This is a genomic window from Paenibacillus sp. TCA20, from assembly GCF_000732325.1.
GTDB lineage: Bacteria > Bacillota > Bacilli > Paenibacillales > Paenibacillaceae > Paenibacillus > Paenibacillus urinalis.
In genome coordinates this window covers 1-55818 of sequence record NZ_BBIW01000018.1, presented here as the reverse complement: position 1 = coordinate 55818, position 55818 = coordinate 1, and the positions used below count along the sequence as shown (strand labels likewise).

The following is a 55818-nucleotide window of genomic DNA, read 5'->3' as shown; positions in this document are numbered from 1 at the left end:
GAGAACGTATTGCGTGCAAAAACGGGTGCGCTGATCGTCGTTGGTTACAGTCCTGAGGTTATGGAGGTTGTGGACGGCGGTTTTTCGATCAATTGTGATTTCTCTCCAAACTATCTATATGAGCTGGCCAAGATGGACGGAGCCATTATCTTAAGTGAGGATTTAAAACGAATTTTGTATGCAAATACACAGTTGATTCCTGATTCCTCTATTTCGTCTTCAGAGACAGGAATTCGCCACAGAACTGCCGAAAGAGTTGCCAAGCAGACAGGTAAGCTCGTTGTATCCATATCACAAAGACGTAATATTATTACGCTCTACCAGGGTACACTGCGGTATGCATTGAAGGAAATCGGTGTAATTTTGACGAAAGCAAATCAGGCGATACAAACGCTTGAGAAATACAGGGCGGTGCTCAATCAATCCTTGACGAATCTCAGCGCGTCCGAATTTGAAGAGCTGGTGACCATACCTGAGGTTGTGAATGTCATTCAGCGTGTGGAAATGGTGCTTCGAATCAAGATGGAGATCAAGCGCTACATTAATGAGCTCGGAAATGAAGGGCGGCTTATCTCCATGCAGATGGAGGAGCTTGTCAGCAATACGGAAGAAGAAGCCATGCTTCTGTATAAGGACTATGCTAAGGATGACAGCGATGAGAAGATCAAAGAGATCGTGAGTGGGCTTAAACGTTCAACAGATGATGAACTGCTGGATACCCACCATATTGTTCGTTTGCTCGGATATCCTGCATCAGCTGCGACTTCAGAAGAATCAGTGGCCCCAAGGGGGTACCGTGTTCTCAGCAAGATTCCTCGCCTGCCAAATGTCATCATTCATAATTTGGTTGAGCAGTTTGAACACCTGCCGCATGTCATCATGGCAACCATCGAAGAATTGGACGAAGTCGACGGTATCGGAGAAGTACGTGCGCGTACGATTAAGGATGGTTTGAAGCGTCTGCAGGAGCAAATGTTCATTGACAGACAGATATAAATAACCCAGAATGACAGATGATTATTTTTTTATTGCCGCACATATGAGGTGACGTGATGATAACGAAATCAATTCCGAATTTATTTACCTTGGGTAATTTATCACTCGGAATGATTGCCATTTTGCTGGCCTCAGAAGATCAGTATACGCTTGCCGCTTTTATGGTGGTTATCGCTATGCTTCTTGATGGCTTAGATGGCCGGATTGCAAGGGCGCTGAATGCTCAAAGTGAGTTTGGTAAAGAACTGGATTCACTGTCTGACATTGTATCATTTGGTGCCGCCCCGGCTTATCTGATGTATACCGTCTCGTTTCAGGTAGCTCCGGTAGCTATAGCCTGGATCGTAACCAGCCTATTTCCGATATGCGGTGCACTGAGGTTAGCCCGATTTAATGTTAAACCCGGAATTCCCGGTTATTTCACAGGACTGCCTATACCGGCGGCAGGTGGTGTACTTGCGCTGCTGTCCTTATTTAACAAAGATATTTCCGCTCCCTTTATGATGGTGGCTACACTGCTGTTGTCCTATCTCATGATCAGCTCGCTGAAATATCCGAATTTCAAAAAGGTAGGCATTCCCAAAAAAGCGGTGTGGATCGCTCCACTGGTTGTTTTGTTTTCGATTGCACTTGCATTTTTGTTCTCTGAGCAATTATCCATGTTTGTATTTATTCCTTTGGTGTTATATGCCGTATACGGTATGTCTCATAGTGTACAACGTTATATTCAACGCAGACGCAATCGGAACAAGAGTCAGGAAGATGAAACGTCACATCGTTATTAGGGAAAAGTTGAGCAGAGATGCTCATTCGAATAAAAAAGCATTTATTCTCTCGCATCACACGAAGAGAATAAATGCTTTTTTTGTGCTGTAAATTCATCGTAGTACGAATCGGAAGTGTATAGAAGGCTGTGTATATTAGCGGAACTAATCTAGAGTTGCTTACATTTAAATTTCGTTACGATAGGTTGAAAATGCCGAGTGTAGAACACTTGTTGGCTTCATTCTCAAGGACATCCTCGAGCTGAATATTGAGCAGATTGCAAAGCGCCGACATATAAAACAGATTGCGTCCAAGCTCTGAGCTGACAATCTCTTTGCAATGATCACACAAGTCTCCATGTACATGTGTCTCTACTGAAGATTTAGCGTCCTCCAAATTCCCGTTAGGTGTGTATGACTGCTTGGAAGCATGAAGTTCAATACATCCGCACTCCGTAATGGCCTTGGAGACTGCACGATTAACAGAAGCGTCGGCTTGTCCTAACTTTGACAAGACATCAATCAGACTACGGTGACGGAGCAACAATTCGGATACTTGGTCTTGAAAGGTTTGCAGGCTGGAAGTGCTCATTCCTTATATTCACCTCGGTGTGTTTTCAGTTGAATTTATTATATGCCACCCTACAAACCATTTTCAACCATGATTTACAGTTAGATACTTATCGTTAGATTCAGCGGCGAAAATGATTTATTTATTCTTCATATAGAACGAGAAGAGATTCGGAAGATATTTTTCCTTAAATATCCTTCTCTACAGGATTAGGACCTTCTGAATTGGTTCATACTGGATAAGGAAAAGGTCAAAGGAGGTGAAGGGACATGTGGAAAAAAGTCATTTTAACATTGACTGGAATCATGGGAGCATGGTCTGGTTATGCGTTATATCATTCAGTAGGAGTAACGGTCCCTTGGTTAAGCGAACTGGCTGACAGACTGGGGACGACAACAGCACTTGCGTTATGGATGCTAACAGGGATTGCGGTCTTTACATTACTATGCAGTACACTGGGTTCTATGGTGAATTTAAGGGTAGAAGAAGGAGTGACGAAGCTCGCTCGTGTTCCTATGAGTGAATTGGCGGCGGGGGCTTTGGGGCTGGGAATTGGATTGTTGTTCGCTATACTTCTTTATCCGTCATTCAATTGGCTTGGTAAGCCAGGAGAGCTGCTTCAAGTGGCTATGATGCTTATCTTCAGTTACATGGGACTTCGGCTGGGTCTTGCGAAGAAAGAGGACCTAGGGGCGTTCTGGACTTCAGGACGGTGGAATAACGGTGCAATAAGTGAAGACAGACGGATTGAAGAGCATAAGATACTGGATACGAGTGTCATTATTGATGGCCGAATTGCGGATATCTGCAAGACAGGCTTTATCGAAGGAACCATCGTTATCCCTGAATTCGTACTGGAGGAGCTTCAACATATTGCGGATTCATCAGATCTGCTCAAGCGAAACCGTGGACGCCGCGGGCTCGATATCCTTAACAAGATTCAAAAGGAATTGGAGATTAAAGTGCTGATCTATGAAGGCGATTTTGAAGAAATATCTGAGGTGGACAGTAAATTGGTTAAGCTCGCCAAGGTACTTCAGGGCAAGGTTGTAACCAATGATTTTAACCTGAATAAGGTATGTGAGCTTCAAGGCGTATCTGTGCTGAACATTAATGATTTGGCTAATGCGGTCAAGCCGGTCGTTTTGCCAGGTGAGGAAATTATGGTCCAGATCATCAAGGACGGCAAGGAGCATGGTCAAGGCGTAGCCTACCTGGATGACGGCACCATGATTGTTGTCGAGGGCGGAAGAGAATATATCGGCACGATGATGGAGGTGCTTGTGACAAGCGTACTCCAAACCTCTGCAGGAAGAATGATTTTTGCCAAGCCGAAACTGTTGGAAAAAGCTCAATAAAGCGGTATGATGGAGATTGAGTGTTCCGATCGCTGAATGCTTAAGCAGAAGAACAAGGCAGGGGTTTAAGAGCATGAACAATTCATGGGGGGCCGTCATTGTGGCAGCAGGCAGGGGTACGCGTATGGGATACGCGGAGAGCAAGCAATTTCTGCTGCTGCAGGACAAGCCAATCTTTATACATACGCTTGAGGTGTTCAGCCGTGTGTCGCGAATTAAAGAGTTGATCGTGGTAACAGGTGCTGCGGATGTTGCGCGCTGCGAAGAGTGGATTCATAAATTTGGCCTTGAAGATCAGGTTCGGGTAACTGCTGGAGGATCAGAAAGGCAGGATTCCGTCTATGCAGGCTTGAAGGAGCTTACTTCTGATTATGTGCTCGTACATGATGGAGTCAGACCTTTTGTGACACCGGATCTTATCGAGAGCTGTATGGAGGCTGCGATGGAGCATGGGGCTGCTGTGCTTGCGGTACCTGTGAAGGATACGATCAAACAAGTAAACGAAGAAGGCATTATCATGTCCACGCCGGATCGGCGAAGTCTGTGGAGTATCCAAACCCCACAGGCTTTTCGTCTGTCTGCACTGCTTGAGGCTCATGAGCGGGCGAAGCAGGAGGCGTTTCTTGGCACTGATGACGCGATGCTGATTGAACGGCTTGGGAAGCAGGTAAAGGTCGTAGAGGGCCGGTATACGAATATTAAAATTACGACGCCGGATGATCTGGATTATGCTGTATTTATGCAAAAAAGGGGAGAGTAGACTTATGATCCGTGTAGGACAAGGATTTGACGTTCATCAATTAGTGGAGGGCCGACCATGTATTATTGGGGGAGTCACGATTCCCTATGAAAAAGGACTGCTGGGACACTCCGATGCGGACGTGCTTCTGCATGCGATAAGTGATGCCATACTCGGTGCTTTGGGTCTTGGTGATATCGGCAAGCACTTTCCGGATACGGATCCGGTATTTAAAGACGCAGATAGTCTTAAGCTGCTGGAGCGAGTATGGGAGCTTGCTGTCGAGCGTGGCTATCAGCTGGGCAACGTGGATTCAACGATCATTGCTCAAAAGCCAAAGATGGCACCCTATATTCCGCAAATGGCAGAGATCATTGCCAAGGCTCTAGGTGCAGAGCTCTCTCAAGTGAATGTAAAAGCGACGACGACAGAGCAGCTTGGCTTTGCAGGACGGGGCGAGGGCATTGCTGCGCAATCGGTTGTCTGCCTGATCCAACCTGTGCTATCATCTTGAAATAATGAATCGGAGGGGATATTATGAGCACGGAGGTTCGCGTGCGTTATGCGCCGAGTCCGACAGGACATTTGCATATCGGAAATGCAAGAACGGCATTATTCAATTATTTATATGCGAGAAATCAAGGCGGGAAATTTATTATCCGCATTGAAGATACAGATACAAAGCGGAATATTAAAGGCGGAGAAGAAAGCCAGCTGACATATTTGAAATGGCTTGGTATGGAATGGGATGAGAGTATTGATGTTGGGGGCGAATATGGCCCTTATCGTCAAACGGAACGTCTCGATATCTACAAGAAGTATTGGCAGGATTTGATTGACCGCGGTCTCGCTTATTTCTGTTATTGTACAGAGGAAGAGCTTGAAGCGGAGCGCGAGGAGCAGATGTCCCGCGGGGAGACACCGCGTTATTCCGGCAAGCACCGTGATCTTACGGAAGATGAACGCAAGGCATATGAAGCCGAAGGCCGCGTGCCAAGTGTACGTTTCCGTGTACCGGAAGAGAAAATATACACCTTTAATGACATGGTTAAAGGAACAATATCCTTTAATTCCAAAGAAACCGGGGATTTCGTTATTGTCAAGAAGGACGGCATTCCTACTTACAATTTTGCTGTTGCTCTTGATGATCATTTGATGAAGATCACCCATGTTCTGCGTGGTGAGGACCATATCTCCAATACACCTCGTCAGCTGATGATTTATGAAGCTTTTGACTGGGAACCGCCGGTGTTCGGTCATATGACCCTCATTGTTAATGAGAATCACAAGAAGCTCAGCAAGCGCGACGAGTCGATTATTCAATTTATTGAGCAATATGACAAGCTCGGTTATTTGCCGGAAGCACTGTTTAACTATATCTCACTACTGGGCTGGTCTCCGGAAGGAGAAGAGGAAATTTTCAGCAAGGACGAGCTGATTAAGATTTTTGATCCGTCACGGCTGTCCAAGTCTCCTGCGGTGTTTGATACGAATAAGCTGGCTCACCTTAATAACTCTTATATCAAGAATGCGGAACCGAAACGAATCGCGGATCTTGCGATTCCGCACTTGCAGCAAGCGGGTCTGCTCTCTGGTGATCTTGAAGCAGACAAGCGGGTTTGGGCAGAGGAACTGGTGGCACTTTATCAGGAGCAGATGGTTGCAGCATCGGATATTGTGGAGCTGGCGTCCTTGTTCTTCAAGGATGAAGTGGAGTTTGAAGGCGAAGCTGAAGCTGTTCTGAAGGAAGAGCAGGTGCCGACGGTGCTCAAGGCTTTTGCTGAGAAAGTAGAAGCTTCCTCTGATTTTACTGCCTCGCACATGCAGGCTTTGATTAAAGAAGTGCAGAAGGAGACAGGCTTTAAAGGCAAGCAGCTGTTCATGCCGATTCGTGTAGCATTGACGGGCCAAACCCATGGCCGGGATTTGAATGCAACAATTTATCTGTTAGGCCGCGATAAGGTGTTAAGCCGTTTGAGAGCCCAATATTAAAATTTGCCATGAGACTAGGAAGGATAATCCTTGTCAGCCGAAGTTCTTTTCGCTAAGATATATAAAAAGCAGTACATCAAGATAAGCAGTCTCTGTTTATCCTAATATGATTAAGAGTACCCGTATGGGGAAGACTGACTATATTAAACAGCTGTGAACAGGAGAAGTACACAGTCATGAACGTGGACCAGAGAAGATAACCGGGTAAGACCTTAACAAGTCTTCAAGGCTGGAAGTTATCTCACGCTCTGCTGATCGAAAATGCGCCTGGGAGCTGCGCCTCCGAACCTGGACCTTTCCACTATGCTGGAAAGCTACTGCGGGTAGGTAGCGACGTTTCGTCCTCGTTAACGGACGTCCGAGATAGGGTACGTGCGTGATACGAATCCTAAGCAGAGTGGAACCGCGATTTAATGAGACGCCTCTGCAGCCGAATATGGCTGCAGAGGCGTTTTTTGATTCACATACGCTGACAGGCAGAATCAAATTTACGAAAGACGAACGGGTAAATGATGCGAAGAGGGGAACAGATATGTTTAAGAAATTGAAATCTGATATTCAGGCAGTCTTTGATAATGACCCGGCTGCTAGAAGTCGGTTTGAAGTGATCTTTACTTACTCGGGATTGCATGCCATCTGGGCCCATCGCTTGGCGCATCATTTTTACGGATGGGGATGGTACACCGTGGCCAGAATCATCTCTCAATTCAGCCGGTTTATGACGGGAATCGAGATTCACCCGGGGGCTACGATCGGGAATCGGCTCTTCATCGATCATGGTATGGGGGTCGTCATTGGGGAAACGTGCGAAATTGGTGATGATGTGGTGATTTATCAAGGTGTGACCTTAGGTGGAACGGGTAAAGAGAAAGGAAAGAGACATCCTACCATTGGTAATAATGTGGTGATATCCTCGGGCTCTAAAGTGTTGGGATCATTTAAAGTAGGAGATTACAGCAACATTGGAGCAAACTCCGTAGTACTAAGAGAAGTCCCCCCAAATAGTACGGTCGTTGGTATTCCGGGGCGAGTCGTTAAGCAGGATGGCCGGAGAGTCGATCGACTGAGTCAGCAGCTGCCGGATCCGGTTGTTGATTCTATGCGGGAGCTGCAGAGAGAGCTGGTTACTCTGCGGGAGGAGCTGGATCAGCTTAAATCAGCAGCTAACGAAGGAAGCCGCAAAGAGGCGGTCATACGTGGTAACAAATCGTAAACGTGGTACAATATAATGATTGAAATGTATTGAAAGGAACGTGAATCATGGCGCTTCATATTTATAATACGCTCACAAGGAGCAAGGATGTATTTACTCCACAGGAGTCGGGAAAAGTGAAAATGTACGTGTGCGGACCGACAGTATACGACTATATCCATATCGGAAATGCACGGCCGATGATATTTTTCGACGTGGTTCGCAGCTATTTAGAGACGGTGGGTAATGATGTGAATTATGTCGTTAACTTCACGGATGTAGACGATAAATTGATAAAAAAAGCAGAACAGACAGGACTTACGGTGACACAGGTTGCAGATCGCTTTATTAAAGCATACTACGAAGACCTAGATGGACTGGGCATTCCGAGAGCAACTCATAATCCGAGAGTTACCGAGAATATGGATCTGATCATTGATTTTATTGATCAGCTGTTCAAGGAAGGAATTGCTTACGAGAATGGCGGGGATGTGTATTATCGCACACACAAATTCCCGGAGTATGGCAAGCTCTCCAAGCAAAATCTCGATGAGCTCCAGTTCGGCATTCGAATCGGAGTCGATGAACGCAAAGAAAACCCGCAGGATTTTGTTCTATGGAAAGCGGCAAAGCCTGGTGAAATTTATTGGGAAAGTCCTTGGGGTCCGGGGCGTCCAGGCTGGCATATCGAGTGCTCGGCTATGGCGCGCAAGCTGCTCGGTGACACTTTGGATATTCATGGAGGCGGCCAAGACCTGCAGTTCCCGCATCATGAATGTGAAGTGGCCCAATCTGAAGTATTGACAGGCAAGCCGCTGGCTAATTATTGGATGCATAACGGCTTCATTCGGATTGACAATGAGAAAATGTCGAAATCTTTGGGGAACGGTATTTTGGTGAAAGATTTGCGCAATCTCTATCGCCGTGAAGCCATTCGATATTTCATGCTTTCGACACATTATCGCAATCCCCTCAATTTCAGTGAGGATATTATGCAGCAGGCCGAAAATAGTGTGGATCGGATTGCAATTGCGGTAAATAATGTGAAGCATCGTCTTGGAACGGTAACCCTGGACCAGCCTGTATCCGAGAAGCTGAAATCCAGACTTTCCGAAATTCTGGCCAGCTTCCATGAGAAAATGCAGGATGATTTTAATACACCAGATGCTATTACAGCCGTGTTTGAATGGGTAAATGAGGTTAATAGCCTGCTTCAGGCCGAAGTGACTAACCGTGCTGAGCTTGAGGCGGTATTGACGACGTTTGATGAGATGAACGGAGTGCTCCGTATATACACATCGGATGAAGATGATCTGCACGAGGATGTAGAAAAATTGATCGCTGAGCGTAATGAGGCCCGCAAAACGAAGAATTGGGCACGTGCAGACGAAATTCGTGATGAATTGACGGCTATGGGCATTGTTATCGAAGATACGGCTCAAGGCATAAGATGGCGGCGCAAATGAGTGAGATGGATATTCATCTTAACGAACAAGGAGAGCGGGATTGGTTGTTTCCTTACTCTCCTTCACGTAGGCCGGAACTGATTCCGCCCATTGCGCTGGCGTATATCGGAGATGCGGTCTATGAGGTAGCTGTAAGACAATATTTGCTGTCGAAGCCCAATTTGCGTCCACATCATCTTCATCAGAAAGCGACCAGTTTCGTATCAGCCAAAGGGCAGAGTCGAATATTGTCTCTTATCGAGTCGATGCTGGATGATCAGGAACAGGATGTTGTTAGACAAGGTCGGAATGCCAAATCGAGCGTGCCGAAAAATGCAGACGTACAGCAATATCGCCATGCGACAGCATTTGAATGTCTTGTCGGATATTTGTACTTAAGCAAAAGGGAAGCGCGGCTGCGCGAGCTGATAGATATGGGCATTACACAAATGCAGCAGGAGAACAACAACTAATTGAATTGAAGGCGTCAGCCAGGAGGATAATGGAATTATGGAAGAAGAATGGATTGCCGGCAAGCACTCGGTTATCGAGGCGCTGCGTTCCGGAAGAACGTTAAATAAAGTGTGGATTGCCGACCAAGCCCAGAAGCACTTGACGATGCCAATTATTGCAGAAGCCAAAAAAGCGGGCGTCATCATACAGCAAGTGGATAAGCGTAAACTGGATCAGATGGTTCCCGGCATCCAACATCAAGGAGTGGTAGCGCAGGCTGCACCTTACCAATACGCTGAAGTGGAGGATATCCTTGCTTCTGCACAGGAGAAGGGAGAACCTCCGTTTCTAGTACTGCTGGATGAGATCGAAGATCCCCACAACCTCGGCTCTATTTTGCGGACAGCGGATTGCACAGGTGCGCATGGTGTCATCGTTCCAAAGAGACGGTCTGCGCAAGTGACAGCAACGGTATCCAAGACCTCTGCTGGAGCAGCAGAATATGTGCCTGTAGCGAGAGTAAGCAATTTGGCACAAACGATTGAGGAGCTGAAGCAAGCCGGAGTGTGGGTTGTAGGCACCGATGTAAGAGCTACGGAATCTGTCTTCGGCAATGGAGTGTTTACAGGGCCTGTTGCTATAGTGATTGGAAACGAAGGCAAGGGTATGGGCCGTCTGGTTCGAGAAAAATGTGACATCCTGCTCAAGCTGCCGATGGCAGGACAGATCAATTCATTGAACGCCTCGGTTGCAGCCGGTGTAGTCATGTACGAAGTGCTCCGATCCCGAAAGGCCTAGGGGCTGGCGGGTCATGAAGGATCTCCGTGATGTGCTTCTCGTGGACGGCTACAACATGATCGGAGCGTGGAAGGAGCTATTTACGCTAGCTCAGACAGACCTGGATGGAGCTCGGGACAAGCTTCTGGCGAAGCTTGCTGAATATCAGGGATTCTCAGGCCGAAGAGTCATCGTCGTATTTGATGCGTACCGAGTTCCCGGCCTGGGCAAATCCTTCACGGAGAACAAAGTCCAGGTCTATTTTACAAAAGAAAAAGAAACGGCAGACGAGTGCATCGAGCGTCTTGTTGGCGAGCTCAGCTCTCGCAGACGGCAAATTTATGTGGCAACAAGCGATATGGTGGAACAGCATGTTATCTTTGGACAAGGTGCACTCCGCTTGTCTGCGCGCGAACTTCTTATTGAGCTGGAACAGAATGAGAAGGAAGTGGGCAAACGGATCAAAGAAGATTTTCAAAAAAAATCGACAAAAAATACGATAGATTCAAAGCTCACACCGGAAATGCGAAAATTGTTCGAGCAGTGGAGAAGAGATTGACAAATCCCCTTCGGGTGTAAATAATTGGTATTATGTATCTCTTGACATTTATATCATTCTTTTCTTTTTTAGGCGGTGTGTGGTTGACGATGGAAGGTTCGATCATTTATACTGATGCTATTATTTTGATAGGTGACGGGGTTCCTTGCGTTGCAGCCGGAGGGATTGTTAGTGAGTGTTGACCTCAAAGATATCATGTTGTCCGAGTTTGATTACCTAAGCGATGAGGATATTGTCCAAGCGGTTCATAACAACGATAGTGAGGCGCTGGAATACTTGATCAACAAGTATCGTAATTTTGTACGCGCCAAAGCAAGATCTTACTTTTTAATCGGTGCCGATAGGGAAGATATCATTCAAGAAGGAATGATCGGGCTTTACAAGGCAATACGTGATTTCAGAGGGGACAAGCTGGCTTCATTCAAGGCATTTGCAGAGTTATGTATAACCAGACAGATTATCACAGCCATCAAGACTGCAACTCGTCAGAAGCATATTCCGCTGAATTCGTATGTATCGTTGGACAAGCCGATCTATGATGAAGAGTCAGACCGTACGCTGCTGGATGTCATTTGTGGTTCCCAGGTGAGTGACCCTGAAGAGCTTATTATTAATCAAGAAGAGTTTGTCGGCTTGGAAGACAAGATGTCCGAGATTTTAAGTGATCTGGAACGCAAAGTATTGATGCTTTATTTAGACGGCAGATCCTATCAAGAAATAGCGGTTGATCTGGATCGTCACGTAAAGTCCATCGACAATGCACTGCAGAGAGTTAAACGCAAACTTGAGAAATATCTTGAAGTACGAGATAATTAGAATATTGCAACTTGAAGAAAGACTCGAATCAGAGTCTTTTTTTGCTTGCAGCAATGACAGGACGTTTAAAAACAACGGAATGTTTAATACTGTTTAATATTGGCGTTTCTATTATTTGTGTTCGTCCAATTTATTGGTTGCATAGGAGAGAGACGCTTTCTGAGAACAAAACGAGACCTGAAAGTTCGCCGACTACAGGTTATTTTAGCCAATGAATAAGGCTTATTCTTGCATTGACATGAATATACCCTTGTGATAAAGTGTTTTAGGTAGGCCTAAATTCGCGCTTTTTTTTAGGATCAATTTAGAGACTTCTGATAATGCTTCGGATGTCTTCGGGAGGTGCACATCATGCGGGTAATTATTACTTTGGCTTGTACGAATTGCAAACAAAGAAATTACACAACGACAAAAAACAAGCGTAATCACCCTGACCGCATGGAGATGAAGAAATTTTGCAAGTTTTGTAACGAGCAGACTTCTCATCGCGAAACCAGATAGTTAATTTGGAGGTGTAGTCGGCGTGAAACGTAGTTTCAAGTCTCTGTTTTCCTTTTTCTCAGAAAGCTGGGCAGAGCTTAAAAAAGTTCGCTGGCCTAATCGTAAAGAGTTAACTAACTACACCCTGATTGTTCTGGGGACGGTTATAGTTATCACGCTTTATTTTTGGGTTCTTGACATCGGAATTTCCTATGTGATCGATGCGATAATTTAAGAAGGGTCCCAGGTGGCTTGATATGGAAAAAAGATGGTATGTCGTTCATACCTATTCAGGGTATGAGAACAAAGTCAAAGCCAATTTGGAAAAGCGCGTAGAGTCCATGGGCATGGAGGACAAGATATTCCGTGTTCTTGTTCCAATGGAAGAAGAAGTGGTGAATAAGGACGGTAAGAAAAAGACTGTCATGCGTAAGATTTACCCGGGATATGTCCTAGTCGAAATGATTCAAACGGATGATTCCTGGTATGTTGTTCGCAACACGCCTGGAGTAACTGGGTTTGTAGGATCGACAGGGTCAGGTTCAAAGCCGACACCATTGCTGCCAGATGAAGTTGAACAGATTCTGAAGCATATGGGTGTGGTAGAACCGAAACCGAAGATTGAATTCGACATTAAGGAATCTGTACGAATTAAGGTTGGTCCTTTTGCGAATTTTGTGGGCTCCGTGGAAGAAATATTGGCTGAGAAAAGTAAACTGAAAGTTCACGTCAACATGTTTGGACGGGAAACCCCGCTTGAGCTGGATTATACTCAAGTGGAGAAATTATAGAAGCTTTATCGAAGCTGACATTGGTTTCTTGTGGGAGGGCTTATAAAGCTCGTCGACCACTATTGATGCAAGGAGGTGTCTTACATGGCCAAGAAGGTAATCAAAATGGTAAAACTGCAGATCCCTGCAGGGAAAGCGAATCCTGCGCCTCCGGTAGGTCCGGCATTGGGTCAAGCGGGTGTCAACATTATGGCATTCTGTAAAGAATTCAACGCTCGTACAGCCGATCAAGCAGGTTTGATCATTCCAGTTGAAATTACGGTGTTTGAAGATCGTTCCTTTACTTTCATCACCAAAACTCCACCGGCTGCAGTTCTGCTTAAAGTAGCTGCTAAACTTGAAAAAGGATCCGGTGAACCGAACAAGAAAAAAGTCGCAACTGTTAAACGCGATACTGTTCGTCAAATCGCTGAGCAAAAAATGCCTGACCTAAACGCTGCGAACGTAGAGTCCGCAATGCGTATGGTAGAAGGTACTGCTCGCAGCATGGGTATCACCATCGAAGACTAATTGAAGTGTTCGTAACGCGGGCTGTAATATGTGCCCGCCATGTGGGAGGTATATCCGTTAAAACCACAAAGGAGGAATAGAAACATGGCTAAACATGGTAAGAAATATGTTGAAGCTGCTAAGCTGATCGACAGCGAAGCTAGCTACGAGCCTTTGGAAGCTGTTGAGCTTGTCAAAAAGGCATCGACTGCTAAATTCGACGAAACAGTTGAAGCTGCAGTTCGTTTGGGCGTAGACCCACGTAAACAAGACCAAGCTGTGCGTGGTGTTGTTGTCTTGCCTCACGGTACAGGTAAAACACAACGCGTATTGGTATTTGCAAAAGGTGAAAAAGCGAAAGAGGCGGAAGCAGCTGGAGCAGACTTTGTTGGGGATCAAGATATGATCAACAAAATCCAACAAGGTTGGTTCGAGTTCGATGTCTGCGTAGCTACACCTGATATGATGAGTGAAGTAGGTAAATTGGGCCGTCTGCTCGGCGGTAAAGGCCTGATGCCTAACCCTAAAGCCGGAACGGTTACTTTCGATGTTTCCAAGGCTGTTCAAGAAATTAAAGCCGGTAAAATCGAGTATCGTCTGGATCGTGCAGGTCAAATTCACGCGCCAATCGGTAAAGTATCTTTCTCTGCTGAGCAGTTGAATGATAACCTTAAAGCACTGATCGAAGCACTTAACCGTGCTAAACCAGCTGCTGCTAAAGGTGTTTACCTGAAAAACATCAGCCTGTCCTCTACAATGGGACCTGGTGCTCGTGTGAGTACAGCTTCTTACAGATAATAAATACCAGTTGACTTCGGTCCGCTGAATCTGTTATTCTGTAAAAGTTGTTAAGTCATAAGTGACTGACCCTTAAATTCGAATATGCTTACCGTAGACAGTAGGTGCTTATATAAGCTTAATTTCCTACCGAGGTGTGATGATAGAACGTATCAATTGAGTTTCTATGCTCAATCTGACTTTATCAAGCCTTCGTGATTCTACGGAGGCTTTTCTTATTGGATAAATGAAGCTGATACATCGGATCAAGCCTCACCTATCTTACGGGAAACTTCCGCTTCTGGCGGTTAACGAAGATGCTTAAGTGCCTTGAGGTACTGAGCAAGGAATCTATCAGGAGGTGTACAATTTGGCAAACGCAAAAGTGATTCAAGCTAAACAAGAAGCGGTTGACGTGGTAACTGCGAAATTGCGTGAGAGCGCAACAACAGTAGTAGCTGACTACCGTGGTCTGAACGTTGCCCAAGTAACTGAGCTGCGTAAACAGCTTCGTGAAGCGGGTATCGAATTCCAAGTTCTGAAGAACACATTGCTTCGCCGTGCTACTGCAGCTGCAGAGCTGACTGAACTTGATGAAGTTCTGACAGGTCCTACTGCGATTGCATTCAGCGGTGAAGATGCTGTTGCTCCAGCTAAAATTTTGAACGACTTCGCTAAGAAGAACGATGCACTGAAATTGAAAGGTGCAATAGTTGAAGGACGTGTTGTAGGTGCTGACGAAGTTAAAGCACTGGCAGAACTTCCATCCCGCGAAGGACTTCTTTCCATGCTCCTCAGCGTGCTTCAAGCACCTGTACGCAACTTCGCCCTTGCGGTTAAAGCAGTCGGCGAACAAAAAGAAGAGCAAGGCGCTTAATTTTTTGAATTACCAGGCTATATAAAATACTAATTTAAATAATGGAGGTTCTACCATGAGTAAAGAGCAAATCTTGGAAGCAATTAAAGGTATGACTGTTTTGGAACTGAACGATCTTGTTAAAGCAATCGAAGAAGAATTCGGCGTAACTGCTGCAGCTCCTGTAGCTGTTATGGGCGGCGCTGCTGGCGGTGCTGAAGCTGCTGAGCAAACTGAATTCGACGTAATCTTGACATCTGCTGGTGCTTCCAAAATCAACGTAATCAAAGCGGTTCGCGAAATCACTGGTCTTGGCTTGAAAGAAGCTAAAGAACTCGTTGACAACGCTCCAAAACCACTGAAAGAAAAAGTAAGCAAAGAAGAAGCAGAAACAGTTAAAGCTAAACTTGAAGAAGTTGGCGCTTCTATCGAAGTAAAATAATCTATTTCACTTAACTAGTGAATTGGAAACAAAACATACAAACCCCTTGATAGAGTCAAGGGGTTTGTTGTTATGAATGGCTGCAACTTTTGTAAGTGAAGGTGAATTGGAGGTTTCCCATGTCGGATCATTATTATTCTAATAAGCCTGAAGCCGCTCACGATAGACAAACTCTTGAAACAGAGCTGAGAGGTTACAAGCTTAAACTAACCAGTGATGCAGGAGTATTTTCAAAGAACGGTGTGGATTATGGCAGCAGGGTTCTTATTGGAGCGATGGATCTTCAGGGAGCCAAGTCAGTTCTGGATGTAGGGTGCGGCTACGGTCCAATCGGGATTGTGGCAGCTAAGCTCCTGCCGGATGCAGTGGTTACGATGATTGATATCAATGAGCGTGCCGTAGAACTGGCAAGGCATAATGCAATTCAAAACCAGGTAAGTGCAAATACCGTTATTAAACAGAGTGACCGGCTGGAAGCAGTGAGTGAAGATAGGTTCGATGTCATCCTAACCAATCCTCCAATTCGGGCTGGTAAGGACGTTGTGCATGCTATTTTTGAAGAGGCCTATAAGCAGCTTAATAAGGGTGGATCGCTCTGGATCGTTATACAGAAGAAGCAGGGGGCACCGTCTGCGAAAGCGAAGCTGGAATCGATGTTTAGTGTGGTTGAAGAAGTAACGAAGGACAAAGGGTATCGGATATTCAAGGCAACGAAATAATGCGGGTATATTAGTATATACAAACTAAAAAAAATCGCAATAGGACTATTGACTTGGTATCGCCATTGTGGTATTCTTAATAAATGTCAGTATTAAGATGCCCTACTTAGCTTTAGTTTGTTAAAATGTCAATCTTTTTTTCGCTAGGATCGCATATTTATGTGTTGATCCGCGTATAATATGTACATTTTGGGCAGACTATGAGGTGAGTGGGTTTTTCTGGGATGAAGGAGAAATTCACTAATAAGTTGCTCTTTTTTCGAAAAAAACATTCGAGTAAGGGCTTTTCTTTATTTGTGGATGCTCTCTCTCTGGTTGATTCATCTTATATGAGTTCCATTATAAGGTTACAAACAGAGGTTCGCAACGAAATTTTTAAAAGTGAGTAGACATTGAGGGGTGAGTTTAAGTTGGCAGGACATCTTGTTCAGTATGGTCGACGCACTCGGCGCAGTTATGCACGAATTAACGAGATACTCGAAATTCCGAACCTGATAGAAATCCAACAAAAATCTTACGAATGGTTTTTGGAGGAAGGATTGCGCGAAATGTTCCAGGATATCTCGCCAATTCAGGATTTTACAGGTAATCTCGTATTGGAATTTATCGATTACAGTCTCGGTGAACCGAAATATACGGTAGACGACGCGAAAGAACGCGACGTTACTTATGCCGCACCGCTTCGGGTAAAAGTCCGGCTCATTAATAAGGAAACGGGCGAAGTCAAAGAGCAGGAAGTGTTCATGGGTGATTTCCCGCTGATGACCGAAACAGGCACCTTTATTATCAACGGTGCGGAACGGGTTATTGTCAGCCAGTTGGTTCGCTCTCCTAGCGTCTATTTCAGTACTAAATTAGATAAGAACGCAAAGAAATCTTATACCGCAACAGTGATTCCGAATCGTGGGGCATGGCTGGAGCTTGAGATGGACGCGAAGGACATTATCTATGTTCGTATCGATCGTACTCGTAAGATTCCAGTGACTGTGCTGCTGAGAGCGCTTGGGTTTGGTACAGATGCTGAGATTCTGGATTTGCTGGGTAATGATGAATATATCCGGAATACGCTGGATAAAGACAACACGGATTCGACAGAGAAAGCGCTGATCGAAATTTACGAACGTCTTCGTCCGGGTGAACCACCGACTTTGGATAATGCGAAGAGCTTGCTTGTAGCACGTTTCTTTGATCCAAAACGTTATGATCTTGCGAACGTAGGTCGTTACAAAATTAACAAAAAGCTTCATATCAAGAATCGTTTGTTCAATCAACGTCTTGCAGAATCTCTGATCGATATCTCTACTGGAGAGATCATTGCAGAGGCTGGACAAATTGTTGACCGCAGATTGCTTGATGAAATTATGCCTGCGCTTGAGAGCGAAGAGGCGGTTGGACAACGTACTTATCATGTGGCGAACGGAGTTCTTGATGCCAATGATATTCCGGTCCAAACCATTGATGTATTTTCACCAATTGAAGATGGTAAAGTCGTTAAACTGATTGCGAACAGCAACATTGATAAATCTGTGAAGCACATTACGCCGGCAGATATCATTTCTTCCATCAGTTACTTCTTGAACCTGCTTCATGGCATTGGTGATACAGACGATATCGACCACTTGGGTAACCGTCGTCTTCGTTCTGTTGGTGAGCTCTTGCAGAACCAGTTCCGTATTGGTCTATCCCGTATGGAGCGTGTTGTTCGTGAGAGAATGTCCATTCAGGATGCGAACGTCATTACACCTCAAGCATTGATCAACATTCGTCCGGTTATCGCATCGATTAAAGAGTTCTTCGGAAGCTCGCAGTTGTCTCAGTTTATGGACCAAACGAATCCGCTGGGCGAACTTACGCATAAACGTCGTCTGTCTGCTCTAGGACCTGGTGGTTTGACTCGTGAGCGCGCAGGCTTTGAAGTCCGTGACGTACATCCATCCCACTATGGCCGTATGTGTCCGATCGAGACTCCAGAGGGACCGAACATCGGTTTGATCAACTCCTTGTCTACGTTTGCACGCGTCAACGAATATGGCTTCATCGAAGCTCCATATCGCTGGGTAGATCCAAAGACAGGTCAAGTTACAGATCAGGTTCGTTATGTAACTGCAGACGAAGAGGATAACTACGTTATCGCTCAGGCAAATGCAAAATTGAACGAAGATGGTACTTTCGCTGAAGATATGGTCGTTGTTCGTTACAACAAACAGTCTGACAACATCACAACGATGCCGAATGACCGTGTTGACTATATGGACGTATCTCCTAAGCAGGTTGTATCCGTTGCAACGGCGCTCATTCCGTTCCTTGAGAACGATGACTCCAACCGTGCACTCATGGGATCTAACATGCAGCGGCAGGCAGTTCCACTCCTTATTCCTAAAGCTCCGCTTGTAGGTACGGGTATGGAACACAAAGCTGCAAAAGACTCCGGTGTATGTATTGTGTCCAAACATGACGGTATTATTGAGAGATCTTCTGCCAATGAGATTTGGGTTCGCAGAATTGAAGTCGTTGACGGCAAGGAAGTTAAGGGCGATATCGTTAAACATAAATTACACAAATTTATGCGTTCGAACCAAGGAACATGCATTAACCAACGTCCAATTGTAAAAATTGGCGATCACATTAAAAAAGGCGACATTTTGGCAGATGGACCATCTACCGAAATGGGTGAATTGGCACTGGGCCGCAACGTAGTCGTTGCCTTCATGACTTGGGAAGGTTACAACTACGAGGATGCGATTCTCCTTAGCGAAAAACTCGTTAAAGAGGACGTATACACCTCCATTCACATTGAGGAATATGAGTCTGAAGCACGTGATACAAAGCTCGGACCTGAAGAAATTACTCGCGATATTCCTAACGTGGGTGAAGAAGCGCTTCGTAACCTTGACGAGCGTGGCATTATCCGCATTGGTGCTGAAATTGCAGCCGGTGACATTCTCGTTGGTAAAGTTACACCTAAAGGGGTAACCGAGCTTACAGCAGAAGAACGTCTCCTCCATGCTATTTTCGGTGAGAAGGCTCGTGAAGTTCGCGATACATCGCTTCGCGTTCCACACGGTACAGATGGTATCGTCGTAGATGTTAAAGTGTTCACTCGTGAGAACGGTGACGAACTGCCTCCTGGTGTTAACCAGCTCGTACGTGTCTATATCGCTCAAAAACGGAAAATTTCCGAGGGTGATAAAATGGCCGGACGTCACGGTAACAAAGGGGTCGTGGCCCGTATTCTTCCAGAAGAAGATATGCCATTCCTTCCGGATGGTACACCGGTTCAAGTCGTGCTTAACCCACTAGGGGTACCATCCCGTATGAACATCGGACAGGTGCTTGAGGTTCACTTGGGTATGGCTGCTATGCAGCTTGGTATTCATGTAGCTACACCGGTATTTGACGGTGCTACGGAGCATGATGTGTTTGACACGATGGAAGAAGCAGGCATGCAGCGTAATGGTAAGACTGTGCTGTATGACGGACGTACGGGAGAGCGCTTCGAGCGTGAAGTTACCGTCGGTGTCATGCACATGATCAAACTTGCGCACATGGTTGACGATAAGATCCACGCTCGTTCGACAGGACCTTACTCTCTCGTTACGCAACAGCCGCTGGGTGGTAAAGCTCAGTTTGGTGGTCAGCGTTTCGGTGAGATGGAGGTTTGGGCACTCGAAGCCTATGGTGCAGCATACACCTTGCAAGAGATTCTTACAGTTAAGTCCGATGACGTTGTTGGACGTGTTAAGACTTATGAATCTATTGTCAAAGGCGAGAACGTTCCAGAACCAGGTATCCCTGAGTCCTTCAAGGTACTGATCAAAGAGCTGCAAAGCTTGGGTATGGACGTTAAAATGCTTACCAAAGACGAAGAAGAGATCGATCTAAAAGAATCGGATGACGATGATGACGCTGCAGGCGATAAACTGAGCCTTAACCTAGAAGGCGCAGAAGTCGGTGTAGAGTAACATTTAATCAGCTGTAACAATACCGGAATTTTCATCAGGCTCTGGTCCCCTCTGAAGCATCCCGCTTCAGAGGGGGGAGAACCTAAAATTTAGGACTTGGTTAAGGAGGGTTGCTCCTTGTTGGACGTAAACAATTTCGAATATATGAAAATCGGGCTTGCATCCCCGGAAAAAATTCGCTCTTGGTCCCGCGGAGAAGTGAAAAAACCGGAAACGATTAACTATCGTACGCTAAAACCGGAAAAAGAAGGTCTGTTCTGCGAGAAGATCTTCGGTCCTACAAAGGACTGGGAATGTCACTGTGGTAAATACAAGCGCGTTCGTTATAAAGGCGTCGTTTGTGACCGTTGCGGCGTTGAAGTGACTCGTGCCAAAGTGCGCCGTGAGCGCATGGGGCATATTGAACTGGCTGCTCCGGTATCACATATCTGGTATTTCAAAGGCATTCCGAGCCGTATGGGTTTGGCTCTGGATATGTCTCCAAGATCTCTTGAAGAGATCATTTACTTTGCATCTTATGTTGTTACCGACCCAGGTGAAACTCCACTGGAGAAAAAACAACTGCTGTCTGAAAAAGAATACCGCAGCTACCGTGAGAAATACGGCTACGGTTTCCAAGCAGGTATGGGTGCAGAAGCGGTTAAAAAGCTGCTTCAAGACCTCGATGTTGATAAAGAGCTGGAGTTCTTGAAAGAAGAGCTTCGTACAGCTCAAGGTCAACGTCGCAACCGTGCGATTAAGCGCCTTGAAGTTATTGAAGCTTTCCGTAACTCCGGCAACAAACCGGATTGGATGATCATGGATGTCCTTCCTGTCATTCCACCGGAGCTTCGCCCGATGGTTCAGCTAGATGGTGGTCGTTTTGCGACTTCTGACTTGAATGATCTGTATCGTCGTGTAATTAACCGTAATAACCGTCTGAAACGCCTTCTTGATCTTGGTGCACCAGACATCATCGTTCAGAATGAGAAGCGTATGCTTCAAGAAGCAGTTGACGCTCTGATCGATAACGGCCGTCGTGGCCGTCCTGTTACAGGTCCTGGTAACCGTCCACTCAAATCTCTCAGCCACATGCTGAAAGGTAAACAAGGTCGCTTCCGTCAGAACTTGCTCGGTAAACGTGTTGACTATTCCGGTCGTTCCGTTATCGTCGTAGGTCCTTACCTTAAGATGTACCAATGCGGCTTGCCTAAGGATATGGCGCTTGAGTTGTTCAAGCCTTTCGTTATGAAAGAGCTTGTGAACAAAGGTCTGGCGCATAATATTAAGAGTGCAAAACGTAAAGTTGAACGTGTGAGTCCTGAAGTATGGGACGTTCTTGAAGAAGTAATTAAGGAACATCCAGTACTTCTTAACCGTGCCCCTACGCTTCACCGTTTGGGTATTCAAGCATTTGAACCGATTCTGGTGGAAGGTAAAGCGATCCGCTTGCATCCGCTCGTATGTACGGCTTACAACGCCGACTTTGACGGTGACCAAATGGCCGTTCACGTACCTTTGTCCGCTGAAGCTCAAGCCGAAGCTCGTCTTCTTATGCTTGCGTCAGGTAATATCTTGAACCCTAAAGATGGTAAGCCGGTTGTTACTCCATCTCAGGATATGGTTCTTGGATCCTTCTATCTGACAATGGATAACAAAGAAGAAAAAGGCTCAGGTATGATCCTTCGTACAGTAAATGAAGCTGTATCTGCTTACCAACGCGGAACTGCGGGTCTTCATGCACGTGTTGCAATTCCGGTCAAAGCTCTTAACAAAACAAGCTTTACGGATGAGCAGCAAAATGCAATGCTGATCACAACGGTCGGTAAGATTATCTTCAACGAAATCTTCCCAAGTAGCTTCCCATACATTAATGATGCAACTCGTGCTAACCTCTTCCAAGGTACGCCGGAGCATTCCTTTGTGTATGAGAAAGGCGCTGATCTTAGAGAAGCAATCATGAATGCACCTCAAGCGGGTGGAGTCGGCAAAGACTATCTTGGTCATATCATTGCACGCTGCTTCGAGGTATACCATACAACACAAACATCTATGATCTTGGATAGGGTCAAACAGCTTGGATTCACGTATTCTACTCGTGCTGGGGTTACCGTGGGTGTATCCGACGTTATTGTTCCTGATGAGAAGAATGAGATTCTACGTGTGTCAGATGAGAAGGTTGCTGTCGTTACGAATCAGTACCGTCGTGGCTTGATCACGAACGAAGAACGTTATGACCGCGTCATTGATATCTGGTCCAAAGCAAAAGATGATATCACGGAAGTCCTTATGAAATCGATGGATCGCTTCAACTCCATCATGCTCATGGTTGACTCTAAAGCCCGTGGTAATAAATCTCAGATTACACAGCTGGGCGGTATGCGGGGTCTGATGGCCAACCCATCCGGTCGTATCATCGAGCTCCCAATCAAATCGAACTTCCGTGAAGGTCTGACGGTACTCGAGTATTTCCTGTCCACGCACGGTGCACGTAAAGGTCTTGCCGATACAGCCCTGCGTACAGCTGACTCAGGTTACCTGACTCGGCGTCTCGTTGACGTAGCGCAAGATGTGATTGTTCGGGAAGATGATTGCGGAACAGATAAAGGTTTCACTGTAAGCCGTATTCAGGATGGTAAAGAGGTTATCGAGGATCTATATGATCGTATCGAAGGCCGCTATTGCTTCCAAACGGTTCGTCATCCTGAGACAGGTGAAATCATTGCACATCGTAATGAGCTCATCGACTCTGACAAAGCTGAGGCTATTGTTAAAGCAGGAGTAGACAAACTGCAAATACGTTCTGTACTTAGCTGCCGTGCTCGTCATGGTGTCTGCAAGAAGTGTTATGGACGTAACCTGGCAACAGGTAAACACGTTGAGATCGGGGAAGCGGTTGGTATCATCGCTGCACAATCCATCGGTGAGCCAGGAACACAGCTTACAATGCGTACGTTCCATACCGGTGGTGTCGCAGGAGACGATATTACTCAAGGTCTTCCGCGTATCCAGGAGCTTTTCGAAGCGCGTAATCCGAAAGGTCAAGCAACCATCAGTGAAATTGATGGTGTTATCAAAGAGATCCGCGAAGCTAAAGATCGCCGTGAAATCGAGGTTCAAGGTGAAGCTGAGACGAAAGTCTATGCAGTTACCTATGGCTCCCGTCTGCGCGTAAGCGAGGGAATGGAGATTGAAGCCGGGGATGAGCTTACGGATGGTTCAATTGACCCGAAAGAAATGCTGCGCATCAAAGGTGTACGTGGCGTTCAAAACTACATCCTGCAAGAAGTACAACGCGTATATCGTAACCAGGGTGTAGAAATCAACGACAAGCACGTAGAAGTAATGATTCGTCAAATGCTGCGCAAGATTCGTATTGTGGATGCAGGAGATACTACGCTTCTTCCAGGTTCGTTTGTTGATACTCATGAATATGAAACAGCGAACAAGACGGCAATTCTTAGTGACAAGGAGCCTGCAGTGGCTAAGCCAGTCCTTCTGGGTATCACCAAGGCGTCTCTTGAAACAGATTCCTTCTTGTCAGCAGCTTCCTTCCAGGAAACGACTCGTGTCCTGACGGATGCAGCAATCAAAGGTAAGGTCGATCAGCTTCTTGGACTGAAGGAAAATGTAATTATCGGTAAACTGATCCCTGCTGGTACAGGTATGAACCGTTATCGCAGTGTGAAGTTTGCTAATCCGGAAGATGGCGAATCTCAACTAGAAGAGCTTGAACCGGTATCTGTAGACTGATATAGCTCATATTTGTCTGTAACAGGCGAATCTGATCGGTAAACACGTACCAGATTGTATATCAGGAGAGAAGTTACAAGCTTCCTCCTGATATGGCAATCTTAATGTTTAGAGTTTGATTGAATCTCTTGACAACAAATGTGTAGTAATGCTAATATAGCAAAGGTGCGTGAGTAGCCGCATGTTATCATGTCTTCTCGGAGGTATTGATAAATGTCGAATGACAACTTTTTGCAGGATGCTCATGTCAAGATCGGTACCAAGCAAACCATGAAGATGGTTGAATCAGGTCTGGCTGCTGAAGTTTATGTAGCTCAGGATGCTGATATGCGAATCACTTCTAAGATCAAGTCGCTATGTGAGAAGCATCAAGTGAAGCTGAACATAGTCGATACGATGGAGCAGCTCGGCAAGGCTTGCGGAATTGAAGTGGGAGCGGCTATGGTAGCTGTATTGAAACAATAGGTATAAGAAGATGTTTTTGTCTGGAATGCAAGAGCTTCCTAAACGGCAAAAACTTTTCATTTGTTCTTTTATGAACCGCCTGGGTCTGTGGACTTAAGAATTGAGGTTTATAAATAGAATGACGAATCTAGGAAGGGGGTGGCAACATGCCAACAATTAATCAGCTCGTTCGTAAAGGACGTCAAGCAAAGATCTACAAATCCAAATCTCCTGCGTTGCAAAAAGGCTTCAATGCCCTGAAACGTGAGTCTACTGATATCAGTGCTCCGCAAAAACGTGGTGTTTGTACTCGTGTAGGTACTATGACTCCGAAGAAACCGAACTCCGCGCTTCGTAAATATGCCCGTGTACGTTTGACTAACCGTATCGAGGTTACTGCTTACATCCCAGGTATCGGACACAACTTGCAAGAGCACAGTGTCGTTCTGATCCGTGGTGGTCGGGTTAAAGACCTTCCGGGTGTACGTTACCATATCGTTCGTGGTGCGCTTGATACTGCAGGTGTTAACAACCGTATGCAAGCTCGCTCCAAGTATGGTGCGAAACGCCCTAAAGCTAAAAAAGCGTAAGATCAACACATTGATTTTACAGTCAGTAAGCCGTTTGCGAATTAGCGCTTCGGTTACAGAACAACAACAACAAATTAAGAATAATAAACATGCAAGAAAGGGGGATATCCATGCCACGCAAAGGTCCAGTTACCAAAAGAGACGTGTTGCCTGATCCGGTGTACAACAGCAAACTTGTTACTCGTCTGATCAACCGCATCATGCTTGATGGAAAACGTGGTGTTGCTCAAAGCATTCTTTACAATGCGTTCAACTTGATTCAAGAACGTACTGGTAAAGATCCTATGGAAGTTTTTGAAGCAGCTATCAAAAATATTATGCCGGTTCTGGAAGTTAAAGCTCGTCGTGTCGGCGGTGCTAACTACCAAGTACCTATCGAGGTTAAACCGGAAAGACGTACTTCCCTTGGTCTACGTTGGCTCGTAAACTACTCCCGCAGCCGCGGTGAGAAAACAATGGAAGAGCGTTTGGCAGCTGAGATTATCGACGCTTCCAACAACACTGGTGCTTCCGTTAAGAAACGGGAAGACACACACAAGATGGCTGAAGCGAACAAAGCGTTTGCTCACTACCGTTGGTAGGATTTATCAGTCTTTAAAATATAACTTCATTTTGAAGGGAGACCCATGTCATGGCAAGAGAGTTCTCCTTGAAAAATACACGTAACATCGGGATCATGGCGCATATTGACGCCGGTAAAACTACTACCACTGAGCGGATCTTGTTCTACACAGGCCGTACGCACAAAATCGGGGAAGTTCACGAGGGTGCTGCGACTATGGACTGGATGGAGCAGGAACAGGAGCGCGGGATCACGATTACTTCCGCTGCTACGACCGCTCAATGGAAAGGTCACCGCGTTAATATCATCGATACCCCGGGACACGTTGACTTCACAGTTGAAGTTGAACGTTCCCTTCGTGTATTGGACGGAGCAGTAGGTGTTTTCAGTGCGAAAGAAGGCGTTGAGCCTCAGTCTGAAACTGTATGGAGACAGGCTGACCGTTACGGCGTTCCTCGTATCGCATATGTAAACAAAATGGATATCATCGGTGCAGACTACCTTAACGTTGTTAAGGATATGCGCGAACGTCTTCAAGCAAATGCTGTTGCTATCCAGCTTCCTATCGGTGCTGAGAATGATTTCATCGGTATCATTGATATCGTTGAGCAAAAAGCATATATGTACAAAGACGATCTTGGTAAAGACATCGAAGAAACTGCAATTCCTGCAGACTATGCAGATCAAGTTGAAGAGCTTCGTATGGAACTGATCGAGAAAGTAGCAGAGCTTGATGAAGATCTGACTATGAAATACCTAGAAGGCGAAGAACTCACTGTTGATGAGATCAAATCCGCTCTTCGTAAAGGTGTAGTAGAAGTTAAAATCTTCCCAGTTATCTGTGGATCTTCTTACCGTAACAAAGGTGTTCAGCTGATGCTGGATGCGGTTCTGGACTATCTGCCAGCTCCTATTGATGTTCCTGACATCAAAGGTACTTTGGAAGATGGAACTGAAGCGATTCGTAAATCTTCTGACGAAGAGCCGTTCTCGGCACTTGCGTTCAAGATTATGACGGATCCTTATGTAGGTAAATTGACGTTCTTCCGCGTATACTCCGGTGTTCTTACATCTGGATCTTACGTATTGAATGCAACTAAAGGAAAACGTGAACGTATCGGACGTATCCTTCAAATGCACGCGAACAGCCGTCAAGAAATCACTGAAGTTTATGCTGGTGATATCGCATCTGCTGTAGGTTTGAAAGATACAGGTACAGGTGATACACTATGTGATGAGAAGAATCCGGTCATTCTGGAGTCTATGAACTTCCCTGATCCGGTTATTCAAATCGCGGTTGAACCAAAAACCAAAGCTGACCAAGACAAAATGTCTGTTGCTCTCGGTAAATTGACTGAGGAGGATCCAACTCTTCGTGCTCATACTGATGAAGAAACAGGTCAAACAATCTTGGCTGGCATGGGTGAGCTTCACCTTGATATCATCATCGACCGTATGCGTCGTGAGTTCAAAGTGGACACAAACATTGGTCAACCACAGGTTGCTTACCGTGAAACATTCCGTCAAGCAGCGCGCGTTGAAGGTAAATTCGTACGTCAGTCCGGTGGCCGCGGTCAATATGGACACGTATGGGTTGAATTCGAACCGCTTGAAGCGGGTAGCGGTAACCAATTCGACAGCAAAATTGTGGGTGGATCTGTACCACGTGAATACGTGGGTCCTGCTCAACAAGGTATTGAAGAAGCTATGAAAAATGGTGTCCTTGCAGGATTCCCACTTGTAGACGTTAAAGCTACAATCGTAGACGGTTCATACCATGATGTCGATTCCAACGAGATGGCGTTTAAAATTGCCGGATCGATGGCTCTTAAAGCAGCTAAAGACAAGTGTAAAGCTGTCCTGCTTGAGCCAATCATGAAAGTGGAAGTAACTGTTCCAGAAGAGTACATGGGTGACGTAATGGGTATGCTGAACTCCCGTCGCGGTAGAATCGAAGGTATGGATTCCCGTGGTGGTACGCAAATCATTCGTGCTAAGGTACCTCTCTCTGAAATGTTTGGATATTCCACAACTCTCCGTTCTGGTACACAAGGACGCGGGGTGTTCTCCATGGAACTTTCTCACTACGAAGAAGTACCAAGAACAATCTCCGAAGAAATCGTGTCCAAAGTTAAGGGAGAATAAGTTTTACTCACTGATGTACACAGCGTCATAAGGTTTAATGATTCTTATGGTGCTGTACACACAGTGCCAACATATAATATAAACCACTTTAAGGAGGCCACGTTCAAATGGCAAAGGCTAAATTCGAACGTAATAAACCACACGTTAACATTGGTACTATCGGTCACGTTGACCATGGTAAAACAACATTGACTGCAGCAATCACTACTGTATTGTCCAAAACTTACGGCGGTGCAGCAGTTGCATTCGATCAAATCGACAAAGCTCCAGAAGAGCGCGAGCGCGGTATCACTATCTCTACTGCACACGTAGAGTACGAAACTGATGCACGTCACTATGCACACGTTGACTGCCCAGGTCACGCCGACTATGTTAAAAACATGATCACTGGTGCTGCACAAATGGACGGAGCGATCCTGGTTGTATCCGCAGCTGACGGTCCTATGCCACAAACTCGTGAGCACATCCTTCTGTCCCGCCAAGTAGGCGTACCTTACATCGTAGTGTTCTTGAACAAATGCGATATGGTAGAAGACGAAGAACTTCTTGAACTCGTAGAAATGGAAGTTCGCGACCTTCTTAGCGAGTACGACTTCCCAGGTGATGACACTCCAATCACTCGTGGATCTGCTCGTGAAGCTCTTCAAAACCCAGATGGCGAGTGGGCTCAAAAAATCGTTGAGATGTTCAAAGAGATCGACACTTACATCCCAACTCCTGAGCGCGACACTGACAGACCATTCTTGATGCCTGTTGAGGACGTATTCTCCATCACTGGTCGTGGTACAGTTGCAACTGGACGTATCGAGCGCGGTACTGTTAAAGTCGGCGATGAAATCGAAATCGTTGGTATCGCTGAAGAGTCCAGAAAATCCGTAGTAACGGGCGTTGAAATGTTCCGTAAACTCTTGGATTCCGCTCAAGCTGGTGACAACATCGGAGCATTGCTTCGTGGTGTAGACCGTGCTCAAATCGAGCGTGGACAAGTTCTTTCCAAACCAGGTTCAGTTAAACCACATACTGAGTTTACTGCTCAAGTATACGTTTTGACTAAAGAAGAAGGTGGCCGTCATAAGCCTTTCTTCACTGGATACCGTCCTCAGTTCTACTTCCGTACAACTGACGTAACTGGTATCATCAACCTGCCAGAAGGTACTGAAATGGTTATGCCTGGCGACAACATCGAAGTAACAGTATCCCTGATCGCTCCAATCGCTATCGAAGAAGGAACTAAGTTCTCTATTCGTGAAGGTGGACGTACAGTAGGTGCTGGTGCGGTAGCAACAATCATTAAATAATTTGGCTGCAAGCCGAATGATATAAAGCAACATTGTACTGTAACGAGCAACATTGTATTGGAACGAACAAAAGGATCTTGGCGTTAATCGCCGAGATCCTTTTTCTATATATGGTTCTTTTTCATAAATTACCTTTGGCTTTTTATAGCTTCATCATATATAATAGTACGAGTTGCGATTCGGGAAGTGCATTCGAGAAAAATAGAGAGCTGAAGTCGATTCAGAATTTTATCAATCTTTTTTATATAAAAGCTTGCATTACGCCTAGGTTTTCTATATAATAATGAATGTTGTTCTGTGACGTTGCGATGATGTGAGAGGTTACTGACACACCCGGCCCCTTTGCCATGGGAGAGTGGGTCAGAAAATTTTCACGGAGTATGTCCGATATTAAATTGGGCGATAGAAGGAGGGACTAAAATGGCAAAGCAAAAAATTCGTATTCGTTTGAAAGCTTACGACCACAGAATTCTTGATCAATCCGCTGAGAAGATTGTTGAAACGGCAAAACGTTCGGGTGCAGGTGTATCCGGTCCGATTCCGCTTCCAACTGAGAAACAAGTTATTACTATTCTCCGTGCGGTACACAAGTACAAGGATTCCCGGGAACAATTCGAAATGCGCACACATAAGCGTTTGATCGATATTGTTAACCCGACTCCACAAACTGTGGATGCCTTGATGCGCTTGGATCTGCCGTCCGGTGTAGATATCGAAATTAAATTGTAATTTAGTATTGTATTAATGGAAGGAAAAGAGGTGTCAACATGAAAGGTATCTTAGGTAAAAAACTAGGCATGACGCAAGTGTTTACTCCAGAAGGTAACGTAATCCCTGTTACAGTTATTGAAGCAGGTCCATCTGTTGTCTTGCAAAAGAAAGACCTTGAGAACGACGGCTATGAAGCGGTTCAACTAGGTTATGCCGATAAGAAAGAAAAAAATGCTAACAAACCTGAAACAGGACATGCGAAAAAAGCTAACACAGCTCCTAAGCGCTACGTTCGCGAACTCCGCGGTGTTGATCTTGCGGGATTCGAGGTTGGCCAAGAAATTAAAGCAGACATCTTCGCTGAAGGCGAATTTGTTGACGTAACAGGAATCTCCAAAGGTAAAGGTTTTGCCGGCGTTATCAAACGTTGGGGACAAAGCACTGGACCTATGTCTCACGGTTCCCGTTATCATAGAGGCCCTGGTTCCATGGGTTCCATCCAAGCGAACCGCGTTCCTAAAGGTAAACACCTTCCAGGGCATATGGGTCATGAAACAATTACAATTCAACGTCTTGAAGTTATTAAAGTAGACGCTGAGCGTAACGTATTGCTTGTTAAAGGTTCTATTCCTGGACCGAAAAACAGCTTCGTTAAAATCAAAGAATCGGTGAAGAAATAATCACCTAAAGAAAGGAGGAACACAAAATGCCAAAAGTAGCACTTTTTAATGTCAGTGGTAGCCAAGTAGGAGAAGTTGAACTGAACGATGCAGTATTCGGAATTGAGCCGAACACTCATGTACTTCACGATGCTGTTGTTATGCAACGCGCTTCCCTGCGTCAAGGTACACACAAAGTAAAAGGACGTTCTGAAGTACGCGGCGGCGGACGTAAGCCTTGGAAACAAAAAGGTACTGGACGCGCTCGTCAAGGTTCGATCCGTGCACCACAATGGGTAGGCGGCGGTACTGTATTTGGTCCAACACCACGCAGCTACGCGTTCAAACTGCCTAAGAAAGTTCGTCGTCTGGCGATTAAATCCGCTTTGTCTTCCAAAGTGATTGATAACGAAATTATCGTTCTGGATGCTCTTGCTCTGAATGCACCGAAAACTAAAGAATTTGCAGCTATTTTGAATAACCTCAAAGTAGATCGCAAAGCTTTGATCGTTGCTCCAGGCTATGATGATAATGTTGCTCTTTCCGCAAGAAATATTCCTGGTGTGAAATTTGTAGCGGCTGACGGCATTAATGTTCTTGACGTACTTACGTACGACAAACTGATCATTACGAAAGAAGCAGTTCAGAAGGTAGAGGAGGTGCTCGCGTAATGAAGAATCCTCGTGACATTATTAAACGTCCGGTGATTACTGAACGTACAGCTGATATGATGGCCGACTTGAAATATGTATTTGAAGTCGATATTCGTGCGAACAAAACCGAAATCAAAGCTGCTGTTGAAGAAATCTTCAACGTTAAAGTGAAAAACGTGAACACTCTTCGCGTACCTGGTAAGTTGAAACGCTACGGACGCTACTCTGGATACACTCCTGAGTGGAAAAAAGCATTCGTAACTTTGACTCCAGACAGCAAAGCTCTTGAGTTCTTTGAATCGGTACAATAAGAAACTGTAAAGTAAGGAGGGAAAATCAGTGCCAATCAAAAAGTACAAACCGACGTCTCCGGCTAGACGTAACATGTCTGTGTCTACTTTTGAAGAGATCACAACAAATCAGCCAGAGAAATCGCTGCTTGCTCCACTGAGCAAAACAGCTGGCCGTAACAACCAAGGTAAAATTACGGTTCGTCACCATGGCGGCGGACACAAACGTAAATACCGTATTATTGACTTTAAACGTACTAAAGATGGAATACCGGGCCGCGTTGCTACAATCGAGTATGACCCGAACCGTACTTCCAACATCGCTCTGATCCATTATGCTGATGGTGAGAAACGTTACATCATCGCTCCTAAAGGACTTAAAGTAGGGGATCAAATCGAGTCTGGACCTAGCTCCGACATCAAAACAGGTAACGCACTGCCGCTTGAAAACATTCCAGTAGGTACCGTTATCCACAACATCGAACTTCAACCAGGTAAAGGTGGACAATTGGTTCGCGCAGCTGGTACTGAAGCTCAACTTCTTGGTAAAGAAGAGAAATATGTAACAGTACGTCTTTCTTCCGGTGAAGTACGCCGTATCCTTAAAACTTGCCGTGCAACAATCGGATCTGTTGGTAACGAAGATCACGAACTTGTTAAAATCGGTAAAGCAGGCCGTAGCCGCTGGCTCGGACAACGTCCTGAAGTTCGCGGGGTAGTAATGAACCCTAACGATCACCCTCACGGTGGTGGTGAAGGCCGCGCTCCAATCGGACGTAAATCGCCAATGTCTCCATGGGGTAAACCAACTCTTGGTTACAAAACGCGTAAGAAAAACAAAGCTTCTGACAAATACATCGTTCGCCGCCGCACGAAGTAATACACAATTAACCTGTGCATAACTTCGCGCGAGCGATCGTGAATGAACGAGAACATTGGATGAAGGGAGGATTTACACATGAGTCGCAGTCTTAAAAAAGGGCCATTCGTAGATGGCTACCTGTTGAAAAAAGTAGAAGACATGAACGAAGCTGGCAAAAAGCTGGTGATCAAAACTTGGTCCCGTCGTTCTACAATTTTCCCACAATTCATTGGACATACGTTTGGTGTGTATGACGGCCGTAAACACGTTCCTGTTTATGTAACGGAAGATATGGTTGGACACAAGCTGGGTGAGTTCGCTCCTACGCGTACTTATAAAGGCCATGCAGCAGACGATAAGAAGACTAGAAGATAAATGATCATCAAGCGCTAATGTTTGAGAGGAGGTTAAACAATGGAAGCAAAAGCACATGCCAAGTTTATTCGGATTGCTCCTCGTAAAGTTCAACTCGTTGTTGACTTGATTCGCGGCAAGCAAGTGGGCGAGGCGATCGCGATTCTGCGCCACACTCCAAAATCCGCTTCTCCAGTTGTTGAGAAATTGCTGAACTCTGCTATCGCAAACGCAGAGCACAACTACTCCCTGGATGTTAACAAACTGGTTATCTCGCAAGCTTACGTAAACCAAGGTCCGACAATGAAACGTTTCCGTCCTCGTGCAATGGGACGTGCAAGCCGGATCAATAAACGCACTAGCCACATCACTTTGGTGGTATCTGAAAAATAAGGAGGGAAAACGTGTGGGACAAAAGGTAAATCCCGTCGGACTCCGTATCGGCGTAATCCGTGATTGGGAATCCAAATGGTACGCAGGCAAAGATTTCGGTGATCTTTTGCTGGAAGACGTAAAAATTCGTGAATACCTGAAAAATAAATTGAAAGACTCCGCAGTATCTCGTATCGAAATCGAGAGAGCGGCTAACCGTGTCAACGTAACGATCCACACTGCTAAACCAGGAATGGTTATCGGCAAAGGTGGTTCTGAAGTTGAAATCCTCCGTGGTCAAATCACGAAGATTGCAGGCGGTAAGAAAGTTCATATCAATATCTCTGAAATCAAACAACCAGACCTTGACGCAATTCTCGTTGCTGAAAGCATTGCACAACAATTGGAACGCCGTGTTTCTTTCCGTCGTGCTCTGAAACAAGCGATTCAAAGAACTATGCGTTCAGGTGCTAAAGGTATCAAAACACAAGTAGGCGGACGTCTTGGCGGTGCTGAGATCGCACGTTCTGAAGGCTACAGTGAAGGAACTGTTCCACTGCACACGCTTCGTGCCGACATCGATTATGGTACAGCGGAAGCTCATACAACTTACGGCCGTCTTGGCGTAAAAGTATGGATCTATCGTGGAGAGGTTCTTCCTACGGCTAAGAAACAAGCTGCTAAGGAAGGAGGCAACTAATCATGTTGGTGCCAAAACGCGTAAAACACCGCAAGCAACAACGCGGTCACATGAAAGGTCAAGCTAAGGGCGGAACTACACTGAACTTCGGTGAGTACGGTCTGCAAGCGACTGAACCATCTTGGATTACGAACCGTCAGATCGAGGCTGCTCGTATCGCGATGACTCGTTACATCAAACGTGGTGGTAAAGTTTGGATCAAAATCTTCCCAGACAAACCTATTACTCAAAAGCCTCTCGAAGTACGTATGGGTAGTGGTAAAGGTAACGTCGAGAAATGGGTTGCTGTTGTAAAACCAGGAAAGATCATGTTCGAACTTTCTGGTGTATCTGAAGAAGTAGCTCGCGAAGCAATGCGTCTGGCTGCTCACAAGCTGCCAATTAAGACGAAGTTCGTGAAACGTGAAGAATTGGGTGGTGAAGTAAATGAAGGCTAGTGAATTCCGCAACCTAACCACTGCTGAAATTGAGCAAAAGATTGCCGGATTTAAAGAAGAACTCTTTAACCTCCGCTTTCAACTCGCTACCGGTCAGCTTGATAACCCGACACGTATTCGTGACGTACGTAAAGAAATTGCACGTGCTAAAACGATCATCCGTGAAAGAGAACTTGGGATTAGCTAATAAATAGTACCGGATGGAACATCCGTCTGTAATTGAGGAAGGAGGCCAACAATGAGCGAAGAACGTAACGCACGTCGAGTGCAAATCGGTAAAGTGGTTAGCGACAAAATGGACAAAACAATCGTGGTTGCTGTAGAAACTTACAAAAAGCATGACTTGTACCATAAACGCATCAGATACACGAAAAAGTTCAAAGCACATGATGAAAATAACACTGCGAAAATCGGTGATACTGTTAAAATCATGGAAACTCGTCCTTTGTCGAAAGACAAGAACTGGAGACTTGTTGAAGTCGTAGAAAAAGCGGTTATCATTTAATGATATTCAGCTCTGCTGAAAGGAGGAAAACAAGATGATTCAACCATTTACACGTTTGGCTGTAGCTGACAACTCTGGTGCGAAGGAACTGATGTGTATCCGCGTACTAGGTGGTACGGGACGTAGTCGTACAGCACAAATCGGAGACCTGATCGTTTGTTCTGTAAAACAAGCAACACCAGGCGGCGTTGTCAAAAAAGGTGATGTAGTAAGAGCGGTAGTCGTTCGTACGAAACGTTCTGTTCGTCGTAAAGACGGATCTTACATTGGTTTTGATGAGAATGCAGCAGTTGTTGTTAAAGAAGACAGAAGCCCACGCGGAACTCGTATTTTCGGACCAGTTGCTCGCGAACTTCGCGAAAAAGACTACATGAAGATCGTTTCCTTGGCTCCAGAAGTTATCTAATGAACGTATATTGATCCTTGTATAAAGGATTCGATTCATACTTGTTCACGCAAGTCATAGGAGGTGTACGAAATGGCAAAAGTGAAAAAAGTTCTGGAATCTCATAACAACAAGTTGCACGTCAAAAAAGACGACACTGTTATGGTGATCAGCGGTAAAGACAAAGGCAAAAAAGGCCGTGTCATCGCAGCTTATCCTCGTGAGAATCGCGTTCTTGTTGAAGGTGTTAACCTCGTGAAAAAACACCAAAAGCCTAACCAGCTGAATCCACAAGGCGGAATCATCGAGAAAGAAGCTCCAATCCATGTATCGAACGTGATGCACATTGATCCGAAGAGCGGAAATGTAACTCGTATCGGTTATAAAGTTTTAGACAACGGCAAAAAAGTACGCGTTGCTAAACGTTCCGGAGAATCGATCGACTAATGTAATCGAATGAGAAAGGAGGTCCATAATTCATGGCAAGAATGAAAGAACGTTTTCTGAATGAAGTAACTCCTGCTTTGATGCAGAAGTTTGAATACAGCACAGTAATGCAAGTTCCTAAGATCGAGAAAGTGGTAATCAACATGGGTGTGGGTGACGCTGTCCAAAACTCCAAAGTACTTGATTCCGCTGTGAACGATATGCAGCTGATCTCTGGTCAAAAACCAGTTATCACTAAAGCTAAAAAATCAATCGCCGGTTTTAAACTTCGTGAGAACATGCCAATCGGGGTTAAAGTAACACTGCGCGGACAGCGTATGTATCACTTCCTTGATAAATTGTTCAACATCACTCTACCTCGTGTACGTGACTTCCAAGGCGTATCGAACAAAGCGTTCGATGGTCGCGGTAACTACACACTTGGACTTAAAGAACAACTCATCTTCCCAGAGATCGAGTATGATAAAGTCGACAAAGTACGCGGTATGGATATCGTAATCGTAACTACAGCTAAAACGGACGAAGAGTCCCGCGAATTGCTTACTCAACTGGGAATGCCTTTCGCAAAGTAAGAAATAACAGTATCCGGGAATCCAGCTAGGGTCCCGAATTCTCCGAAATTATTTAGGAGGTGTCAGGCTAAGTGGCAAAAACTTCAATGAAAGTTAAACAACAACGCACACCGAAGTTCAAAGTTCGCGCTTATACTCGTTGTGAACGTTGCGGTCGTCCACATTCTGTATTGCAGAAGTTTAAAATTTGCAGAATTTGTTTCCGTGAATTAGCTTATAAAGGCCAGATCCCTGGCGTGAAAAAAGCAAGCTGGTAAAAAGTCCTGAACGGGAAGGAGGTTTACACACAATGACTATGTCTGATCCAATTGCAGATATGCTTACTCGCATTCGTAATGCGAACACAGTTCGTCACGAGACGGTAGAAATGCCTGCTTCGACGATGAAAAAACAAATCGCTGAAATCCTGAAGCGTGAAGGTTTCATTCGTGATGCAGAATATGTGGATGATAACAAACAAGGCATCATCCGTGTCTTCTTGAAATACGGTCAAAACAACGAGCGCGTTATTACTGGTCTGAAAAGAATCAGTAAACCAGGCCTTCGTGTATACACGAAAAGCAATGAAGTACCTCGCGTACTTGGTGGTCTCGGAATCGCGATCATCTCTACTTCCAAAGGTGTAATGACAGATAAAGAAGCTCGTCAAGCTAAATCTGGCGGCGAAGTTGTCTGCTACGTTTGGTAATATAAAGTCACAGAACAAGGAGGTGCAACAACATGTCCCGTATTGGTCGTAAACCAATTACAGTACCAAGTGGCGTAGAAGTCACTCTGGACAATACCGCAATTACGGTTAAAGGTCCTAAAGGTACACTTACACGTGAACTTCATAAAGAAATGAAGGTTTCCGTTGAAAATAATGAAATCACAGTAACACGTCCTTCTGATCACAAAACACATCGTTCTTTGCACGGTACTACTCGTTCCGTAGTAAATAACATGGTACTTGGCGTAACTGAAGGATTCTCGAAATCTCTGGAGCTGGTTGGGGTCGGATATCGTGCAAGCAAATCCGGAGATAAAATCGTTCTGAACGTAGGTTACTCCCATCCGGTAGAAATCACGCCGGAACCGGGTATTGAGTTCGAAGTTCCTTCGAACACTAAAATCATCGTTCGTGGAATTAACAAAGAGCGCGTAGGTGCTTATGCAGCTGAAATCCGCTCTGTTCGCGAACCTGAGCCTTACAAAGGTAAAGGGATTAAATATGAAGGCGAACGCATCATCCGTAAGGAAGGTAAAGCCGGTAAGAAGAAATAAGATTTCTTACCGACTTTGTGCCGTCCCCTGGCTTTTCAGGAGATGCTCGTGTTTCTAATATACCCTGTGCGTCTTAATGTGAAGCTATTCAAGGCTAACTGAAGGGAGGAAACGTGAAATGATTACTAAACAAGATAAGAACAAAGTGCGTCTGAAAAGACATATCCGTGTTCGTGGTAAAATTTCTGGTACGGCTGAGCGTCCACGTTTGAACGTATTCCGTTCCGATAAACATATCTATGCTCAACTGATCGATGATGTAGCAGGTGTAACGCTTGTATCTGCATCGACGGTAGACAAAGAAATCAGCGGCGAAATCACAAACGGTGGTAACGTTGAGGCAGCTAAGAAAGTTGGCGCTCTCGTTGCTAAACGTGCGAAAGAAAAAGGATACACTAACATCGTTTTCGATCGTGGTGGCTACCTTTATCATGGACGTATTCAAGCTTTGGCTGATGCTGCTCGTGAAGCAGGGCTTGAATTCTAAGATATTTTTTAAAAGGAGGTTAACGACTTGCGTGTAGATCCTAACACTTTAGAACTCACTGAAAGAGTTGTAAATATTAATCGCGTTGCTAAAGTAGTAAAAGGCGGACGTCGTTTCAGCTTCAGCGCTCTGGTAGTTGTCGGTGATGGCAATGGCTGGGTTGGAGCTGGTATCGGTAAAGCAGGCGAAGTACCTGATGCGATCCGCAAAGGTATTGAAGATGCTAAGAAAAATCTAATCCACGTACCACTCGTAGGAACAACAATTCCTCACTTGATCACTGGTAAATTCGGAGCTGGCCGTGTTCTTTTGAAACCAGCTGCTGAAGGTACTGGGGTTATCGCTGGTGGTCCAGTTCGTGCCGTTCTGGAACTTGCTGGTGTGGGTGACATTTTGACAAAATCACTGGGTTCTTCGAATTCCATGAACATGGTCAATGCGACCTTGGAAGGTTTGTCCCGCTTGAAACGCGCTGAAGATGTAGCGAAATTGCGTGGAAAAACTGTCGAAGAGCTTCGGGGCTAAGGAGGGAATCTCATGTCTAAACTGGAAATTACCCTCGTTCGCAGTTTGATCGGACGTCCTGAGACACAAAGAACGACTGTTAACACACTCGGTCTTCGTAAACTCAACCAAACTGTGGTTCATAACGACAATGCTGCGATCCGCGGTATGGTGAATAAAGTAAGTCACTTGGTTTCTGTTAAAGAAATCGAGGCATAAGGAATAGCATCATAGGGCTTGTTCCCACAAATCATTAAGGAGGTGCAACGATGAAGTTACATGAGCTTTCTCCAGCTCCTGGATCGCGTAAAGAACGCAAACGTAAAGGTCGCGGTCCAAGTAGCGGTATGGGTAAAACTTCAGGTCGCGGTCACAAAGGTCAAAACGCTCGTTCTGGCGGTGGTGTTCGCCCAGGCTTCGAGGGTGGTCAAAACCCACTGTATCGTCGTCTGCCAAAACGCGGTTTCGTAAACCCTACCCGCAAAGAATATGCGGTTGTGAACATTGAAGATCTGAATAGTTTTGAAGCAGGTACAGAAGTAACTCCAGAAGTTTTGGTTGAAACAGGTATTGTGAATAACACAAAATCTGGCATCAAAATTCTTGGCAATGGCGAAGTTACTGTAAAACTTACAGTAAAAGCGAATAAGTTCTCTCAATCTGCGGTAGAGAAAATCGAAGCTGCCGGCGGTAAAACCGAGGTGATCTAATGCTCACATCCCTTAAGAATATATGGCGAGTCGAAGATCTTCGAAAACGAATTTTGTTCACTCTCTTTGTTCTAATTATTTACCGTATCGGCTCCTTTGTTCCTGTTCCAGGAGTTAACAAGGAAGTATTCGACGCGGTAGATTCGCAAGGCAGAGAATTGTTTGGTCTTCTGAACACATTCTCAGGCGGAGCGTTGTTCCAGTTCTCGATCTTTGCGCTAGGGATTATGCCATATATTACAGCATCCATCATTACACAATTGTTATCGATGGATGTTATTCCGAAACTTGCGGAATGGGCCAAACAAGGTGAGCATGGTAAGAAAAAATTAGCCCAGCTCACTCGGTATGGTACAGTGGTGTTGGGATTAATCCAAGCATTTGGTACATCGATCGGATTTAACCGGTTGTATGGACAGGAAATGGTGCCTAATGCGACTTTCGTTGACTATATTGTCATCGCGATTGTATTGACGGCAGGTACTTCATTCCTTATGTGGCTTGGTGAGCAGATTACGGAAAGAGGTATTGGTAACGGGATTTCAATCATTATCTTTGCCGGTATCGTTGCTACCATTCCAAATGTTATCCGTACAACAATAGAATCAGAATTCATTCAGGCAGATCAGTTGTTCATGAACATCCTTAAGGTTGTTATTGTGGCACTGGTTCTTCTCCTGACCATTGTAGGGGTTATTTACATCCAGCAGGCGATCCGGAAGATTCCGGTTCAATATGCAAAACGTGTTGTAGGTAACAAAATGTATGGTGGACAAAACACCCATATTCCGCTGAAAATCAATGCGGCGGGCGTTATCCCTGTTATTTTCGCTGTATCACTTCTTCAGTTTCCGATCATTATCGCTTCGTTCTGGGCGGGTTATGGCTGGGCGAACTGGGTTACAACGCATTTGTCTTATGACAAACCGTTGGGTATGGTGCTCTATGTTATCATGATTATTGGTTTCACGTTCTTCTACACTTTCGTGCAGATGAACCCGCAGCAAATGGCTGATAACATGAAGAAGAACGGCGGTTATATCCCAGGCATTCGTCCGGGTAAAGCAACTGAGAAATACTTGTCCCGTGTCTTGACTCGTTTGACGATGACCGGAGCTTTGTTCTTGGCTGTCATTTCCGTTCTACCTGTATTCTTGGGCTCACTTTCCGGTTTGCCTCAAGTTGCACAGCTTGCTGGTACTTCCATGCTGATCGTTATTGGTGTAGCATTGGATACGACTAAGCAAATTGAAAGTCAATTGATCAAACGCCATTACAAAGGTTTCATCAATAAATAGCCATAGGTTCCGGTAAAGAATGCAATAGTTCGCCCTTGCTGGTGAGTTGCTAAGACCGGCACCTATTGTGCTGTTTCTTGTTGAAGGGATAGTCTTGGAGGGAGTGACATAACGTGAACATCTTATTCATGGGCCCTCCTGGGGCAGGAAAAGGGACACAAGCAGAAGCGATTGTTAATGAATTCGGCATTCCTCACATTTCGACAGGCGATGCATTTCGTTTGGCGATTAAGCAAGGAACTCCTATTGGGATTAAAGCTAAAGAATACATGGATCAGGGTAAGCTTGTACCAGACGATGTTACCATAGGTATTGTTGAAGAACGTCTTCAGCAGCCTGATTGTGAGAAGGGCTTCCTGTTGGATGGATTTCCACGGACCATTTCACAAGCAGAAGCACTGGACGGTATTCTGGAACGTTTAAATACTGGTTTGGATCATGTCATCAACTTGAAGGTTGACCGTAACAAATTGCTGGCTCGTCTAACGGGTCGCCGTTTGTGCAAAAATTGCGGTTCTACGTATCATGTTGTTTTTAACCCGCCTAAACAGGAAGGTATTTGTGATAAATGCGGCGGCGAGTTGTATCAGCGTTCTGACGATAACGAAGAGAGCGTAGGTACTCGTCTTGACGAATATATCAACAAAACAGCACCACTCCTCACGTTTTATGAGAACAAAGGTCTTCTGCGTCAAATCGACGGGGAACAGGAAATTCATGCGGTATCGCAAGAGATCGTATCCTTACTGCGGGGTTAATGGTAATGATCATTTGTAAGTCCGATGCAGAACTGGGTTGGAAGAGTGAGACGCGTTTATCCGGTACGCAAGTACAGGAAGATCAGACGGTTCATTATTTATCCCGGGTTTTGACCGGAGAACTTCACCAAATGACTGATCAATATCATCGCAGTCAAGGGGCTGTGTCGTCTTTCACAGGTTATCACGGTTTTCCTGCCAGTATTTGTACTTCAGTCGATGAACCGAAAGTGCATGGGTTGCCCAGCTATATTCGATTGTTTGCAATGTCGTATGACGGTCGATCTGTACTCCATTTTTGCGAAGGCGAGATGCGTAGGTGATGAGAAGATGAATGAAGAAATCCCACAAATCGGTCAAATCGTAAAAATCCTTCGAGGCAGGGATGCTGGCCAGTTTGCAGTAGTCATCGCTGTTGAGGACAACAGATATGTATATATTGCTGACGGGGACAAACGCAAGTTTGATGGAGCTAAGAAGAAGAACCTTCTTCATCTGGATCCCCAGCCGATGATCAGCAGCGAGGTTGTAAACAGTATTAACGAAATTGGACGGGTTACGAACGGAAAACTGCGTTATGCAGTCCAGCAGTTCATAAATGCAAGCGAAGTTCAAAGCTGAAGAAGAAAGGAGACTATCTGTGGCCAAAGAAGATGTCATTGAAGTGGAAGGAACGGTTATAGAGCCGCTTCCTAACGCAACGTTCAAAGTAGAGCTTGAAAATGGTCATCAAATTCTAGCTCACGTATCCGGCAAACTGCGGATGCATTTTATCCGCATTCTGACAGGAGATAAAGTGGTTGTTCAGTTATCGCCTTATGATCTAACCAAAGGGCGTATAACTTATCGTAAATAGTAAGGTGCATTTTCTGAAATAACGAATGAGAGTTACAACAGTTTTGCATGTGAATGCAATCTTGGTGTACCCTATGTACAAGAGACTGCTTCCATAGAAGCTGTGGAATGCTTTCGAAGTCAGTTTTACTCATCGTAAAACTTTGAGGAGGTAATCAACATGAAGGTAAGACCTTCTGTAAAACCTATCTGCGAGAAATGCAAAGTCATTCGCCGCAAAGGTAATGTAATGGTCATCTGCGAAAATCCGAAACACAAACAAAAACAAGGTTAATAGAAGGGGGTGTAGCGTAAAATGGCTCGTATAGCTGGTGTGGATTTGCCACGTGACAAACGCGTTGAGATCGCCTTGACTTACATTTTCGGAATCGGTCAAACGACTTCCCAGAAAATTCTGAGCGAAACAGGCATTAGTCCAAATACTCGTGTCCGTGATCTGACGGAAGATGAAGTGAGCAAATTACGTGATGGTATCGACAAATTGGTTAAAGTAGAAGGTGACCTTCGTCGAGAAATTTCTTTAAATATTAAACGTTTGACTGAGATTGGCTGCTACCGCGGTATTCGTCACCGTCGTGGGCTTCCAGTTCGTGGACAACGTACTAAAACAAATGCTCGTACGCGTAAAGGTCCTCGTCGTACTGTAGCAAACAAAAAGAAATAAGAAGGGAGGATAATCTACAATGGCTAAACCGAAAAAAGTCGTACGTACTAAACGTCGTGACCGTAAAAATATTGAGTCTGGCGTGGCACACATCCGTTCCACGTTCAACAACACAATTGTTACCATTACGGATCCACACGGTAACGCTATTTCCTGGGCAAGCTCCGGCGGTCTTGGATTTAGAGGTTCCCGTAAGTCGACTCCGTTCGCAGCTCAAATGGCAGCAGAAACTGCAGCTAAAGCGGCAATGGAACACGGCATGAAAGCAGTCGAAGTTATGGTTAAAGGACCAGGTGCTGGCCGCGAAGCAGCTATCCGCTCTTTGCAAGCTGCAGGTCTGGAAGTTAACCTGATCAAAGACGTAACTCCTGTGCCACATAACGGATGCCGTCCTCCAAAACGTCGTCGTGTCTAATGAGATTTGCCCCCTTAGTGTGGTATAATCCGGCACAATCTGTTAATAATGGTTGTTTAGGCATACTACATGGCTACACTAGATAAGGTAAATGTTTCATATAGGACAGGACGTTTTGAAGGAGGGGTATTGCAGTGATAGAAATCGAAAAGCCGAAAATTGAGACGGTAGACGTCAATGATGATGGCACTTATGGCAAATTTGTGGTGGAACCGTTGGAACGTGGATATGGTACGACGCTGGGCAACTCGCTTCGCCGTATCTTGCTTTCCTCGCTTCCAGGTGCAGCAGTATCATCGGTACAGATCGATGGTGTGTTGCATGAATTTGCTACAGTTCCTGGCGTAATGGAAGACGTAACGGAAATCATTTTGAACCTGAAAGCTTTGTCTTTGAAAATTCATTCGGATGAAGAGAAAGTTCTTGAGATTGATGCTGAAGGTGAAGGGGCTGTAACAGCCGGAGATATTCGTGCGGATAGTGATGTGGAAATCCTTAACCCGGATCTTCATATCGCAACTCTTGGTCCAGGTTCGAGACTACACATGCGTATTTTTGCCAATCGCGGTCGTGGCTACGTCCAAGCGGATCGGAATAAACGCGATGACCAACCGATCGGCGTCATCCCTGTGGATTCCATCTATACCCCGATTGCACGTGTCAACTATGGTGTTGAGAATACGCGTGTTGGTCAAGTAACGAACTATGACAAGCTGACGCTTGAAATTTGGACTGATGGAAGCATTCGTCCAGAAGAAGCAGTTAGTCTTGGCGCCAAAATTTTAACCGAGCACCTGTTCTTGTTCGTTGGTTTGACTGACGAAGCTAAAGATGCAGAGATCATGGTTGAAAAAGAAGAAGACAAAAAAGAAAAAGTACTCGAAATGACGATCGAAGAGCTCGATCTATCTGTTCGATCCTATAACTGCTTGAAGCGTGCGGGTATTAACACGGTTCAGGAATTGACCACTAAGACTGAAGAAGACATGATGAAGGTACGTAACCTTGGTCGCAAATCTTTGGAAGAAGTGCAAGAGAAGCTCGAAGAGCTAGGTTTGGGTCTTCGTACAGAAGAATAGCAAGCGATTGTTTGAAGTGAAGGAGGGGAAAACATGGCATACCAAAAGTTGGGTCGTAACTCCAGTGCTCGTAAAGCATTGTTCCGTGACCTCGTAACGGATCTATTCTTGTACGAGCGTATTCAAACGACTGAAGCAAAAGCGAAAGAGGTTCGTTCTATCGCTGAAAAGCTGATCACCAAAGCGAAGCAAGGGGATCTTCATGCACGTCGTCAAGTGGCTGCTTATGTACGTCGTGAGACGATTGATGGTGAACAGGATGCAATTCAAAAACTGTTTGGCGAAATCGCACCACGTTACGCTGAGCGTCCAGGTGGATACACTCGTATCATGAAACTAGGACCTCGTCGCGGTGACGCTGCGCCTATGGTTTACTTGGAACTGGTAGACCGCGCGTAAATAGTGGCATAAAGTGAGGGAAGGGTGACAGGATTTATATTCTGAACATGCCCTTTTTTTCCTTGCCTCATTGAAGCGACGGTTTGGGGAGGAGCTCCGATAGGAGCTCTTTTTCATTGTAATGAGGATTGGAAGCTGTATGTTTTGACTTAGAAGGCTGTGTGCTTAGTATGGGATAAAGGTGTGAATTCGATGCGGAACATATGTATGAAGGTGAATTATGATGGTACGGATTATTTTGGTTTCCAAACCCAGCCGATCGGGAACACCATTCAGGATCGAATTGAAGAAGCGATCAAATCACTGACAGGTGAGGCGGTCAAAATACATGCATCAGGTCGTACAGACGCTGGAGTGCATGCGATTGGACAGGTTTTTCATTTCCATACTGAATCCATGATTCCGATCGATCGCTGGTGTATGGCGCTGAATGGCAGACTGCCTGAGGACATCATACTCACCGATGCTTACGAAGTTCCGCTTGAGTTTCATTCCAGACGTTCTGCCAAGAGAAAAACATATCGTTACACCATTAATGCCAATCAGTTTCTCGATCTATTTAATAGACGGACGCAGCTGCATCATCCAGGTAAGCTGGATATACAAGCGATGCGGGAGAGTCTCCCATACTTGCTTGGGACTCATGACTTTACCTCTTTCGCCTCCCGGCACTCCACCAAGCAATCTCATATCAGGACACTGTATGAGGCAGAGCTTACAGTTGATAGTTCCATGAGCCGCAAAGGCCACCCGAGAGATCAAGGTGTTATACATCTGTTTATTACGGGAAACGGCTTCTTGCAGCATATGGTCCGTATTATTGTCGGTACGATGCTGGAGGTCGGAGAAGGGAAGCGTAAGCCAGAAGAGATGAAGTTGATCTTGGAGGCAGAGGACCGCTCTGCAGCAGGGCCTACGGCGGTTAGCAAAGGGCTGATGCTGTGGAATGTGGAGTATGAGGATTTCTAAAAAAAACCTCGGATAAATGCCTTGCGAACTGGGCTGCAATCGTGTAATATATAAGTTGTGTTTTCTTAATGGCTTTCCCACAGCCCCAATTAAGTGAACAACCAAAATGCAACACCAATCCATCAAAACAAACAGTTGAACTTAACGAATATAAACGACTAACATTTATGCGTATTATGAACGCGACATTTGAAGGAGGAACTTTTCATGCGTACCACTTATATGGCGAAGCCTAATGAAGTTGAGCGTAATTGGCACATCATTGATGCTGAAGGCAAAACGCTCGGCCGTCTGGCAAGCGAAGCTGCGGCTTTGATCCGCGGCAAACACAAGCCACAATTTACTCCACATGTTGACACTGGCGATTTCGTTGTTGTCATCAATGCAGAGAAAATTGTTCTTACTGGTAAGAAAATGGAGAACAAAAACTACTACCGTCACTCTATGCACCCAGGTGGCCTGAAAGTCACTCCTGCTAAAGATATGGTGAAAAACAAACCAGAACGCATGATCGAACTCGCTGTACACGGCATGCTTCCTAAGACTCGTATGGGTAACCAAATGAAGCTTAGACTGAAAGCATATGCTGGCGCTGAACATCCACATGCAGCACAAAAACCTGAAGTTTACGAACTTCGCGGATAATTAAAAGGAGGACAGTTTCATGGCACAAGTACAATACTATGGGACAGGTCGTCGTAAACATTCGGTAGCACGTGTTCGCCTTGTACCGGGTGAAGGACGCATTGTCATTAACAAACGCGACATCAACGATTATTTCGGCGGTTTGGAAACACTCAAACTGATCGTTAAACAACCACTTGAACTGACTGAAACTTTGGGTAACTACGATGTTCTCGTAATCGCTCATGGTGGTGGTATCACTGGTCAAGCAGGGGCAATTCGTCACGGTATCTCCCGTGCACTTCTGAAGGCTGACCCAGAATACCGTCCAGGTCTGAAAAAAGCAGGCTTCCTGACTCGTGACCCACGTATGAAAGAACGTAAAAAATACGGTCTTAAAGCCGCTCGTCGTGCACCACAGTTCTCGAAACGTTAATATTATCTTGGTTCTCCAAGATTACAGCCTCTGGCCATCCGGTCAGAGGTTTTTTATTTTACTTTGCCTATCCTTCTCTAAAGTGTCCGCGCTTATATTCTTTAGTAGCGCATTAGAACAACTTCCTCAATCCCATCCTATGCCATTGCTGCAACCTTCTGAAGGACGTCATCGTTTAGAGTACAAGAAGGAATCCTCTTCTTATAACAACTTAATTTAATTAGAAGGCAGGTTATAACGATGCGACGATTGAATAAAAATGTGATTGGGTTCATGGCGGTTTCTTTAGCTATTACATTAGGTAGTGGCTTAACGTATGCAAATGTCGGCTTCACGGATATTCAAGGTACATATGGGGAAGCGGAGATCCGTTCCTTACAGGAAAGAAGTATCGTCAGAGGGATAGGGAACGGGGAATTTAAGCCTGAGTCCTCCTTATCGACTGCTGAGGCTGTACAATTGATTGCAGGAGGTCTTAAGTCGATTTCTAGCGACAAGAAGGAAGAGCTTAAGTTGGAAGGCGAGACAGTTGAAATGTATAGTGAGGTATGGCTTGAAGGCTGGTATGCAGATGCATTCATAGACTTTAATGACAATGGCCTTTCGGTTCCTGCGGAGCTGACACCATCATCCTCAATAACCAAGGAGCAATATACGGCATTACTCATAGATATGATCGAGAAATACGCCGGTTTGCCGCTGATCAATATCAAGCCTGAGGAAATCTCAGATGCAGATGACATCACACCTGCTTACCAAGGCGCCATTCAGCGCTCATTAGTTTGGGATATTACAGAGCTGGATGATAAGCTTAACTTTTCTCCGAGAGCGGAGATTACACGGGCAGAGGCTTCGGTTATGCTCTTCCATGCACTGGAGTTTTTGAGCAAGCATCCTTATAGGCACTAAATGTACAGTGAAACACGAATCTTCATCGTTTTACCTTAGAAATTGTAAAAGGCTTGTTCTTCTTTAAAGTTAAACTAAACAGACAATGCATTGGGTATTCTTCGGAGCTGCCCGTGTCTACTTCTGAATGGTCACTTTACTAACGAAGAACAGGCTTTTTTTGCATACTTTTTATCAAAAACAAATAAAGTTTCAAAAAAACCTTAAATTCTTAGTAAAAAAGTTGGATTTAGCATTGACTTTCTCCTGGTAAGATTTATACTTAATTGTAATTCATATCTAAATTGTAGGTTTTAATGTAAGGTAGTACACATATGGGAGGCAAGTACAAATGAATTTGTTAGAAAAAGAAGAATTGGCTAGAGTTAAAGCGATCGAGCTCGAGGATGCAACGCCGGAGGATATTATTCGTTTTGCTGTTGAGACATTTCCGAACATCACATTTGCTTGCAGTTTTGGTGCCGAAGATGTTGTCTTGGTTGATATGCTTCAAAAAATCAGTCCTAAATCAGACATATTTTATCTAGATACAGATTTTCATTTTAAAGAAACATATGAGACACGGGATCGTCTTGTAGCTCGTTATCATATTGATTTTGTCAGAGTATCACCAAAGATTACACCCGAAGAGCAAGCGCAGGAGCATGGTGCAGAGCTGTGGAAGTCTGATCCGAATGCATGCTGCAACATTAGAAAGGTAGAGCCTTTGACACGTATCCTATCTCAATATGATGCATGGATTACCGGAATTCGTCGTGACCAGGCACCTACTCGCGCAAATGCAAAGAAAGTAGAGTACGATACGAAATTTGGCCTAATGAAATTCAATCCGATTGCGGGCTGGACGAACGAGGATGTATGGAACTATATTCGGGAGAACAATCTGATCTATAATCCGCTCCATGATCAAAATTACCCAAGTATAGGATGCGAATATTGCACTAGACAGGTAATGCCGGGAGAAGATCCCCGAGCAGGACGCTGGTCAGGTAATGATAAAACGGAGTGTGGATTGCACAAATAAGCGATTCAATTTATTAAATTTAAATAGCTTGCGTAACTTCAAATCATCGTTATAGACAATCGCTCATAAGGAGATGGGTTCATGGCTGCGATATTGCCTCATGGTGGAACACTAGTTAATCGGATTGTAACAGGTGCAGAGCGAGAAGAACAGCTCAAGCAAGCTAAGGAGCTAAGACAGCTGCCCATTACCAATTGGACCATATCGGATTTGGATTTGATTGGTGTGGGTGCATTTTCTCCGTTGACCGGGTTTTTAAATGAAGAGGATTATCAGTCTGTAGTTCATAACATGCGACTTGTAAATGGTACGGTGTGGAGCATTCCGATTACACTTGATGTGAATCCCGAGTATGCAGCATCGTTTGAAATCGGTGAGGTCATTGCTCTAGTAGGTCAGGAAGATAGTGTGATCTATGGGACGCTGACTGTGGAAAGTGTGTATAAGGCAGATCATGAGGTTGAAGCAGTAAAAGTCTATAAAACAAATGATAAAGAACATCCTGGTGTGAAAAAGCTGTTTGAACGCCATACAACTTACGTAGGCGGTTCGATTCAAGTGTTGAATCGTAAGCAGCCAGCGAAGTTCGAAGAATTTTATTATGATCCGGCAGAGACACGTGAACAGTTTGAAGCCAAAGGCTGGAAGACAGTGGTAGGGTTTCAAACACGTAATCCTGTTCACCGTGCACATGAATATATTCAGAAGAGTGCGATGGAGATTGTGGATGCTCTGTTCCTTAATCCACTTGTTGGTGAGACGAAGTCAGATGATGTGCCGGCGGATGTCCGTATGAAGAGTTATCTGGTTCTGCTCGAGAATTACTATCCGGCGAATCGGACTTTCCTGGGTGTATTTCCGGCAGCGATGCGTTATGCAGGTCCGAGGGAAGCGATCTTCCATGCGATGGTCCGCAAGAACTATGGCTGTACTCATTTTATCGTTGGCCGTGATCATGCAGGGGTAGGCGATTATTATGGTACCTATGAGGCCCAGGAGATCTTCACTAATTTTACAGCTGAGGAGCTTGGGATTACTCCGCTATTCTTCGAACACAGCTTCTTCTGTACGAAATGCGGAAATATGGCCTCCAGCAAGACTTGCCCGCATGGCAAAGAGGACCATTTAACATTGTCGGGTACGAAAGTAAGAGGGCTCCTGAGAGAGGGACAATGCCCGCCGCCGGAATTTACGCGCCCGGAAGTAGCGGAAGTGCTGATTGAGGGTATGACGGAGCAGCAGGTAACCACATAATTTAGGTTTGTCCTTATATAAATGAATATTTGTCCACCTCGTCCCATATAGATCATTATGGTCAGTTTGGATCGGAGGTGGCTTTTTTATGCGAAAAAAACGTTCGAATAAGCTCTTGGTGTGGATTCATGTTCGAACCATGAAGAGAGTCCTGCTGGGAGCTCTTCTGCTGGCTCTATTTGTCTGTATCGCTATATATGAGGTACCGGCATCTAAAACGTGGAATTATTGGAGCCTGCCGTTGTCAGGGAAGGTCATTGCTCTGGATGCAGGGCACGGTGGTCCAGACGGGGGAGCCGTGAGCAAGCAAGGGGTTATTGAGAAAGATATCAATTTAGCTGTAGCCTTGTATTTACGGGACTATTTGCAGCAAGCAGGTGCTACTGTGGTCATGACCAGAGAAACAGATGTCGACCTCGCTCCTGAAGATACCAAGGGATATTCCAAACGAAAAACAGAGGATCTGAAGCAGCGTGTAAGAATGATTGAGGATAAGCAGGTGGATATGTTTATTAGCATTCACATGAACAGCATCCCTTCTAATCGCTGGAGCGGAGCACAGGTATTCTATTACCCGAATCATGAAGATAATCCAAACTTTGCTGCACTCATTCAGGACGAGATTAGACGAAACCTAGAGAATACAGATCGAATCGCAAAAACTGTTAACACCGTATATATGCTTCAAGCATTAAAAATGCCGTCTGTGCTTGTTGAGGTGGGCTTTCTGTCACATCCCGAAGAATCCAGACTACTGGCAGAGGATGAGTATCAGCGTAAGGTAGCAGCATCTGTCTACAAAGGAATTTTGAGATATGCCTCAGGGGAAAAAATGAAAAACTAAAATAATGCACCTCAGAGTGTTATAATAGATCTGTACTTGTATAAAAGGAATACATGCCAATAGATAAAGCTGAGGTGCTATCATCATGTTATCAAGAGACCAAGTGCTGGAATTATTATCTGACATTCAGGAGCCTGTGAGCGGACTTCGGTATGCAGATCTGAACTTTATTCGCGATATCATGGTTAAAGAGGATCGAATCCATTTGACCATGATTTGTTTGACTGAAGATGAAAACGTTCGCAGAACGCTTAAAGATCAGGCAGCCTCTGTACTGCGTCAGGCAGGAGTGAATGAAGTCCATGTGCGGCTTCGCAATGCTTCAGACATGGAGCGAGAAGGCGCGTTAGGGGATAGCAAGAAGAGGAATACAGAAGCAGCAGAACCAACTGATGAAGAAGTGCTGGTCAAAGGACACGCTGCAGGGATGGAGAATAACGATCTCCTAGATCCTGCGTCAGGAGTTCAGTTTATCGCCATTGCAAGCGGCAAAGGCGGAGTCGGCAAATCGACGGTTTCCGTAAACCTGGCTGCTGCCCTCGCGAGGCAGGGGAAGAGAGTAGGAATCATTGATGCGGATATTTACGGCTTCAGCGTTCCCGATATGATGGGGATTGAAGAGGGGCCTGCAGTGGTGGATGGAGCAATTCAGCCTGTGGAGCGTTTCGGTGTCAAAGTGATGTCTATGGGCTTTTTCGTTCAAGAGAACAGTCCAGTTGTCTGGAGAGGCCCGATGCTGGGGAAAATGCTGAGACAGTTCTTCAGTGATGTGAATTGGGGGAGTCTTGATTATATGATCCTTGATTTGCCTCCAGGTACAGGAGACATTGCACTGGATGTACATCAAATGATACCGCAAAGCAAAGAGATTATTGTAACGACACCCCATGCTACAGCAGCCTTTGTTGCGGCGCGAGCTGGAGCGATGGCGATACAGACGCAGCATGACATTCTGGGCGTAATCGAAAATATGGCTTATTATCAATGCGGATCCTGTGGAGAGAAAGATTATGTATTCGGAAGAGGCGGCGGGGGCCGGTTAGCCGAAAGCCTGCATACGGAATTGCTCGCCCAAATTCCACTCGGTAATCCGGATAATCACATTTCTGAGCCTGATTTCTCTCCATCGGTTTATAAGGATCATACAGAGATCGGACAAATGTATAATGATGTTGCAGCAGCGATTATTGATAAGACAACTGTTGAATAGAAATATTGAATAAAAAAACCAAGCCGCACTGATGTCATAGGCCGTCTTATGGACGAGCTAATGCCATGATTGGCTTGGCTTTTTTTATTAGGTTAAGACTCAAATAGGGTTAACTGCTGCCACCAGATCCGCTTTCTCCGCCTTCGCCGCCGCTTTCATTCCCGCCTTCACCACCGCCGCCGCCTTCGCCGCCGCCACCTTCGCCTTGAGCTCCCCCAGCGCCTTCACTTTGTTTAGGCTGCAGCTCCTCTTTGACAACGGCCTGCAGCAGCTCCATAACTTCCATACGGAAGAGTGGATTCTGCATAGCTTCCTGCATGACACTCATCGTCTGTTTGCGATAATCAGCACTTTGAGTGAGCTCCAGCATCATTTTTTGCATTTCAGGAGATTTCAGCATATCCTCCATCGACTTTTGGTACGTAGGGTCCTTAATAAGCTCCATGTGAATTTGCTTGCTCTGGGCGTTAACCACCTTGGCAAATTCTCCTGCAAATTTCGGGTCCTTCATGATCTCTTCAAATTCCTTCTTGTACTCAGGGGAGGAGAGGGTGTCTTTGACCGCAAGACGAATATCCTCACTTGATCCGCCTGAAGTAAGCATTCGAATACCAAAGCTTCCTGAAGCAGAGCCTCCGCCTGATCCTGAACCAGATCCGCCTCCGGATCCTGATTCTTCTTCCGAACCGCCCTCACCGCCGCCGCTTCCTGTACTGCTTTGACCAAGAAGGGCTTCCTCCATTGCTTTTTTACCTTCATCGCTTTTCAAAATATCAACGACCATCGTCTTCATTTCTTTATAACTGCCGCCTTGGGATCCAGAGCTTTGATCAGACCCGCATCCGGATAAAAGGGTGGCCATACCGCCTACCAAACACAAGTAACGTAAATTATGCCATTTCACGCGCCTCACAGCCCCTTTTTAAGATACTGATTGTAGTATGAGGGGAATACACGATAATTATGTCCGATAAGCCATGGTTTTTTATTGAGAAGGTTGGTAAAATAAAGACTCGGAGGTGGAAAAGGTTTGAATTTAAGGAAATGGTTTTATTTATTTTGGCGAACCTTATGTGTCGGGGGAATTGCTTCACTGATTACAGGCTTTATTCTTACGACCGGTGATTATGTATCCTCAGGAACAGCGGATTATCTTTTGTATCTGGTTATTCTGTTCGGCTCGGGCATGATGATCAGCTTGTACTCACAGCTTGGTTTTTTTGCTTATTTGATCTTGAACTATATGGGACGAGGCACCTTTTCTCAAAAAACATGGACTTATATTCAGCTTGCCTTAACAGCCCTTGCCTTGCTCGAATTAATGTTTTTCCGGATATTCATGAACGAAGGAAATGGAGCATCGGACCTTATCCTCGGCATCATTATTCTATTGACCGCTGTTGTAACCGCTTATTTTAAAGTGAGAGCTACCAATAATCATGCCCTTATACCGACATTATTTTTCATGATTGCATTGACAATTGTTGAGACAATCGGAGTGCTTAGCATAGGGGATCATTCAGCTACTGCCTTTACCGTTATTCCACTTCTGGCCTGCAATACATATCAAATTCTAATGCTGCACCGCATTGCACCAGCGTCAAGTGACGCATCAAGCAATCATACGGCAGACAGTAAGCCGGTCGGAGGGAAGACATCAAGCATGAATACGTCTGTAAATTGAAAAAAATGCCAAAGAGCTAACCGGGGTTAGCTCTTTTATTTTATATTCAAGTGTTCATCTGCCGATCACTAGGTCGAGCAAATTATTGCAAAAATAGAGCAGCAGTGTTAAAGCTGTGTATCGTTCATCGCTTGATCGCGTACTTCGGCACCTTTAACATTAGATTGATTGATCAATTCGGATACAGTAACGAACTCATATCCTTTTTGACGTAGCTGCTCGATAATTTGAGGAAGGGCTTCATGGGTTTGTTTAACAGAATCACTGGCATGCAGGAGTACAATATCTCCAGGATGAGCTTTACTTACAACACGATCTACGATTTGGTCGACGCCAGGGTTCTTCCAATCCAGGGAATCGGTGTCCCACTGAACCACTTGATAATTCAAAGTATCAGCGATACGAAGGACTCGTTTATCAAAATCACCGTTTGGCAAACGAATTAAGCTCGGTTCTTTTCCGGATACTTCGGTTAAAATACTATGTGCTGTTGAAATCTGCTTGCGAATTTCTTCATCCGTCAGACTGCTGTAATTGACATGCTTGTGACCATGGCTTCCAATTTCATAACCTGCGTCCTTTATGGAAGCTACGATCTCAGGATGGGTTTTACTCCAGGGAGAGGATAGGAAGAAGGTAGCCCTCTGGACATTTTGCTCCTCCAGTACTTTGAGAATAGGTTCTGTTCGCTTGTCACCCCAGCTGATATCAAATGTAAGAGCGATCACTTTCTTCTCCGTAGGTACACTGTATACAGCTGCAGGAGCTCCGCCTTCGGAGAACACGGAAATATCCTCTGTTTCAATATAGATGATCCCGAGTGTAAAGATTGCAGCGGCGAACACGATGAGGAACCTTTTGATTTTTCTCCCGTTTAATACATAGAAATATGAGTTCATGTCATTGCTCCTCCCATTAGCAGGCTCGTTTACTTTTATGTGTATGCTCGTACCTTGTACATATGACTAGTACGTACTATCAAAGATCTGATAGCTAAATGGGTTGGTTTAATTTCTAAGGAAGAGGGTAATAAGAAGATGTTTCGTTTTCAAACCTTTTTAATGGATGCTCGATCAATATCTCGATACATACTCGTAGCAACACTGATCTTTATAGGTGGTGGAGTGCTCGGTTGGATGAGTACAGGAGTTCTGCAGGATATCATGCTTCAGCAAATCAGTGGACTTAGCGAGATCAGCAACGAGCTGCGGCAAAGTGAGAATGTCCAGTGGAGCTTTTTCACGTTTATTTTTTTCAATAATGCCATAAAAGGTGTGCTTGTCATCTTTGCAGGAGCACTCGGCGGAATTATCCCCGTAATCTTCTTAATCATAAATGGCGGAGTGCTAGGCTTCTTGTTGCATGCAGCATGGCAGCAGGGAATTAGCTATTACGAGGTCGTAGTAAAAGGTTTGCTGCCACATGGCATTATCGAAATTCCAGCCATTATTATTGCTTGTGCCTTTGGACTGAAGCTCGGTGTAATGATATATAAGGCGCTGGGTGAAATCGGTATGGAAACAAGCACGAGATCCATTAGACTAGGTGCATATATGAGACAGACGGCGACCGCATCCTTATGGATTGTAATACTTTTGTTTATTGCTGCTATTATAGAGAGCACATTGACATACTTCTTGGTACAGTAAAAAATTTTTCGGCTATGATTCATAAATTTCCCAAAACTTGAGCATAACAATAAAACATCTTGTTAGTCAGACAAATAAAGTAGATGAAGGAGAAGTTCGATGCTCGGAATGCTGTTTAATGAAAAAGAATGTAAAGAACTCGATTACGTCCTAAGAAAAGAACTTGATGAGATGTTATTGGATCTTGGTGATTCAAGATTAGATCATGACATCCGTTACGCCATTGCAAACCGTTATAAGACAGTTTTCCGAATGTACGCACGTTTTGCACCAGCGAAGGAGTTATCCAAATATGCGCGGAACGGGCGGTTTCCACAGATCAAGTAAACGAATAAACTGATATAGAACCTCTCTAGTAATAGGGAGGTTTATTATTTTGCGTGAACTTTTTAATATGTATTTTGTGTTCAGTAGAAGTAACAAATTGTTATATGAATTCGGAATAGTATCGTTAAATTTTTTTTATAAAACAGTTGACCTATTGAGTTATAATATGATAAATTATAACTCGTTCCTTTTTAGTAAGTTGTCTCTGCAATAGAGACGAAGCGAGATGGTAAAAAAATTTCTTCAAAAAAAGTCTTGCATTACTGAATCGGATGTGATACATTATAAAAGTCGCCGCTGAAATTGAGCGACGGCGAGAAAATGAAAGATTTGATCTTTGAAAACTGAACAACGAGTGAGCAGAATTTTGCAACTGCAAAATTCTAAACGCGAGGTTATGGTACAAGTCGTCAGACGGTATGATAACCGAGCAAAATAAAGAGAACATTATGTTCTCGTCAGTTTTTCTAAATGAGCTTAATCGCTCTCTTTTTCGGAGAGTTTGATCCTGGCTCAGGACGAACGCTGGCGGCGTGCCTAATACATGCAAGTCGAGCGAA

Annotated in this window: 72 protein-coding genes, 1 rRNA gene and 1 other annotated feature (1 of these 74 only partly in view); of the genes, 70 read left to right on the top strand and 3 right to left on the bottom strand. The window is 45.0% G+C overall.

Annotated features, from left to right (window positions below; all coding sequences use genetic code 11):
- On the top strand, positions 1-996 hold the 3' portion of the coding sequence (gene disA / locus TCA2_RS23895; RefSeq protein WP_047914116.1) for a DNA integrity scanning diadenylate cyclase DisA. Its footprint begins 81 nt before the window's first position; only the last 996 of its 1077 coding nucleotides appear in the window; the start codon falls outside the window, past its left edge; it ends in the stop codon at positions 994-996.
- A gap of 56 nt (positions 997-1052) precedes the next feature.
- Entirely contained in the window at positions 1053-1781 is a 729-nt protein-coding gene (gene pssA / locus TCA2_RS23890) for a CDP-diacylglycerol--serine O-phosphatidyltransferase (protein ID WP_047914115.1), read from the top strand.
- A gap of 175 nt (positions 1782-1956) precedes the next feature.
- Here the strand turns inward: pssA and TCA2_RS23885 are convergent, their stop codons facing one another.
- A complete protein-coding gene (locus TCA2_RS23885) occupies positions 1957-2352 on the bottom strand; it encodes a hypothetical protein (RefSeq protein WP_047914114.1) in 396 nt (131 codons plus the stop codon).
- A 248-nt stretch (positions 2353-2600) separates the two neighbouring features.
- Here TCA2_RS23885 and TCA2_RS23880 point away from each other — a divergent pair, with 248 nt between their 5' ends.
- The 64 genes from TCA2_RS23880 (at position 2601) to TCA2_RS23580 (ending at position 51598) form a co-directional block, all read left to right on the top strand.
- Positions 2601-3689 carry a PIN/TRAM domain-containing protein gene (locus tag TCA2_RS23880; RefSeq protein WP_047914113.1) on the top strand — a complete coding sequence of 363 codons (1089 nt, stop codon included), beginning with the start codon at positions 2601-2603 and terminating at the stop codon, positions 3687-3689.
- A 73-nt stretch (positions 3690-3762) separates the two neighbouring features.
- Positions 3763-4449: a 2-C-methyl-D-erythritol 4-phosphate cytidylyltransferase gene (ispD, locus tag TCA2_RS23875; RefSeq protein WP_047914112.1), complete on the top strand. Its 687-nt coding sequence runs from the start codon at positions 3763-3765 to the stop codon at positions 4447-4449.
- Between the two features lie 4 nt (positions 4450-4453).
- On the top strand, positions 4454-4942 hold the full coding sequence (gene ispF / locus TCA2_RS23870) for a 2-C-methyl-D-erythritol 2,4-cyclodiphosphate synthase (protein ID WP_047914111.1): 489 nt from the start codon (positions 4454-4456) through the stop codon (positions 4940-4942).
- Positions 4943-4965: 23 nt separating this feature from the next.
- A complete protein-coding gene (gltX, locus tag TCA2_RS23865; protein ID WP_047914110.1) occupies positions 4966-6420 on the top strand; it encodes a glutamate--tRNA ligase in 1455 nt (484 codons plus the stop codon).
- 532 nt (positions 6421-6952) lie between these two features.
- Positions 6953-7633, top strand: a complete 681-nt coding sequence (cysE, locus tag TCA2_RS23860) for a serine O-acetyltransferase (RefSeq protein WP_047914124.1) — start codon at positions 6953-6955, stop codon at positions 7631-7633.
- A gap of 47 nt (positions 7634-7680) precedes the next feature.
- A complete protein-coding gene (gene cysS / locus TCA2_RS23855) occupies positions 7681-9078 on the top strand; it encodes a cysteine--tRNA ligase (RefSeq protein WP_047914109.1) in 1398 nt (465 codons plus the stop codon).
- Positions 9075-9530, top strand: coding sequence for a Mini-ribonuclease 3 (locus tag TCA2_RS23850; RefSeq protein WP_047914108.1), 456 nt, complete (start codon positions 9075-9077; stop codon positions 9528-9530). The genes cysS and TCA2_RS23850 overlap by 4 nt, the downstream gene beginning before the upstream one ends.
- 37 nt (positions 9531-9567) lie before the next feature.
- Entirely contained in the window at positions 9568-10308 is a 741-nt protein-coding gene (gene rlmB, locus TCA2_RS23845) for a 23S rRNA (guanosine(2251)-2'-O)-methyltransferase RlmB (protein ID WP_047914107.1), read from the top strand.
- Between the two features lie 13 nt (positions 10309-10321).
- Positions 10322-10846, top strand: a complete 525-nt coding sequence (locus TCA2_RS23840; protein WP_047914106.1) for an NYN domain-containing protein — start codon at positions 10322-10324, stop codon at positions 10844-10846.
- A 171-nt stretch (positions 10847-11017) separates the two neighbouring features.
- Positions 11018-11662, top strand: a complete 645-nt coding sequence (sigH, locus tag TCA2_RS23835; RefSeq protein WP_047914105.1) for an RNA polymerase sporulation sigma factor SigH — start codon at positions 11018-11020, stop codon at positions 11660-11662.
- Between the two features lie 351 nt (positions 11663-12013).
- On the top strand, positions 12014-12163 hold the full coding sequence (gene rpmG / locus TCA2_RS26815) for a 50S ribosomal protein L33 (RefSeq protein WP_072735843.1): 150 nt from the start codon (positions 12014-12016) through the stop codon (positions 12161-12163).
- Between the two features lie 22 nt (positions 12164-12185).
- On the top strand, positions 12186-12377 hold the full coding sequence (secE, locus tag TCA2_RS23830) for a preprotein translocase subunit SecE (protein WP_047914104.1): 192 nt from the start codon (positions 12186-12188) through the stop codon (positions 12375-12377).
- Positions 12378-12399: 22 nt separating this feature from the next.
- Entirely contained in the window at positions 12400-12933 is a 534-nt protein-coding gene (gene nusG / locus TCA2_RS23825) for a transcription termination/antitermination protein NusG (RefSeq protein ID WP_047914103.1), read from the top strand.
- An 84-nt stretch (positions 12934-13017) separates the two neighbouring features.
- Positions 13018-13443 (top strand): 50S ribosomal protein L11, encoded by a 426-nt coding sequence (rplK, locus tag TCA2_RS23820; RefSeq protein WP_047914102.1) that lies wholly within the window; start codon positions 13018-13020, stop codon positions 13441-13443.
- An 84-nt stretch (positions 13444-13527) separates the two neighbouring features.
- Positions 13528-14220 carry a 50S ribosomal protein L1 gene (gene rplA / locus TCA2_RS23815; RefSeq protein WP_047914101.1) on the top strand — a complete coding sequence of 231 codons (693 nt, stop codon included), beginning with the start codon at positions 13528-13530 and terminating at the stop codon, positions 14218-14220.
- Positions 14221-14293: 73 nt separating this feature from the next.
- Positions 14294-14445 (top strand) — a sequence feature (ribosomal protein L10 leader region).
- A gap of 124 nt (positions 14446-14569) precedes the next feature.
- Positions 14570-15076 carry a 50S ribosomal protein L10 gene (gene rplJ, locus TCA2_RS23810; protein ID WP_047914100.1) on the top strand — a complete coding sequence of 169 codons (507 nt, stop codon included), beginning with the start codon at positions 14570-14572 and terminating at the stop codon, positions 15074-15076.
- A 55-nt stretch (positions 15077-15131) separates the two neighbouring features.
- The gene (gene rplL / locus TCA2_RS23805) at positions 15132-15497 is read left to right on the top strand and encodes a 50S ribosomal protein L7/L12 (protein WP_047914099.1); all 366 of its coding nucleotides are present in this window, start codon (positions 15132-15134) and stop codon (positions 15495-15497) included.
- Positions 15498-15616: 119 nt separating this feature from the next.
- Entirely contained in the window at positions 15617-16216 is a 600-nt protein-coding gene (locus tag TCA2_RS23800; RefSeq protein WP_047914098.1) for a class I SAM-dependent methyltransferase, read from the top strand.
- Between the two features lie 410 nt (positions 16217-16626).
- Positions 16627-20178 carry a DNA-directed RNA polymerase subunit beta gene (gene rpoB / locus TCA2_RS23795; protein WP_047914097.1) on the top strand — a complete coding sequence of 1184 codons (3552 nt, stop codon included), beginning with the start codon at positions 16627-16629 and terminating at the stop codon, positions 20176-20178.
- 117 nt (positions 20179-20295) lie between these two features.
- Complete coding sequence (gene rpoC, locus TCA2_RS23790; RefSeq protein WP_047914096.1) at positions 20296-23910, top strand: DNA-directed RNA polymerase subunit beta'; 3615 nt, start codon at positions 20296-20298, stop codon at positions 23908-23910.
- 213 nt (positions 23911-24123) lie between these two features.
- Complete coding sequence (locus tag TCA2_RS23785) at positions 24124-24375, top strand: ribosomal L7Ae/L30e/S12e/Gadd45 family protein (protein ID WP_047914095.1); 252 nt, start codon at positions 24124-24126, stop codon at positions 24373-24375.
- A gap of 146 nt (positions 24376-24521) precedes the next feature.
- Positions 24522-24944: a 30S ribosomal protein S12 gene (rpsL, locus tag TCA2_RS23780; protein ID WP_047914094.1), complete on the top strand. Its 423-nt coding sequence runs from the start codon at positions 24522-24524 to the stop codon at positions 24942-24944.
- Between the two features lie 110 nt (positions 24945-25054).
- Positions 25055-25525, top strand: coding sequence for a 30S ribosomal protein S7 (rpsG, locus tag TCA2_RS23775; RefSeq protein WP_047914093.1), 471 nt, complete (start codon positions 25055-25057; stop codon positions 25523-25525).
- A gap of 50 nt (positions 25526-25575) precedes the next feature.
- Positions 25576-27651 carry an elongation factor G gene (gene fusA / locus TCA2_RS23770; RefSeq protein ID WP_047914092.1) on the top strand — a complete coding sequence of 692 codons (2076 nt, stop codon included), beginning with the start codon at positions 25576-25578 and terminating at the stop codon, positions 27649-27651.
- A 107-nt stretch (positions 27652-27758) separates the two neighbouring features.
- Positions 27759-28949, top strand: a complete 1191-nt coding sequence (gene tuf / locus TCA2_RS23765) for an elongation factor Tu (RefSeq protein WP_047914091.1) — start codon at positions 27759-27761, stop codon at positions 28947-28949.
- 420 nt (positions 28950-29369) lie between these two features.
- The gene (rpsJ, locus tag TCA2_RS23760; RefSeq protein WP_006676490.1) at positions 29370-29678 is read left to right on the top strand and encodes a 30S ribosomal protein S10; all 309 of its coding nucleotides are present in this window, start codon (positions 29370-29372) and stop codon (positions 29676-29678) included.
- 38 nt (positions 29679-29716) lie between these two features.
- A complete protein-coding gene (gene rplC / locus TCA2_RS23755) occupies positions 29717-30340 on the top strand; it encodes a 50S ribosomal protein L3 (RefSeq protein WP_047914090.1) in 624 nt (207 codons plus the stop codon).
- Between the two features lie 26 nt (positions 30341-30366).
- Positions 30367-30990, top strand: a complete 624-nt coding sequence (gene rplD, locus TCA2_RS23750; protein WP_047914089.1) for a 50S ribosomal protein L4 — start codon at positions 30367-30369, stop codon at positions 30988-30990.
- Positions 30990-31283: a 50S ribosomal protein L23 gene (gene rplW, locus TCA2_RS23745; RefSeq protein WP_047914088.1), complete on the top strand. Its 294-nt coding sequence runs from the start codon at positions 30990-30992 to the stop codon at positions 31281-31283. Before rplD ends, rplW begins: the two co-directional genes overlap by 1 nt.
- Before the next feature lie 28 nt (positions 31284-31311).
- Positions 31312-32142, top strand: coding sequence for a 50S ribosomal protein L2 (gene rplB, locus TCA2_RS23740; protein WP_047914087.1), 831 nt, complete (start codon positions 31312-31314; stop codon positions 32140-32142).
- 78 nt (positions 32143-32220) lie between these two features.
- Positions 32221-32499, top strand: a complete 279-nt coding sequence (gene rpsS / locus TCA2_RS23735) for a 30S ribosomal protein S19 (RefSeq protein WP_047914086.1) — start codon at positions 32221-32223, stop codon at positions 32497-32499.
- Positions 32500-32538: 39 nt separating this feature from the next.
- Complete coding sequence (gene rplV, locus TCA2_RS23730) at positions 32539-32871, top strand: 50S ribosomal protein L22 (RefSeq protein WP_047914085.1); 333 nt, start codon at positions 32539-32541, stop codon at positions 32869-32871.
- 13 nt (positions 32872-32884) lie between these two features.
- Positions 32885-33550, top strand: a complete 666-nt coding sequence (gene rpsC / locus TCA2_RS23725) for a 30S ribosomal protein S3 (RefSeq protein WP_047914084.1) — start codon at positions 32885-32887, stop codon at positions 33548-33550.
- Positions 33551-33552: 2 nt separating this feature from the next.
- Entirely contained in the window at positions 33553-33987 is a 435-nt protein-coding gene (rplP, locus tag TCA2_RS23720) for a 50S ribosomal protein L16 (protein ID WP_047914083.1), read from the top strand.
- Complete coding sequence (gene rpmC / locus TCA2_RS23715) at positions 33977-34174, top strand: 50S ribosomal protein L29 (protein WP_047914082.1); 198 nt, start codon at positions 33977-33979, stop codon at positions 34172-34174. Before rplP ends, rpmC begins: the two co-directional genes overlap by 11 nt.
- A 51-nt stretch (positions 34175-34225) precedes the next feature.
- Positions 34226-34492: a 30S ribosomal protein S17 gene (rpsQ, locus tag TCA2_RS23710; RefSeq protein WP_047914081.1), complete on the top strand. Its 267-nt coding sequence runs from the start codon at positions 34226-34228 to the stop codon at positions 34490-34492.
- A gap of 34 nt (positions 34493-34526) precedes the next feature.
- Positions 34527-34898, top strand: coding sequence for a 50S ribosomal protein L14 (rplN, locus tag TCA2_RS23705; RefSeq protein WP_047914080.1), 372 nt, complete (start codon positions 34527-34529; stop codon positions 34896-34898).
- 72 nt (positions 34899-34970) lie between these two features.
- Positions 34971-35324 carry a 50S ribosomal protein L24 gene (rplX, locus tag TCA2_RS23700; protein WP_076315706.1) on the top strand — a complete coding sequence of 118 codons (354 nt, stop codon included), beginning with the start codon at positions 34971-34973 and terminating at the stop codon, positions 35322-35324.
- Positions 35325-35356: 32 nt separating this feature from the next.
- Positions 35357-35896: a 50S ribosomal protein L5 gene (rplE, locus tag TCA2_RS23695; RefSeq protein ID WP_047914079.1), complete on the top strand. Its 540-nt coding sequence runs from the start codon at positions 35357-35359 to the stop codon at positions 35894-35896.
- 71 nt (positions 35897-35967) lie between these two features.
- Positions 35968-36153, top strand: coding sequence for a type Z 30S ribosomal protein S14 (locus TCA2_RS26810; RefSeq protein ID WP_013312154.1), 186 nt, complete (start codon positions 35968-35970; stop codon positions 36151-36153).
- A gap of 32 nt (positions 36154-36185) precedes the next feature.
- Positions 36186-36584 carry a 30S ribosomal protein S8 gene (gene rpsH, locus TCA2_RS23690; protein ID WP_047914078.1) on the top strand — a complete coding sequence of 133 codons (399 nt, stop codon included), beginning with the start codon at positions 36186-36188 and terminating at the stop codon, positions 36582-36584.
- A gap of 32 nt (positions 36585-36616) precedes the next feature.
- Positions 36617-37159 carry a 50S ribosomal protein L6 gene (gene rplF / locus TCA2_RS23685; RefSeq protein WP_047914077.1) on the top strand — a complete coding sequence of 181 codons (543 nt, stop codon included), beginning with the start codon at positions 36617-36619 and terminating at the stop codon, positions 37157-37159.
- Between the two features lie 118 nt (positions 37160-37277).
- Complete coding sequence (gene rplR / locus TCA2_RS23680) at positions 37278-37646, top strand: 50S ribosomal protein L18 (protein WP_047914076.1); 369 nt, start codon at positions 37278-37280, stop codon at positions 37644-37646.
- A gap of 27 nt (positions 37647-37673) precedes the next feature.
- Positions 37674-38171 (top strand): 30S ribosomal protein S5, encoded by a 498-nt coding sequence (gene rpsE, locus TCA2_RS23675; RefSeq protein WP_047914075.1) that lies wholly within the window; start codon positions 37674-37676, stop codon positions 38169-38171.
- Positions 38172-38183: 12 nt separating this feature from the next.
- Positions 38184-38369 carry a 50S ribosomal protein L30 gene (rpmD, locus tag TCA2_RS23670; RefSeq protein WP_047914074.1) on the top strand — a complete coding sequence of 62 codons (186 nt, stop codon included), beginning with the start codon at positions 38184-38186 and terminating at the stop codon, positions 38367-38369.
- 50 nt (positions 38370-38419) lie between these two features.
- On the top strand, positions 38420-38860 hold the full coding sequence (rplO, locus tag TCA2_RS23665; RefSeq protein WP_047914073.1) for a 50S ribosomal protein L15: 441 nt from the start codon (positions 38420-38422) through the stop codon (positions 38858-38860).
- On the top strand, positions 38860-40158 hold the full coding sequence (gene secY / locus TCA2_RS23660) for a preprotein translocase subunit SecY (protein ID WP_047914072.1): 1299 nt from the start codon (positions 38860-38862) through the stop codon (positions 40156-40158). Before rplO ends, secY begins: the two co-directional genes overlap by 1 nt.
- Before the next feature lie 113 nt (positions 40159-40271).
- A complete protein-coding gene (locus TCA2_RS23655; protein WP_047914071.1) occupies positions 40272-40916 on the top strand; it encodes an adenylate kinase in 645 nt (214 codons plus the stop codon).
- A gap of 5 nt (positions 40917-40921) precedes the next feature.
- Positions 40922-41239, top strand: a complete 318-nt coding sequence (locus TCA2_RS27035; protein ID WP_152557835.1) for a hypothetical protein — start codon at positions 40922-40924, stop codon at positions 41237-41239.
- Positions 41240-41246: 7 nt separating this feature from the next.
- On the top strand, positions 41247-41537 hold the full coding sequence (locus TCA2_RS23650; protein ID WP_047914070.1) for a KOW domain-containing RNA-binding protein: 291 nt from the start codon (positions 41247-41249) through the stop codon (positions 41535-41537).
- A gap of 19 nt (positions 41538-41556) precedes the next feature.
- Complete coding sequence (gene infA / locus TCA2_RS23645) at positions 41557-41772, top strand: translation initiation factor IF-1 (protein ID WP_006212898.1); 216 nt, start codon at positions 41557-41559, stop codon at positions 41770-41772.
- 159 nt (positions 41773-41931) lie between these two features.
- Positions 41932-42045, top strand: a complete 114-nt coding sequence (gene rpmJ, locus TCA2_RS23640) for a 50S ribosomal protein L36 (protein WP_003333770.1) — start codon at positions 41932-41934, stop codon at positions 42043-42045.
- Positions 42046-42066: 21 nt separating this feature from the next.
- Positions 42067-42435 carry a 30S ribosomal protein S13 gene (gene rpsM, locus TCA2_RS23635; RefSeq protein WP_047914069.1) on the top strand — a complete coding sequence of 123 codons (369 nt, stop codon included), beginning with the start codon at positions 42067-42069 and terminating at the stop codon, positions 42433-42435.
- Between the two features lie 19 nt (positions 42436-42454).
- The gene (gene rpsK / locus TCA2_RS23630) at positions 42455-42850 is read left to right on the top strand and encodes a 30S ribosomal protein S11 (protein WP_017692100.1); all 396 of its coding nucleotides are present in this window, start codon (positions 42455-42457) and stop codon (positions 42848-42850) included.
- A 134-nt stretch (positions 42851-42984) separates the two neighbouring features.
- A complete protein-coding gene (locus TCA2_RS23625; RefSeq protein ID WP_047914068.1) occupies positions 42985-43929 on the top strand; it encodes a DNA-directed RNA polymerase subunit alpha in 945 nt (314 codons plus the stop codon).
- A gap of 33 nt (positions 43930-43962) precedes the next feature.
- Positions 43963-44328 carry a 50S ribosomal protein L17 gene (gene rplQ / locus TCA2_RS23620; RefSeq protein WP_047914067.1) on the top strand — a complete coding sequence of 122 codons (366 nt, stop codon included), beginning with the start codon at positions 43963-43965 and terminating at the stop codon, positions 44326-44328.
- A 192-nt stretch (positions 44329-44520) separates the two neighbouring features.
- Entirely contained in the window at positions 44521-45297 is a 777-nt protein-coding gene (truA, locus tag TCA2_RS23615; protein ID WP_047914066.1) for a tRNA pseudouridine(38-40) synthase TruA, read from the top strand.
- Positions 45298-45504: 207 nt separating this feature from the next.
- The gene (gene rplM / locus TCA2_RS23610; RefSeq protein ID WP_047914065.1) at positions 45505-45942 is read left to right on the top strand and encodes a 50S ribosomal protein L13; all 438 of its coding nucleotides are present in this window, start codon (positions 45505-45507) and stop codon (positions 45940-45942) included.
- A gap of 19 nt (positions 45943-45961) precedes the next feature.
- Entirely contained in the window at positions 45962-46357 is a 396-nt protein-coding gene (gene rpsI, locus TCA2_RS23605) for a 30S ribosomal protein S9 (protein WP_047914064.1), read from the top strand.
- A 240-nt stretch (positions 46358-46597) separates the two neighbouring features.
- Positions 46598-47266 (top strand): S-layer homology domain-containing protein, encoded by a 669-nt coding sequence (locus TCA2_RS23600; protein ID WP_047914063.1) that lies wholly within the window; start codon positions 46598-46600, stop codon positions 47264-47266.
- A 331-nt stretch (positions 47267-47597) separates the two neighbouring features.
- A complete protein-coding gene (locus tag TCA2_RS23595; protein ID WP_047914062.1) occupies positions 47598-48290 on the top strand; it encodes a phosphoadenylyl-sulfate reductase in 693 nt (230 codons plus the stop codon).
- Between the two features lie 81 nt (positions 48291-48371).
- Positions 48372-49544, top strand: a complete 1173-nt coding sequence (gene sat / locus TCA2_RS23590) for a sulfate adenylyltransferase (RefSeq protein ID WP_047914061.1) — start codon at positions 48372-48374, stop codon at positions 49542-49544.
- An 88-nt stretch (positions 49545-49632) separates the two neighbouring features.
- Positions 49633-50388 carry an N-acetylmuramoyl-L-alanine amidase CwlD gene (gene cwlD / locus TCA2_RS23585; protein ID WP_047914060.1) on the top strand — a complete coding sequence of 252 codons (756 nt, stop codon included), beginning with the start codon at positions 49633-49635 and terminating at the stop codon, positions 50386-50388.
- A gap of 85 nt (positions 50389-50473) precedes the next feature.
- Complete coding sequence (locus TCA2_RS23580) at positions 50474-51598, top strand: Mrp/NBP35 family ATP-binding protein (RefSeq protein WP_047914059.1); 1125 nt, start codon at positions 50474-50476, stop codon at positions 51596-51598.
- A 109-nt stretch (positions 51599-51707) separates the two neighbouring features.
- On the opposite strand, the gene gerD is transcribed toward TCA2_RS23580, so the two are convergent.
- Positions 51708-52502, bottom strand: a complete 795-nt coding sequence (gerD, locus tag TCA2_RS27030; RefSeq protein ID WP_047914058.1) for a spore germination lipoprotein GerD — start codon at positions 52500-52502, stop codon at positions 51708-51710.
- Positions 52503-52628: 126 nt separating this feature from the next.
- Between gerD and TCA2_RS23570 the strand changes: the two genes are divergently transcribed.
- Positions 52629-53282, top strand: a complete 654-nt coding sequence (locus TCA2_RS23570) for a KinB-signaling pathway activation protein (protein WP_047914057.1) — start codon at positions 52629-52631, stop codon at positions 53280-53282.
- Positions 53283-53389: 107 nt separating this feature from the next.
- Here TCA2_RS23570 and pdaB read toward each other — a convergent pair whose 3' ends face one another.
- The gene (gene pdaB / locus TCA2_RS23565) at positions 53390-54181 is read right to left on the bottom strand and encodes a polysaccharide deacetylase family sporulation protein PdaB (protein WP_047914056.1); all 792 of its coding nucleotides are present in this window, start codon (positions 54179-54181) and stop codon (positions 53390-53392) included.
- Between the two features lie 138 nt (positions 54182-54319).
- Between pdaB and TCA2_RS23560 the strand changes: the two genes are divergently transcribed.
- The 3 genes from TCA2_RS23560 to TCA2_RS23550 all read left to right on the top strand — a co-directional run.
- Positions 54320-54931, top strand: a complete 612-nt coding sequence (locus TCA2_RS23560; RefSeq protein ID WP_047914055.1) for a stage II sporulation protein M — start codon at positions 54320-54322, stop codon at positions 54929-54931.
- A 99-nt stretch (positions 54932-55030) separates the two neighbouring features.
- Positions 55031-55258, top strand: a complete 228-nt coding sequence (locus tag TCA2_RS23555; RefSeq protein ID WP_047914054.1) for a hypothetical protein — start codon at positions 55031-55033, stop codon at positions 55256-55258.
- 490 nt (positions 55259-55748) lie between these two features.
- Positions 55749-55818, top strand: a 16S ribosomal RNA gene (locus TCA2_RS23550); the annotation flags it as partial.

Bases quoted from the DNA above. Each gene is read 5' to 3' on its own strand.
- pssA (WP_047914115.1), top strand. From the start codon at position 1,053: ATGATAACGAAATCAATTCCGAATTTATTTACCTTGGGTAATTTATCA.
- TCA2_RS23885 (WP_047914114.1), bottom strand. From the start codon at position 2,352: ATGAGCACTTCCAGCCTGCAAACCTTTCAAGACCAAGTATCCGAATTG.
- TCA2_RS23880 (WP_047914113.1), top strand. From the start codon at position 2,601: ATGTGGAAAAAAGTCATTTTAACATTGACTGGAATCATGGGAGCATGG.
- ispD (WP_047914112.1), top strand. From the start codon at position 3,763: ATGAACAATTCATGGGGGGCCGTCATTGTGGCAGCAGGCAGGGGTACG.
- ispF (WP_047914111.1), top strand. From the start codon at position 4,454: ATGATCCGTGTAGGACAAGGATTTGACGTTCATCAATTAGTGGAGGGC.
- gltX (WP_047914110.1), top strand. From the start codon at position 4,966: ATGAGCACGGAGGTTCGCGTGCGTTATGCGCCGAGTCCGACAGGACAT.
- cysE (WP_047914124.1), top strand. From the start codon at position 6,953: ATGTTTAAGAAATTGAAATCTGATATTCAGGCAGTCTTTGATAATGAC.
- cysS (WP_047914109.1), top strand. From the start codon at position 7,681: ATGGCGCTTCATATTTATAATACGCTCACAAGGAGCAAGGATGTATTT.
- TCA2_RS23850 (WP_047914108.1), top strand. From the start codon at position 9,075: ATGAGTGAGATGGATATTCATCTTAACGAACAAGGAGAGCGGGATTGG.
- rlmB (WP_047914107.1), top strand. From the start codon at position 9,568: ATGGAAGAAGAATGGATTGCCGGCAAGCACTCGGTTATCGAGGCGCTG.
- TCA2_RS23840 (WP_047914106.1), top strand. From the start codon at position 10,322: ATGAAGGATCTCCGTGATGTGCTTCTCGTGGACGGCTACAACATGATC.
- rpmG (WP_072735843.1), top strand. From the start codon at position 12,014: ATGCGGGTAATTATTACTTTGGCTTGTACGAATTGCAAACAAAGAAAT.
- nusG (WP_047914103.1), top strand. From the start codon at position 12,400: ATGGAAAAAAGATGGTATGTCGTTCATACCTATTCAGGGTATGAGAAC.
- rplK (WP_047914102.1), top strand. From the start codon at position 13,018: ATGGCCAAGAAGGTAATCAAAATGGTAAAACTGCAGATCCCTGCAGGG.
- rplA (WP_047914101.1), top strand. From the start codon at position 13,528: ATGGCTAAACATGGTAAGAAATATGTTGAAGCTGCTAAGCTGATCGAC.
- rplL (WP_047914099.1), top strand. From the start codon at position 15,132: ATGAGTAAAGAGCAAATCTTGGAAGCAATTAAAGGTATGACTGTTTTG.
- TCA2_RS23800 (WP_047914098.1), top strand. From the start codon at position 15,617: ATGTCGGATCATTATTATTCTAATAAGCCTGAAGCCGCTCACGATAGA.
- TCA2_RS23785 (WP_047914095.1), top strand. From the start codon at position 24,124: ATGTCGAATGACAACTTTTTGCAGGATGCTCATGTCAAGATCGGTACC.
- rpsL (WP_047914094.1), top strand. From the start codon at position 24,522: ATGCCAACAATTAATCAGCTCGTTCGTAAAGGACGTCAAGCAAAGATC.
- rpsG (WP_047914093.1), top strand. From the start codon at position 25,055: ATGCCACGCAAAGGTCCAGTTACCAAAAGAGACGTGTTGCCTGATCCG.
- fusA (WP_047914092.1), top strand. From the start codon at position 25,576: ATGGCAAGAGAGTTCTCCTTGAAAAATACACGTAACATCGGGATCATG.
- tuf (WP_047914091.1), top strand. From the start codon at position 27,759: ATGGCAAAGGCTAAATTCGAACGTAATAAACCACACGTTAACATTGGT.
- rpsJ (WP_006676490.1), top strand. From the start codon at position 29,370: ATGGCAAAGCAAAAAATTCGTATTCGTTTGAAAGCTTACGACCACAGA.
- rplC (WP_047914090.1), top strand. From the start codon at position 29,717: ATGAAAGGTATCTTAGGTAAAAAACTAGGCATGACGCAAGTGTTTACT.
- rplD (WP_047914089.1), top strand. From the start codon at position 30,367: ATGCCAAAAGTAGCACTTTTTAATGTCAGTGGTAGCCAAGTAGGAGAA.
- rplW (WP_047914088.1), top strand. From the start codon at position 30,990: ATGAAGAATCCTCGTGACATTATTAAACGTCCGGTGATTACTGAACGT.
- rpsS (WP_047914086.1), top strand. From the start codon at position 32,221: ATGAGTCGCAGTCTTAAAAAAGGGCCATTCGTAGATGGCTACCTGTTG.
- rplV (WP_047914085.1), top strand. From the start codon at position 32,539: ATGGAAGCAAAAGCACATGCCAAGTTTATTCGGATTGCTCCTCGTAAA.
- rplP (WP_047914083.1), top strand. From the start codon at position 33,553: ATGTTGGTGCCAAAACGCGTAAAACACCGCAAGCAACAACGCGGTCAC.
- rpmC (WP_047914082.1), top strand. From the start codon at position 33,977: ATGAAGGCTAGTGAATTCCGCAACCTAACCACTGCTGAAATTGAGCAA.
- rpsQ (WP_047914081.1), top strand. From the start codon at position 34,226: ATGAGCGAAGAACGTAACGCACGTCGAGTGCAAATCGGTAAAGTGGTT.
- rplN (WP_047914080.1), top strand. From the start codon at position 34,527: ATGATTCAACCATTTACACGTTTGGCTGTAGCTGACAACTCTGGTGCG.
- rplX (WP_076315706.1), top strand. From the start codon at position 34,971: ATGGCAAAAGTGAAAAAAGTTCTGGAATCTCATAACAACAAGTTGCAC.
- rplE (WP_047914079.1), top strand. From the start codon at position 35,357: ATGGCAAGAATGAAAGAACGTTTTCTGAATGAAGTAACTCCTGCTTTG.
- rpsH (WP_047914078.1), top strand. From the start codon at position 36,186: ATGACTATGTCTGATCCAATTGCAGATATGCTTACTCGCATTCGTAAT.
- rplF (WP_047914077.1), top strand. From the start codon at position 36,617: ATGTCCCGTATTGGTCGTAAACCAATTACAGTACCAAGTGGCGTAGAA.
- rplR (WP_047914076.1), top strand. From the start codon at position 37,278: ATGATTACTAAACAAGATAAGAACAAAGTGCGTCTGAAAAGACATATC.
- rpmD (WP_047914074.1), top strand. From the start codon at position 38,184: ATGTCTAAACTGGAAATTACCCTCGTTCGCAGTTTGATCGGACGTCCT.
- rplO (WP_047914073.1), top strand. From the start codon at position 38,420: ATGAAGTTACATGAGCTTTCTCCAGCTCCTGGATCGCGTAAAGAACGC.
- secY (WP_047914072.1), top strand. From the start codon at position 38,860: ATGCTCACATCCCTTAAGAATATATGGCGAGTCGAAGATCTTCGAAAA.
- TCA2_RS27035 (WP_152557835.1), top strand. From the start codon at position 40,922: ATGATCATTTGTAAGTCCGATGCAGAACTGGGTTGGAAGAGTGAGACG.
- TCA2_RS23650 (WP_047914070.1), top strand. From the start codon at position 41,247: ATGAATGAAGAAATCCCACAAATCGGTCAAATCGTAAAAATCCTTCGA.
- rpmJ (WP_003333770.1), top strand. From the start codon at position 41,932: ATGAAGGTAAGACCTTCTGTAAAACCTATCTGCGAGAAATGCAAAGTC.
- rpsM (WP_047914069.1), top strand. From the start codon at position 42,067: ATGGCTCGTATAGCTGGTGTGGATTTGCCACGTGACAAACGCGTTGAG.
- rpsK (WP_017692100.1), top strand. From the start codon at position 42,455: ATGGCTAAACCGAAAAAAGTCGTACGTACTAAACGTCGTGACCGTAAA.
- rplQ (WP_047914067.1), top strand. From the start codon at position 43,963: ATGGCATACCAAAAGTTGGGTCGTAACTCCAGTGCTCGTAAAGCATTG.
- truA (WP_047914066.1), top strand. From the start codon at position 44,521: ATGCGGAACATATGTATGAAGGTGAATTATGATGGTACGGATTATTTT.
- rplM (WP_047914065.1), top strand. From the start codon at position 45,505: ATGCGTACCACTTATATGGCGAAGCCTAATGAAGTTGAGCGTAATTGG.
- rpsI (WP_047914064.1), top strand. From the start codon at position 45,962: ATGGCACAAGTACAATACTATGGGACAGGTCGTCGTAAACATTCGGTA.
- TCA2_RS23600 (WP_047914063.1), top strand. From the start codon at position 46,598: ATGCGACGATTGAATAAAAATGTGATTGGGTTCATGGCGGTTTCTTTA.
- TCA2_RS23595 (WP_047914062.1), top strand. From the start codon at position 47,598: ATGAATTTGTTAGAAAAAGAAGAATTGGCTAGAGTTAAAGCGATCGAG.
- sat (WP_047914061.1), top strand. From the start codon at position 48,372: ATGGCTGCGATATTGCCTCATGGTGGAACACTAGTTAATCGGATTGTA.
- cwlD (WP_047914060.1), top strand. From the start codon at position 49,633: ATGCGAAAAAAACGTTCGAATAAGCTCTTGGTGTGGATTCATGTTCGA.
- TCA2_RS23580 (WP_047914059.1), top strand. From the start codon at position 50,474: ATGTTATCAAGAGACCAAGTGCTGGAATTATTATCTGACATTCAGGAG.
- pdaB (WP_047914056.1), bottom strand. From the start codon at position 54,181: ATGAACTCATATTTCTATGTATTAAACGGGAGAAAAATCAAAAGGTTC.
- TCA2_RS23560 (WP_047914055.1), top strand. From the start codon at position 54,320: ATGTTTCGTTTTCAAACCTTTTTAATGGATGCTCGATCAATATCTCGA.
- TCA2_RS23555 (WP_047914054.1), top strand. From the start codon at position 55,031: ATGCTCGGAATGCTGTTTAATGAAAAAGAATGTAAAGAACTCGATTAC.